Below are 47,352 nucleotides of genomic sequence, written 5' to 3'. Positions count from 1 at the left end.
ACCTTGATCTACACGGCCTGGGGTGGCTTGCGCGCCAGCATTGTGACGGATCAGTGGCAGGCGTTCCTGTTGATTGCCCTGTTGATCATTGTTGGCACCGTAGCAACAGACCGGCTACCTGAAATGAGCTTTGACCACACCCCACAGGTGCCGGTCGGCAGCGCCCTGAGTGTCGCCCTCACGCTGGTTATAGCCGTGACGGCGGCCAACCTGTTCCACCAGGGTTACTGGCAACGCCTGTGGTCCGCGCGGGACACCTCGGCGCTGCAGCGGGGAGCCTTCTTTGGCGGCATCATTACCATTGCCGTGGTCGCCGTAGTGGGTGCACTGGGCATTGCCGCCGCCATGAGCGGAACCGACCTTGGCTCCCCGCCGATCCCGTTCTTTGCCATGCTGGCTGAGGCTCCGGCCTGGCTGACCATTCCTGCACTGGTGTTAGCGTTAACGCTGGTCGCCTCCTCGGTAGACACGCTGCAGAATGCTCTTGCTTCCCTGGCGGTTACCGAGAAACGCAGCCTGTCATTGACGTCGGCGCGCTGGCTCACGGTGCTGCTGATGATTCCGGTGGTACTGATTGCACTGCAGGGCATGTCGGTGCTCAGGTTGTTCCTGATTGCCGACCTGCTGTGCGCAACGGCGGTGATCCCGGTCCTGTTGGGGTTATGGAAGCGCATGTCGACGTTTGCCGCGGTATGCGGCGGTCTGGCAGGGCTCATGGGGGCCGTGCTGCCAGGGTGGTACACCGGAGGCACCCTGACTGCAGGCTTGTACGCGGCCAGTTTCCCCGGTGCTATTCCCACCCTCGCGCCCTTCCTTGGCGCGCTGGTGTGTTCAGCCGGCGTGAGCATTCTGTTGGCGTCGGTCCGGGGGTCCCAGGGAGCAGCACGGTCCTAACGGACCCGCCCCGGTCGGGAACACGCTTCCCGGTGTACAAACTGTTACCGAAACTTCCACTTTCGTCCGATTGTGGCCGCCTCCAACATTACTGAAACTGGCCGACGATATTCACAAAACAAACAATAAAAACGGGTGCGCGCGCCCGGACACGACGCGTTACAGGGGGCGTCCATCAATGACAACAACCACAATTCGGCAACTGCTCGCGGCAGCTTTGATGGCCCTTACCTGCACCACGGCCGTCGCAGAATCCCTGAAAATCGGGCTGAACTACCCACAAACCGGCCGCTATAAAGACCAGGGCCTGCAACAACGTCTCGGTGCATTTCTGGCGGTCGATGAGATCAATAAGGCCGGCGGTGTCAGGGGAGACCCCCTTGAACTGGTCATTCGCAACACCTCTGGTGATCCGGCCCGCGGGGCACAGAACACCACCGACCTGATCGAAAACGAAGGCGTCAGCATGCTGTTTGGTGGCGTATCCAGTGCCGTGGCCATTGCCTCGGGCAACGCCGCTAAAGAAGGGAACCGTATCTACTTCGGTACCCTGACTTACTCCAACGCGACCACCGGCAAAGACGGCCACTCCCATATGTTCCGGGAACCTTATAACGCATGGATGACCGCGAAAGTACTCAGCAAATACCTCAACGCCAATCATCCGGACGACGACTATTTCTACATCACCTCGGATTACACCTGGGGCTGGTCAGTCGAGGAATCCGTGCGAAAGTTTTCCAACACCGAAGACACCCAGCAACACCCAGGTGTGAAAACCCCATTTCCGAGAGCCCTGATTACAGATTTCAGAAAGGCCCTCGAAGATGCCGAGGCCAGCGGTGCCAAGGTACTGATGATGGTGCTGTTCGGCGACGACATGGTGCGCGCACTGAACGTTGCTTATGAAATGGGGCTGACCGAAAAGATGCAGGTTGTGGTGCCCAACCTGACACTGGGTATGGCACGTCAGGTCGGACCAACCATCATGGAAGGCGTTGTCGGTGGTTCGCCCTGGGTCTGGAACGCGCCCTATGAGCTCGACTACCCCCGTGGCAAACAGTTTGTCGAAGCGTTTTCCAAACGCTATGAAATGCGCCCGTCAACCGCTGCCGCATCCGCGTACAGCATTGTTTACCAGTATAAGGACGCTGTCGAGCGGGCTGGCACCACCGATACCGCCACCATTATCCAAACGCTTGAGGGTCACCGTTATACGTTCCTGAAAGACGAGCAGCAGTGGCGGAACTTTGATCACCAGAACGTTCAGACCGTCTACGTCGTCAAGGTAAAACCCCGCAACAGCATCGTTGCTGACGAATACGGGGCCGATTACTTCAGTATTATCGACTCCATGCCCGGTGCTGAAGCGGTACAGTCACGTGATGAGTGGGAGCAGCGACGTCAGGCAGCCGGCAAGCCGCTACAGTTGTAATGCCTGACGGACCGCGCTGGCCGATATCAATGTGCGGATGATCACCCTATGGCGTGCCGAGGTCGTTCCTCCGGTTGAACAGCGTTATACTCGCTAGCTTCAACAGACAGGTATGCCAGGGAACGATCAGCTCATGAGCACAGAGCATACAGATTACGATGTGATCGTTGTCGGAGGGGGCGTTAACGGGACCGGTATCGCCATGGATACGGCCGGTCGTGGCCTGAAAGTGTTGTTGTGCGAGATGAACGATCTCGCCTCGGCCACCTCCTCCAACAGTAGCAAACTCATTCATGGCGGCTTACGCTACCTTGAACACTACGAATTCCGCCTTGTGCGGGAAGCGCTGGCCGAGCGCGAATCTCTGCTACGAAACTCCCCCCACATCATGTGGCCCATGCGGTTCCGGCTACCCTACCGGGCGCATTTACGGCCAGCATGGATGATCCGAACGGGTCTGTTTCTCTACGACCACCTGGCCAAACGTGAACTCTTGCCCAGCTCACGATCTATCCGCTTTGACAGCAGTGGCCCATTGAAAGCCGACATTACCCGAGGGTTTGAATATTCAGACGGCTGGGTGGACGACGCCCGACTGGTGGTGTTGACCGCTTTGGAAGCGCAGACCCGGGGGGCCACAGTGCTGACCCGCACCAAATGCGTCAACGCAGAACGAGGCCCCCAAAAATGGACCGTCACCCTGGCCAGTACACTGGACAGCAGCACCCGCACGGTGACGGCAAAGGCGATCGTCAATGCGGCCGGTCCATGGGTCAGTCGGTTATTCGGTGAATCCCTGTCCATGCCTTCGCCGAAAATGATCCGGATGGTCAAAGGCAGCCACATTGTTGTGCCCCGTCTGAACAAAAGCACAGAGGCTTACATTCTGCAGAACGAGGATGGCCGCATCGTTTTTGTGATTCCCTACGAGGACCAGTTTTCGCTGATCGGCACCACCGATGTCGAGTACGAAGGCGACCCTCAAAAAGCATCCATATCGGCCGACGAAACGCATTACTTGCTCGATATCGTCAACAATCACTTCCGTCGGCAGTTATCGGTGGACGATGTGGTCTGGTCCTATTCCGGCGTCAGGCCATTGATGGATGACGAACAGCAACCCGCCCAGAAGGCAAGCCGGGATTATTCCTTTGAGGTGGATGCCGACACCGACAAAGCGCCGGTCATTTCCGTGTTCGGTGGGAAAATTACCACCTATCGCAAGCTCGCCGAAGCCGCCACCGAAAAACTGTGTCAGTTCTTCCCCGGCACCGGCCGCCCCTGGACTCGGGACGCCGTGTTGCCCGGAGGCGATTTCAGCAACCACAGCACCTTATCGACTGAGCTGAAATCCCGATGGCCGTGGCTTACCGACGACCTGTTGAGCCGTTACGTACGTACCTACGGCACACTCACCCGGCAGGTGATCGGGTCAGCCAACGCCCTCAGCGACCTGGGCAGGTGTTTCACCGGCAATCTGTACCAGAATGAAGTGGATTACCTGATTTCAAAGGAATGGGCGATGACCGCTGAAGACATTCTCTGGCGACGGACCAAACAGGGGCTCCATGCCTCCGAACCGCAGTCGCGGGAACTGGATTCCTACGTCCGTCTCAGGATTGAAGAATGCCGCGAATCCGTGACCGCAGTTTCGGAATAACCTCCTCCTCAAACCAGGGGTTCTTTCTGAGCCAGAGATTGTTTCGCGGGCTGGGATGAGGCAGAGGCATCATCGCCGGCCAAACATACGGCCAATTCCTCACATTATCGGTCACCGATTTTCGCGCCCCTGGCAGATGCCATTGGTGAGCGTACTGCCCGATCACCAACGTCAGTTCAACATGCTGCAGGCGGGACAATAAAACCTCGCGCCAGGTCGGGGCGCACTCGGGGCGTGGCGGCAGGTCACCGGATTTACCGGTACCGGGATAACAGAAACCCATTGGCAGAATGGCCAATTCCCGGTCATCGTAAAAGGTATCGCGGGTGATCCCCATCCAGTCCCGGAGCCGGTCACCGCTGGGGTCATCGAATGGCACTCCGGATTGGTGAACCCGGCGGCCGGGAGCCTGACCGACCACCAGTACCCGAGAGGACTCGCTGAGCTGTACCACAGGGCGAGGACCAAGCGGTAAATGCTCTGCGCACAACGTGCAACGCCGGACTCGCGCAACAAGCTCCTGAAAGGACATTGACGAGTAAGAGTCAGTCATGGCTCTACCTCTTTACGCACAGAACGGGTGACGGGCTTCGTCATGCATTATGGTTCCAGAAGAAGCAGGCACCTTCCTCCGGATTGCTGGCGGCCCGGCGCATCCAGCCAAAAAGCTCCCGTCCATAGCCCTGATGGGATCCGTCCAGATTAACGTTCGCGGGGTTGCGGGCCTTCAGAACATTCGCTTCCACGCTGATAGAAAGCTCCCCTTTTTCGGCATCCAGACGAACCACATCGCCGTCGCAGATGCGAGCGAGCGGGCCTCCATCCAAAGCTTCCGGGTACACGTGAATGGCCGCCGGCACTTTACCGGAAGCACCCGACATGCGGCCATCAGTCACCAGGGCGACCCGGAAGCCGCGATCCTGCAGAACACCGAGATAGGGCGTCAGCTTGTGCAGTTCGGGCATACCATTGGCTTTCGGGCCCTGGAAGCGCACCACAACGACACAGTCACGATCCAGGTGGCCGGCCTCAAAGGCCCCTTTAAGCTCATTCTGGTCATCGAACACAACCGCCGGCGCTTCAACCTGTCTGTACTCAGGAGCAACAGCCGATACTTTGATAACGCCTCGCCCGAGATTGCCGTCCAGAACTTTCAGCCCTCCATTGTCCGCGAAAGGCGCGGCCGCAGAGCTGAGAACGTCTGGAGCGCGGCTCTCACCGGGTGCCGGCAACCACACCAGTTCGTCGTTAGCCATTTCCGGCATGCGGGTGTATTGCTCCAGCCCGTGGCCCATCACTGTCTGCACATCGTTGTGAAGATACCCGCCATGAAGCAGCTCACGGATCAGGAAAGGCGTACCACCGGCCTGATGAAACGCGTTGATGTCCTCCTGGCCGTTCGGATAAATCCGAGTCATTGACGGAACCACCGAGGAGAGCTCGGCGTAATCATTCCAGTCAATCAGTATGCCCGCAGCCCTGGCAATCGCGATCCAGTGGATGGTGTGATTGGTGGAGCCTCCGGTCACCAGCAGCGCCACCAATGCATTCACAATGGCTTTCTCATCCACCATATCACCGAGGCCGAGTTCGCCACCGTGAGGTTTCGACAGACGGATGACCTGCTCGGTTGCTGCCCGCGTCAGATTGTCCCGCAACGGCGTTCCCGGATTAACGAAAGCCGCACCAGGTAAGTGCAACCCCATGACTTCTACCAGTAACTGGTTGCTGTTGGCAGTGCCATAAAACGTACAGGTGCCCGGGCTATGGTAAGACTTGCTCTCGGCTTGCAACAGCTCATCCCTGCCAATTTTTCCTTCGGCGTACAGCTGACGGATGCGTTGCTTTTCCTTGTTTGGCAACCCTGAGGGCATCGGCCCTGCGGGCACCAGAATCGTGGGCAGGTACCCGAAACTGAGGGAGCCGATCAGCAGGCCCGGCACAATCTTGTCGCAAATACCGAGCAGCAGCGTGGCATCGAACATATTGTGACTGAGCGCGACGGCTGTGCTCATGGCGATCACATCCCGTGAGAACAGGCTCAACTCCATGCCCGGCTGGCCCTGGGTTACACCATCACACATCGCGGGGGTGCCGCCGGCAACCTGTGCGACGGAGCCCATGCCATGGGCGGCTTCACGAATAATATCCGGAAAACCCTGATATGGCTGATGGGCCGAGAGCATGTCATTATAGGCGGACACGATGGCCACGTTGGCCTTGTTCATAAAGGTGAGGGTGTCTTTGTCTGACGGGCTGCACGCAGCAAAACCGTGTGCCAGGTTGCCACAGGACAGGCTGCTTCGGTGTGGCGATTGAGCCTTCAGCGCCTGCATCCGCTCCAGGTAATTCTGACGACCGGCACGACTGCGCTCAGTGATTCGCTGTGTCACCCTATCAACCACGGCATGCATCTGGCTCTCTCCTTTTATCACCGACTGCCACTCGTATTAGACGTAAGTTTACGTTCTTTTATCCGCTAATTCACGGTCAGACATTCATTTGTAACACCCATATTGATATATTTACTACATAGTATTTCACCACAAGGACACCCAAATCATGCTCAGGCGCACCAAGATTGTGGCCACACTCGGTCCCGCAACCGACTCTCAGGAATCACTGGCTGCCATCATTGCGGCCGGCGTGGACGTTACCCGGCTGAACTTTTCCCATGGCAGCGCTGAGGAACACATCGAGCGGGCTCGACGGGTGCGTGAAACAGCCTCGGCACAGGGCCGCTTCGTGGCACTGCTGGCAGACCTCCAGGGACCGAAGCTCCGCATCGCACGCTTCCGTGACAATAAAATCACCGTCAAGGCCGGTCAATCGTTTGTACTGGACGCCACCATGGACAAGGAGAACGGTGACGAAGGCCGGGTTGGCATCGACTACGAGCAGCTCATTGACGATGTCAGCATCGGCGACATCCTGGTGCTTGACGACGGGCGGATCGAGATGGAGGTTGTCTCCGTCGACAGCTCCAGCATTAACTCCACCGTGCTGATTGGCGGCCCTCTGTCCAACAACAAGGGCCTCAACAAGCGTGGGGGCGGCCTTTCCGCCGACGCACTGACCGCCAAAGACCGCAAAGACATTGTTACCGCCGCCAGGCTGGGTGCGGATTACGTTGCAGTGTCCTTTGTGCGGACCGCCGACGACATGCACATAGCCCGTCAACTGCTGGACGATGCCGGTTCAAATGCGCGCCTGGTTGCCAAAATCGAGCGCGCCGAACTGGCCCACGACACCGCCGCACTGGACGCGGTCATTGAAGCTTCGGATGCGGTCATGGTTGCCCGTGGTGATCTGGCCGTTGAAATTGGCGATGCCGCCCTGGTTGGCGTGCAGAAACACATCATCCAGCGGGCGCGCGTGCTGAATAAAGTGGTGATCACCGCCACCCAGATGATGGAGTCCATGATCGACAGCCCAATGCCAACACGCGCCGAAGTGTCGGACGTTGCCAACGCGGTCATGGACTACACCGACGCGGTCATGCTTTCCGCCGAAACCGCTGTCGGCGATTATCCGAAAGAGGCAGTCGAGGCCATGGTGCGCATTTGCCTGGGCGCTGAGAAGCACCCATCCATGCACCAGTCCAAGCACCGTCTCAATGAAAGTATGGAAAAGGTGGACGAGGCCATTGCGCTGTCAGCCATGTACGCCGCCAATCATCTGGAAGGCGTCTCCGCCATCATTTGCATGACCGAAACCGGTGACACGCCTTTATTGATGTCACGCATTAAATCCAGCTTGCCCATTTTTGCCTTTTCGCGCCACCACTCGACTCAACACCGGGTTGCGCTGTTTCGTGGCGTGCAAACCATCCCTTTCGACTCCGCGAAAATCCCCAACGAGCGCACCAACGCGCTGGCGGTATCGGAGCTGGTGAATCACGGTGTGGTCAAGGAAGGTGATCTGGTGGTGATGACCAAGGGTGATTACGTTAACGCCCAAGGGGGCACCAACAGCATGAAAATCGTGCGGGTAGGAAAGGACATTCGCTGACGGCACAAGGCTGCTCGCCAATGGGTGGAGCAGCCTGTTTGTTTAAAGGCCCGCCAGGCTTTCGCGGGCAATGGTGGTAACTGCGCCCCAATCCTTGCCTGCAACTACGTCTTCCGGCGTCAGCCAGGTACCACCGACCGCCCCGACATTCGGCAGCGCCAGATAGTCCCCGGCGGTCTGTTGGCGGATACCACCCGTGGGGCAGAAAGTCACATCCGGAAACGGGCCACCAAACGCTCTCAGGGCCGCAATACCACCCGCGACTTCCGCCGGGAAAAATTTAAACTCCCGATAGCCCAGATTATACCCCACCATCATCTCTGAAATGGTTGAAATGCCCGGCAGAAGCGGCGCTTCGGAGGTCAGGCCAAACTCCAGCATGGCTTCGGTCACGCCAGGCGTAATGACGAACTGGGCCCCCGCTGCCTCAACCTGACGGTACTGGGCAATACTGGTGACCGTTCCGGCCCCGACCCAGACTTGAGGAATTGCAGCTCTGACCTGCTCAATGGCCTTGATGCCATACCCGGTGCGCAGGGTAATCTCTAACACCTTCAGGCCTCCAACCACCAATGCCTGGCACAGAGGCACTGCGTCATCAAGGTCGTCGATGGTAATCACCGGAACAATAGGCGACGCCTTCAACACCGCACGAACCCGGTCACGATGGAACTCAGACAATTGCGTCATGGTCTTCTCCATAAGAAAAAGCGAACGCCGTCAGGGGCTCCAGAACACCTGCAGACCCGGCTTCAGAAAACCACGAACCGGCATCGCGAGCACATCATCGGGACTGTGAAGCGCCTGTTGCAGCGTATCCAGCTTATCCACTCCCTTAATGTGCAACGCCGTAAAACGGGCGTCACACAACACCGGCCAGGTCAGCGTAATGCGCTGGTGTGGCTGGGAAGGCGGCGTCATCGCAGAGACAACCTCCGGGCAATGAGGGTCCATCGCAGCCGGCAATTCAGGGGCATCCGGAAATAACGACGCCGTGTGGCCATCGCTACCCATGCCAACAATCAGCACATCCAATGGACGGGCCAGCCCTGCAAGCTCTGCCTCTGCAGCAGCCAGCCCGAGCGCCGGCGTGTCACCCGGTTGTTTGAGAGACAGGAAGTGGGCGTCAGCTGCGTAGTGTTGCAACAAGGTGGACTTCACCAAACGTGTGTTGCTGGCAGGATCGTTTTCGTCGACCCAACGCTCGTCTGCCAGCAGCACGGTGACACACGACCAATCAAGATTTTTGCCAGATACGGCCTCAAAAAATGGCAGAGGCGTTGAACCTCCCGAAACCACCAGGGTGGCGCACCCAACTTCCGATATGCGGGTACGCAACACCCCCGCTACCGCATCGGCCAGCTCAAGTGCGACCTGATCCGCGTTTTCACCGAACCGCACATCGATACCCTCGGGAAACGCAAGGTCAGGCATCTTCATACCAGCTCCTTGCGTCCCGAGTGATCATCGCGATGGACGCGACCGGACCCCAGGTACCCGCCGCGTAGCGCTTGGGCGACTCGCCGCTATCTTTCCAGTTGCGGATCACCCGATCCACCCACTGCCAGGCGTGCTCCACTTCATCGCGACGCACGAACAGGTACTGCTTTCCTTTCATCACTTCCCACAGCAGGCGTTCATACGCATCGGGTATCCGGTCAGTGTCAAACGTTTCAGAGAAGGTCAGCTCAAGCGGTCCCTGACGCAACCGCATCCCTTTATCCAACCCCTGATCCTTGGTCAGAATTTTCAGTGACATGCCCTCGTCCGGCTGCAGCCGGATAATCAGCTTATTGTTGGCCAGGTGCTTCTGATCGGGGTCGAAAATATAGTGGGGAGCCGGCTTGAAATGAATAATAATCTGAGACAGCTTCTCTGGCAGCCGTTTTCCGGTACGGATATAAAATGGCACGCCAGACCAGCGCCAGTTTTCAATTTCCACCTTCAAAGCGACAAACGTTTCCGTGGCACTGCCCCTGTTGGCCCCCTCCTCTTCCAGGTAACCCGGCACCGGCTTACCGAGACTGGTGCCCGCTGTGTACTGCCCGCGCACGACGTGGCTGTCCATCAGCTCCGGGGTAATTTTGCGCAACGCCTTCAACACTTTCACTTTTTCGTCACGGATACTGTCTGCGGACAGGTCTGACGGCGGGTCCATCGCGATCAGGCAGAGTAACTGCAGCAGGTGGTTCTGGATCATGTCGCGAATCTGACCGGCCTTGTCAAAGTACCCCCATCGACCCTCGATCCCGACACTTTCCGCAACGGTAATTTCCACATGGGAGATGTGATTCTGATCCCACTGGGAGGCAAATAAATTGTTGGCAAACCGCAGGGCGATTAGGTTTTGCACGGTTTCCTTGCCGAGGTAATGATCAATGCGGAACAGCTGGTCCTCGCGGAAGACTTCAGCGAGTTCGTCGTTTATCACGACGGACGAGGCAAGATCATGGCCTATCGGCTTCTCAACAACCACGCGGGTTTTGTCTGTGCAGCAACCGACACCCTTCAGGTTCCGGGCAATCACCCCATACATCGCCGGCGGCGTTGCCATGTATACAATCTGGTGACTACTGGTTTCGCCCCGCCACGCATTCAGCGCCGAGTAAGATTCGGCGTCGGTAAAATCCAGAAACAGGTAATCGATACGCTGCAGGAAATGAGTGATCAGACCACTATCAATTTCGTCAGGAGGGACGTGCTCACGCAGTGTTTCCTCCACCCGTGCCCGGGCTTCAGCCGTCTCCATCCGATTTCTGGCGATCGCTAATATGCGACTGCCCTGATCCAGCAACCCGGACCGTTCAAGCTGATACAGTGCCGGGAAAAGCTTGCGCTGGGCCAAGTCCCCCAACGCACCAAACATCATCACGTCAGATCGGGTCTGGTTCGGGTCAATCATTGATGATTTCTCTCCAACATACACACATACCCACATGCACACCCAGATGAAATGTAGTAACTTTAAACAAATAGTGACATTAAATTCTGACCAGTCCAAGAACCAAATCTGAGCATGACACTTTTACTACCGCGTTACGGACAAAATCCGGGTATAATCCGCTGCAAATTCCCAACCCACGCCGACGACTCAGGGAGCAGACCCCCATGGCCGCGAACCAGGCGAACCGCGACGACAACCTGATCGATGAGATTCAGTCACGGCTGGACAACCTCAACAAATCCGAGCGCAAGGTGGCCGAAGCCATTCTCCGGGAGCCCAGTGCAGCAACCCGTTACAGCATTGCAGCGCTGGCACGGGCCGCGGATGTCAGCGAACCGACCGTGAACCGCTTCTGCCGGGGCTTTTCGGCAACCGGCTTCCCGGATTTCAAGATCCGCCTCGCCCAGAGTATTGCTACCGGCACCCCGTACATTAGCCAGAATGTTGAACCGGATGACAGCGTGGCCGAATTCGCGGACAAAATCGTCTTCAGCACGATCGCCAATCTCGACAAAGCACGCCAGGCACTGGACCCGAAAGCCCTTGCGGCAGCGATTGACTATCTCATTCAGGCCAAACAGATCAACTTCTTTGGCATGGGCGGATCAGCGCCGGTGGCGCTCGACGCACAACATAAATTTTTCCGCTTCAATATTCCGGTGATGTCCTACGACGACGCCCTCATGCAGCGCATGGTGGCTGCCGGGTCGACCACCGGTGATGTCATTGTCATGATTTCCTACACCGGACGAACACGGGAAACCGTGGACATCGCAAAGATCGCCAGAGCCAACGGCGCAACGGTGATCGGCATTACAAACCCGAATTCCCCTCTGGGCGAGGTTTGCACCGTCGTTATCGAAGTCACTGCGCCGGAAGACACCGAAATTTATATGCCCATGTCATCGAGAATCATCCACCTCACGGTCATCGACATTCTCGCGACGGGCGTCACCCTCAAGCGCGGTGCCGATTTCCAGGGTCATCTCAAGAAAATAAAAGAGAGCCTGCGGCCGACACGCTTTCCCTCTGAATAGCTCCTGAAAGACCGGGCGGGACAGCTAAACGAAAAAAGGCACCCCTCGGGGTGCCTTTCCAACTGTTGAACACGGCTTAGTTGCGGGAAATTTCAGCCCGCTCTCTCAGGTATTGCTGATAAGCCGCGTACTCGCGCTGACCTTCCATCTGAGCCAGGAAGCCACGCAACTGGGCCAGCTCACCGCTACCGTCGGTCACGTCGCCTTCATTGACCTGGTCCAGCGCGAGGATCGCTACGCCATCGCCCGTCAGCGCGTATCCGTAGCGTGCTGACCCTTCCTCGGGACGATCAAGAGAAAACGCTGTGGAGATCAGCTCACGACCGATATCGGAGCCATTCCGCGACTGCTCCGTGTATTCCGCCCACTCGCCAACGCCCAGCGACTCAACATCCGTACCGGCCTCCAGTTCAGAAATCAGCGAATCGGCGCGCGCACTGAGGGCCTCACGGGTTTTCTGCGCCAGGAGAACCGTGCGAATATCACCCTGCACTTCCTCCAGAGGCCGCTTTTCAGCTTCATGGTAAGTCTTGACGCGGGCGACCACAGAGACGTTATCGCCCACATCAATCAGCTCGGTGTTGAAGCGATCATCAAGGACATCACCCGAGAACAGTTGGCGCACCAGGCCGGCGTGATCGAACGGTGCATCACCGCCCTCACGGGTAACGTCGGTGGTCTCGCGAATTTCCAGGCCCAACTCTTCGGCTGGCTCGTTCAGATCGTCCGCTGCGTAGGCCGAATCCGCCAACTGAGATCGCACTTCCGCGAAGCGATCCTGCGCCTGACGCTCTGCAAGCTCGCGCCTCAGCTCATCTTCCAGCTCCTCAAACGAGGGCACGTCTGCCTTGCGGACATCCAACAGTTTGATCAGGTGAACACCGAAACTGGTGGTCACCGGCTCAGACACCTGGCCGCCATCGAGGTTAAACAGCGCCTCGTCAAAGGCTTCGTCGTATACCCCGCGCTCTGCGAACCCGAGATCACCGCCCTCAGCGGCCGACATGGAATCGGCCGAGAACTCTTCGGCCAGGTTGGCAAACGCTTCACCGTCGTCCAGGCGCTGCTGAATGGTGTCCATGGTTGCGGACGCGTCGTCACCGTCTTCAATCAGGATATGCGCCGCCCTGCGCTCCTCCGCCGCCAGCTCAGAGGCTCGCTCGTCGTAGTAAGCCTTGAGGTCTTGGTCACTGACCTCAACGGTTTCCGCCAGAGCCTCAAGAGACAACGCGATGTATTCCGCATCCACCCGCTCAGGCAGGCGATATTCTTCCAGATTGTTCTGGTAGTAGGTTTTAATCTCCGCGTCAGTCACTTCGACGCCATTGCGGATATCGTCGGCGGCCAACGTCAGCACCCGAAAATCCCGGGTCTGATTCTGGATGCGCAGTAATTGGGCGACGTTTTCATCCGTTACAACCCCGCTCTGGGCAATCCCGGCGCGAATCTGGTTAACCACATACTGTTTGCGCATGGCTTCGCGGAATTCGCCCACACCCATACCCATGTTTCGAACCGTCGCCACGAAGCGGTCACGGTTGAACGTTCCGTCGACCTGGAACTGTGGCATTTGCGTAATGAGGGAATCGATGTCCTCACCGGACAACTCCAGGCCCTGATTATTCGCATCCTGGATTAGCACCTGCTCCTGAATCAGCGATTCGAGTACGTCACTCCGGATCTCATCCTCATTGAGCATGGAAGGATCGGGATCCTCCATCTCAGACAGCCTGCGCTGCCCCTCCATCTGAACCACCCGGAGAAATTCCCGCTCGGTGATGTCCTCACCGTTAACGGTTGCCACTTCAGGCTCCCCGGAAAAACCACCAACGATGGCATCCATACCCCAGATGGAGAGTGAAACGATCAACAGACCGATAATGACTTTGGCAATGGTGCCCTGGGCATTGTCCCGAATATCTTGAAGCATGGTTCTCCCGAATCCCTGATGTAAAACGAGCGTATACTTTTGGTGCGGTGACTATATTCAGACGCCTAACGTAAAAAGGCGCACCCTTACCGGAATGCGCCTTGAATTCATCTGGAGCTGGCTGGCTTCGGAGCTGACCCCGGGCCAACCGCTCCGGCAGCACCCGCATGACCGGTGCCACCTTAGAAAGAACCGTTTACTTAACGGAGTCTTTCAGGGCCTTACCTGCCTTGAACCCAGGCACTTTGGAGGCCGGAATCTTGATCTCGGCACCAGTCTGCGGGTTACGACCAGTACGAGCGGCACGCTCTTTAACGGAGAAAGTGCCAAAACCGATCAGAGTAACCTGATCGCCTTTTTTCAGGGCACCGGTGATGGAGTTGGTCATTGCGTCCAAAGCACGGCCAGCGGCGGCTTTGGAAATATCTGCGGACTCTGCAATTGCATCGATAAGTTCGGACTTGTTCACACTAAACCCCTTCGATTTCAGGTTGAAGATGTTATAGGTTGGATTATTTTTTCTCGGACGTTCTCGACTATCGCATAAGCGGTCAGAGAATTCCATTCTTCAGTTTTTTTATTCCTTTCGGTTGTTAACCGGTGTTCGGAATAGGCACTTACTGCGCGGGAGCCCTTGGTATTGGCTGCTTCACGGCGAAACAGTTATACCAATGGGCTCTCTGGCATGTCAACAACTCATCAAGGGTTTAATGTGTATTTATGCGTTCAGCGGTGTCGGAATCGTCGTCACGAGGCTTACCCGAACCGGTTTCCGGTGACGAATCCGCCGTCCGTGGTTCTGGCGAATACGCCAGCGCAACGTCGAGTACTTCGTCGATCCACTTCGCCGGCACAATGTCCAGTGACGCCTTGATGTTGTCCGGTATCTCCTTGAGATCACGAACATTTTCATCCGGAATAATCACCGTTTTGATGCCGCCCCGATGAGCCGCCAGCAGCTTTTCCTTCAAGCCGCCAATGGGCAACACCCGACCACGCAACGTGATTTCACCGGTCATCGCCACGTCCGCACGAACGGGAATTTTCGTCAGTGCCGACACCAGCGCGGTGCACATGCCAACACCGGCACTTGGACCATCTTTTGGCGTTGCACCTTCCGGAACGTGAACGTGCAGATCGTGTTTTTCATGGAAATCATCGGAAATCCCCAGCCCCGGTGCGCGACTACGGACAACCGTGAGCGCCGTCTGGATCGACTCCTGCATGACATCACCCAGGGACCCGGTTTTCACCACGCGCCCTTTACCGGTGGTCAGTGCGCACTCAATGGTCAGTAGTTCACCGCCGACCTGAGTCCAGGCCAAACCGGTCACCTGGCCGATCTGATTGTTCTCCTCAGCCAGTCCGTATTTGAACTTCCTGACCCCTGAGTAATCCTCCAGCATGTCCGGTGTGAGGGTCACAGAGACCTTGTCGCCGCTTTCTACGTGCTGACGGACCACCTTACGGCAGATCTTGGCAATCTCGCGCTCCAGGCCACGTACGCCGGCCTCGCGGGTGTAGTAGCGGATCAGGTCCCGCAGGGTCTCTTCCGGCAGGCTCAACTCATCCTTACGCAGGCCGTTGGCCTTGATCTGCTTCTGCAGCAGATATCGCAAGGCGATGTTGACCTTTTCATCCTCGGTGTAGCCTGGGATACGGATAATCTCCATGCGATCCAGCAACGCCGATGGCATGTCCATGGAGTTGGACGTACACACAAACATGACATCCGAAAGGTCGTAGTCCACTTCCAGGTAGTGGTCGTTAAAGGTGTGATTCTGCTCCGGGTCCAGCACTTCCAGCAGCGCCGACGCGGGATCGCCGCGATGGTCCATGCCCATCTTGTCGATCTCGTCGAAGAGGAACAGCGGGTTTTTTACCCCCACCTTTGAAAGCTTTTGCAACAACTTGCCCGGCAGGGCTCCAATGTAGGTCTTGCGGTGACCGCGGATTTCCGCCTCGTCACGCACGCCGCCAAGGGCCATACGGGTGTATTTGCGATTGGTCGCACGGGCGATGGACTGCCCCAGCGATGTTTTACCGACCCCGGGAGGCCCTACCAGGCAAAGCACAGGGCCTTTCACCTTCTTCACCCGGCTCTGGACCGCCAGATACTCCAGAATGCGCTTCTTGACCTCATCCAGACCGTAATGGTCCTTATCGAGGATTTCGCGGGCTTTCTCGATGTCGTGACGGACCCGGCTGCGCTTTTTCCAGGGCACCGCCAGCATCCAGTCAATGTATCCGCGAACCACCGTTGCCTCTGCGGACATCGGCGACATCATCTTCAGCTTGTTCAGTTCCGCTTCGGTCTTTTTGAGCGCCTCTTCAGGCAGCCCCGCTTCTTCAAGCTTCTGTTCCAGCTCTTCAAAGTCGTTATTGCCCTCGCCCAGGTTACCCATTTCTTTCTGGATAGCCTTCATTTGTTCGTTCAGGTAATACTCTCGCTGGCTGCGCTCCATCTGTTTCTTCACGCGGCCACGGATGCGCTTTTCCACCTCAATCAGATCGATTTCGCCATCGAGCTTGCCCAGGAGAAGATCAACACGCATACGCAGGTCCAGCGCTTCGAGCAGCTCCTGCTTTTCCGGAATGCGCATTTCCAGATGGGCGGCCATAGTGTCCGCCAGACGCTCCAGCTCGGTAATACCGGTCAGCGCGTTAGACACCTCCGAGGGCACCTTTTTAGACAGCTTGACGTATTTTTCAAACTCGTCCATCAGCGTTTTGACCAGAACATCTTCTTCCCGATCCGGCAAACTCTCTTCATCCATCATGACCGCATTGCCCGACAGATACTCGTCTTCGCCGATGTCGCTGATGGTGGCGCGGGCGTTACCCTCCACCAGAACTTTCACGGTGCCGTCGGGCAAGCGGAGCATTTGCAGCACCGTTGCCAACGTGCCCATATCAAACACGTCCTTTGGACCAGGCTCGTCCGTCGAGGCATCCCGCTGAGCGACCAACAGAATTTCCTTGTTACCCTCCATGGCGGCTTCCAGGGCCTGGATGGATTTCTCGCGCCCCACGAACAGTGGAACGACCATGTGCGGGAACACCACCACATCACGCAGGGGCAACAGCGGGTATTCGTGCACAGACTCTTCAGGTATCCGGGTCATAAGGAATCCTCTGACGATGTTTCTTTCAGCATATCACCCATGATTGGGGCGACAGTGGAAATTGCAATCTTTTTACCAAATGAAACAGGCGGGGAAAGACAGGTTACGCAACAATAAAAAAGGGCGTTTCCGCCCTTTTTTATGTCACGCAACCGCAAGAACGGATCAGTCCTCGGGGACTGCCTTGGCGTGGTCACTGCTTGCGTAGATCTTGAACGGTTCTGAATCGCCGCTGATCACGCTTTCATCGATGACCACCTTGGTGACATCGTGTTCTGAAGGGATCTGGTACATGGTATCCAGCAGAGTGGCCTCCATGATCGACCGCAGACCCCGGGCACCGGTTTTGCGCACCATGGCCTTGCGAGCGACGGCCCTCAGCGCCTCTTCACGGAAATCCAGCTCCACACCTTCCATATCGAACAGCTTCTGGTACTGTTTGGTCAGCGCGTTCTTGGGCTCGGTCAGGATCTCCACCAGCGCTTCTTCGTCCAGCTCGGTCAGTGTCGCAACCACCGGCAAGCGCCCGACGAATTCGGGAATCAAGCCATACTTCACCAGATCTTCAGTCTCGACATCCTTGATGATGTCGCCGGTGTTCTTGGTGTCGTCCGGGCTTTTCACCGAGGCCGAGAAACCAATGCTACTGCGTTCCGAGCGAGCCTGTATCACCTTGTCCAGCCCGGCAAAGGCACCACCGCAGATGAACAGCATGTTGGCTGTGTCCACTTGCAGGAACTCCTGCTGAGGGTGCTTGCGGCCACCTTGCGGCGGCACCGACGCAACTGTGCCCTCGATCAACTTCAACAGAGCCTGCTGCACACCCTCACCGGATACGTCCCGAGTGATCGACGGGTTGTCCGATTTCCGAGAAATCTTGTCGATTTCATCAATGTAGACAATGCCACGCTGGGCTTTATCGACATCATAATCGCACTTCTGAAGCAGTTTCTGGATGATGTTTTCCACATCTTCGCCCACATAACCGGCTTCTGTCAGCGTGGTCGCATCGGCAATCGTGAACGGCACGTTCAGCATCCGGGCCAGGGTTTCGGCGAGCAGCGTCTTACCGCTGCCGGTCGGGCCAATCAGCAGAATGTTGCTCTTACCCAACTCGACCTCGGCTTTACCCTCACCATAGCGCAGGCGCTTATAGTGGTTGTACACCGCAACGGAGAGCACAACTTTGGCTCGATCCTGGCCGATCACGTACTCGTTGAGCGTATCGCGAATTTCAGCAGGCGTCGGAAGGCGGTCACTGGCCTCTTCCTGTGCATTCTCCTGAATTTCTTCACGGATAATATCGTTGCACAGGTCGACGCACTCGTCGCAGATGAACACCGAGGGCCCTGCAATGAGCTTTCGGACTTCATGCTGGCTCTTTCCACAAAACGAGCAGTAGAGCAACTTGCCGTTATCGTCGCTCTTGCCGTTTCTTTCATCTGCCATTGAAATACCTCTGATCTTGGTTTGCCGGCGCTACTGGCTAATGCACCGGCCAAGGATTATGAGCCTACCTTCAGTATTATTTATTCGGTACGCGCTTATCAAGTATAGAATCAACCAGGCCATAGTCTTTCGCCTGTTGAGGGTCCATGAAATTGTCCCGGTCGGTGTCCTTGGCGACTGTGTCAAGGTCCTGCCCAGTGTGGTGCGAAAGTATGGAGTTCAGTGTGTGACGAATCTTCAGAATCTCGCGAGTGTGGATTTCAATATCCGATGCCTGCCCCTGATAACCCCCCAGCGGCTGATGGATCATGATCCGGGAGTTCGGCAGACAGGCGCGCTTACCTTCAGCACCGCCAGCCAGCAGGAACGCCCCCATGCTGGCTGCCTGCCCCACGCACAGCGTGGCCACGTCGGGCTTGATAAACTGCATGGTGTCATAGATGGACATACCGGCACTCACGGACCCACCTGGGCTGTTGATATACAGATGGATGTCCTTGTCCGGATTCTCGGACTCCAGAAACAGCAGCTGCGCCACAATCAGGTTCGCCATGTGGTCCTCAACCGGACCTACCAGGAAGATTACCCGCTCTTTGAGCAACCGGGAGTAAATATCAAAAGAACGCTCACCGCGAGCGGTTTGCTCAATAACGATCGGAACCAGACCGGAACTGGTTACCATTGCGGGTCCATCAATAGGTTTCTGCGTCATGATGTGCCTGAACTCCTTCTGGACAATGGGTCGTGGCGATTGGCCACGGCGTTATCAGTGTCTTCAACACCCTGTACTCTGCCAGTACCGGATCAAGATGAAAACAGCCGGACATGCCGGCTGTTTTCCCTTTTCGGCCAGAGGGACCAAAAACGGCCCCCAAGACATCAGCGCTGCTGGGGTTGGCCAGCCTGCACGGCCTCTTCGTACTTAACCTGCTTTTCCTTGACGCTGGCCTGTTCGAGCACGTAATCCACGACCTGATCTTCCAGCACAGAAGATTCGATCTGCGACTTCTGCTCGGGGTTGCTATTGAAATGGGCAACCACCTCTTCTGGCTGTTCATACGTTGACGCGATCTCCTGGATCTTTTCGTCAACTTTCGCCTGATCCGCTTTCAGATCGTTCTTTTTGACCACTTCCTGGAACAGCAGACCGGTCTTCACACGACGCTGGGCCTGCTCTTCGAAGATTTCCTTGGGCAGCTGCTGGAAATCAACCTGACCACCAAAACGCTGAACCGCGTCCTGACGCAGACGGTCAATCTCCTGATCCACCAGAGCAGCCGGAACATCCAGCTCTGTGGTTTCCAGCAGGCCTTCGACGACGTCGTTCTTGACCTTGTTGGACACCGCCTGTTTGAGCTCGCGCTCCATGTTCTTCTTCACTTCCTCACGGAATGTGGCTTCGTCCTCGGCTTCAATGCCAAAGTTTTTGAAGAACTCGGGGTTCAGCTCGGGCAGTTGCGGCTCTTCGACTTTATGAATGGTGATGCCGAACTTCGCTTCCTTACCCGCCAGATCTTCGTTCTGGTAGTCCTCGGGGAAGGTCACGTCGATTTCCAGCTCTTCACCGGTTTTACCGCCAACGATGCCCTTCTCGAAACCCGGAATCATCTGGCCGGAACCCAGGGTCAGGCGATGCCCTTCAGCAGAGCCACCCTCAAACTCTTCACCGTCAATCGAGCCTTTGAAATCGATGGTCACAATGTCCTTGTTCTTGGACTTGCGCTTCACTTCTTTCATGGTGGCCTGCTGACGACGCAGGTTATCGATCATGTTATCGATATCCTTCTCCGCGATGTCAGAGGTCAGCTTTTCCACTGAAATCTTGCTCAGATCGCCGAGTTCAATTTCCGGCAGAACCTCGAAGATAGCAACGAACTCAAGGTCTTTGCCTTCTTCCATCACGGTTGGCTCAAGCTTTGGCCAGCCCGCCGGGTTAACGTCCTGCTCCTGCAGCGCCTTGATGTAGTTATCGCGCATCGCCTCGCCGACGATCTCCTGGCGAACGCTGGCACCGAAACGACGCTTGACCACGCTCATGGGTACTTTACCCGGACGGAAGCCGTTCAGGCGCACAGTGCGGGCTGTTTCCTGCAGGCGCTTCTGGACCGCCTGGTCAATTTCCTGGGCGGGCACACCAATCGTCATGCGACGCTCGATGTTGGAGGTCGTTTCAACAGACACTTGCATGGAAGATCCTCAAATTACAGGTTCAGTATGTGGATGAAATAAAACCTAAAAGCCCCTCGCAGAGAGTGCACCCCAAGAAGGACCGAAATTTAAAAGCACGTAGTTTATCACGGTTTACCCCACCGAGAGAATCACCCGACATGAGCTCTTTACCACGAGCCGCAATACTGCGAGTAAATTATCCAAAAAACAGGAGAACCAAGTTGGAGATGGGGCCGAAATATGAAAAAGAAAGGGGAAAAGATGGTGCGCGAGGAGAGACTCGAACTCTCACGGGTTGCCCCACTGGAACCTAAATCCAGCGCGTCTACCAGTTCCGCCACTCGCGCACAACAGAATGAAGAACCACCAATGAACCGATTGTCACCAGGAAATTCATCAAACGCGGAAATAAAACCTTAGAGAAAAGTGGGGTGGACGAAGGGGTTCGAACCCTCGACCGCAGGAGTCACAATCCTGAGCTCTACCAACTGAGCTACGTCCACCACATCAGGACATGCCTTTCAGCACGCACTCTGTATTGCATCAACTTTGCTGGTTCGGCGAGTCCGGTGCGGACCAGGCCAACGGTTTAGTGGCGCGCCCGGCAGGACTCGAACCTGCGGCCACCCGCTTAGAAGGCGGGTGCTCTATCCAGCTGAGCTACGGGCGCTTGACCGTTCGCCCACCTGAATATCCAGAAAATGGTCGGGGTAGAGAGATTCGAACTCCCGACATCCTGCTCCCAAAGCAGGCGCGCTACCAGACTGCGCTATACCCCGTTTGAACTGAACAACAAGTGCCTCAGCAAAGTTGGCGCGCATATTATCGACACCGACCCCCGCCGTCAACACAGATTTGGAATTTGATGAAATAAGCCACCAACAAGATGACCTTCCGCGGATGAAATGGTTCCTCCAAAACGCCGCCCGAGCTCCCGCCAATTGGAGTTAAGACGGAAGCATGAGACAATGCCTGCCCTTCATTTATCGATGCCCAACCGACAAGACAGAAACATGAGCGCTACACTAATCAACGGAAAAGACATTGCCGCCAAGGTACGCCAGCAAGTAGCCACCGGTGTGGCAGCACGCACCCAGAAAGGCCTACGCCCACCCGGACTCGCTGTGGTTCTGGTAGGAACTGACGCCGCATCCCGTGTGTACGTGGGCAACAAGCGCAAAGCCTGCGACGAAGCCGGCATACTGTCGCTGTCCTACGATCTGCCGGCAGACACCTCTCAGGAGGCTCTGGAGGACCTGATCGACGAGTTGAACCAGAACCCCACCGTCGATGGCATTCTGGTTCAGCTCCCCCTGCCCCCGCACCTGGATGCCGACCCGCTGCTCATCAAGATTCGTGCGGACAAGGACGTCGACGGTTTCCACCCTTACAACATTGGCCGTCTGATGCAGCGCAAGCCAGCCTTGCGACCCTGCACCCCCGCAGGGGTGATCACCCTGCTGGACAGCGTCGGCACGCCCTATAAAGGGCAGCATGCGGTGATCGTGGGCGCTTCCAACATTGTTGGCCGGCCCATGAGCATGGAACTGCTACTCAAAGGTGCTACCACCACGGTGTGTCACCGCTTCACACCAAACCTCGAAAAATTCGTCGGCGAGGCGGACATTCTTGTCGCGGCCGTCGGCAAGCCGGGGCTGGTTAAAGGCGAGTGGGTGAAACCGGGGGCGACGGTCATTGATGTGGGAATCAACCGCATGGAAGACGGTAAATTGCGGGGCGATGTTGAGTTTGAAGCGGCAGCCGAGCGAGCGGCCTACATCACGCCAGTGCCCGGCGGCGTGGGGCCAATGACCATTGCCACACTGCTGGAGAACACCTTATATGCGGCGAACGTGTTGCATAAGGAGTAATGCAGACGCGCTAACAAAAAACCCCGCTCGCAAGCGGGGTTTTTTGTGCACTGCTGAAGCTTACTGGCCGTGCTTGGCCTTCGCTTTCAGACGGTACGCGTGCAGCAGCGGCTCAGTGTAGCCATTCGGCTGTTCGCGCCCTTTCAGAACCAGATCCAATGCAGCCCGGAAAGCGATGCTGTCATCGAAGTTTCCAGCCATTGGACGATAAGCGGAATCGCCGGCGTTCTGCTTGTCGACCACCGCGGCCATGCGCTTCATGGTTTCCATGATCTGCTCTTCGGAGCAAATGCCGTGATACAGCCAGTTAGCCAGCAACTGGGATGCGATCCGCAGCGTCGCCCGGTCTTCCATCAAACCAATGTCATTGATGTCGGGCACTTTCGAGCAACCAACGCCGTGATCGATCCAGCGCACAACGTAGCCAAGGATACCCTGGGCGTTGTTGTCGAGCTCCTGCTGGATATCTTCTGCGGACAGAGACCCGGAATCGTCCATGACCGGCACGCTCAGGATGTCGTCCAGATTGGCGCGGGTGCGGCTCTCCAGCTCTTTCTGGATATCGGCCACTGAGACCTGATGGTAGTGCGTCGCGTGCAGGGTAGCCGCCGTCGGAGAAGGCACCCAGGCGGTGTTGGCACCGGCTTTCGGGTGACCGATCTTGGCTTCCAGCATACCCGCCATCAGATCCGGCATGGCCCACATGCCTTTACCAATCTGCGCCACGCTTCGGAAACCGGTTTCCAGACCGATATCGACGTTCCACTGCTCATAGGCGTTGATCCAGGTGGCCTGCTTCATCGCCCCCTTGCGAATGAACGGCCCCAACTCCATGGAGGTGTGAATCTCGTCACCGGTGCGGTCCAGGAAGCCAGTGTTGATGAAGACCGCGCGCTCTTTGGCGGCATGGATACAGGCCTTCAGGTTGACGGTGGTACGACGCTCCTCGTCCATGATGCCAACTTTCAGGGTGAAGCGCGGCAGACCAAGCGCATCCTCAACGCGACCAAAGAATTCGTTGGTGAACGCCACTTCTTCAGGGCCGTGCATCTTCGGCTTCACGATATACATGGAACCGGTGGTGCTGTTCTGAAACTGGCCATCGCCCTTCAGGTCGTGAATGGCGATCAGCGAGGTGATCAAACCGTCCATCAGGCCTTCGGGAATCTCGCTGCCATCTTTCAGCAGTACCGCCGGATTGGTCATCAGGTGGCCAACGTTACGGATGAACATCAGGCTGCGCCCCTTCAGGGCCAGTTCGCCGCCATCCGGCGCGGAGTAGCTGCGGTCAGCGTTCATCTTGCGGGTCAGCTGCTCACCGCCCTTCTCGAAGGTTTCCTGCAGGTCGCCCTTCATCAGGCCGAGCCAGTTGCGGTAAGCCAGCGCTTTGTCGTCCGCGTCAACGGCGGCAACAGAGTCTTCGCAGTCCATGATGGTGGTCAGCGCGGACTCCATCAGCACGTCTTTTACGTTGGCACCGTCGTCTTTACCGATCGGATGGCTGGCATCAACCTGGATCTCAAAGTGCATGCCATTCTTGACCAGCAAGATACCGGTCGGGGCGTCGGCGGCACCGGTGTAGCCTACAAAGCCGGCTTCGTCTTTCAGACCAGCGCTTTCACCGTTCTGCAGCTTTACCACCAGCTTGCCACCGTCGACCAGGTACCTGGCGGCATCCTTGTGGCTTCCGGAGGCCAGCGGTGCCGAACTGTCCAGCAGGTTGCGGGCAAACTCGATAACCCTCGCACCACGCACCGGGTTGTAGCCGCGGCCCTTATCGGCACCCCCCTCTTCCGAGATGACGTCGGTGCCGTACAGTGCGTCGTACAGGCTGCCCCAACGCGCGTTGGCGGCGTTCAATGCAAAGCGGGCGTTCATGATCGGAACCACCAGCTGCGGACCGGCCATGGTGGCCACTTCCGGATCGACATTAGAGGTGGAGATCTTGAACTCGCCCGGCTCGTCGACCAGGTAACCAATGTCTTTCAGGAAAGATTTGTATTCGGTCATGTCCAGCTTCTGACCTTTATGGTCACGGTTCCAGCTGTCCATCTTTTCCTGAATGGCATCGCGTTTGGCCAGCAGCTCGCGGTTACGCGGTGCCAGCTCGTTTACGATCTTGTCGAATTCCGCCCAGAATGTCTCTGCATTGACCCCGGTACCCGGGATGGCTTCGTTGGTCACGAAATCATACAGGTTCTTCGCGACCTGAATGCCGCCGACTTGTACGCGTTCTGTCATCGTTGTTTGCCTCAGTGGGTTAGTTTCCCGGCTCCCCCTGACATGGGGAGCTGTTCTGCTACTGCTAAATAAGGTGCCGGATTATACGTGAAAATCCGTATAAGGTCAGCCCCGGCGCCAGGTCGTCCCCTCGCGGGAATCGTCCAGAATAATGCCTTTTTCCGCCAGTTCATCGCGGATGCGGTCACCTTCGGCGAAGTTTTTCGCCTTGCGGGCATCGGCCCGAGCCTGGATCATGGCCTCAATCTCATCCGCCGCCAGCTCTCCGCCAGTATCTGCCTGGAAGAAAGCTTCGGGGTCTTGCTGTAAAAGCCCCAGAACGCCCCCCAGACGCACCAACACGGCAGCACTGTCTCTAGCGGCATCTTCCCGGCCCTCACGGCGGTGCTGGTTGATTTCATTAGCCACGGCATGGAGCACGGCAATGGCTCCGGCGGTGTTGAAATCGTCGCCCATGGCTTCTTCAAAGCGCGTGTCGTGCTCAGTGTCGGCCACATTCTTGCCCGGGACAACCCCACGCAAAGCATGGTACAGACGGGTCAGCGTGCGGCCCGCTTCTGCCAGATTGTCCTCGGAATAATCCACCTGGCTGCGGTAATGGCTGGACACCAGGAAGTAGCGCACCACCTCCGCCTGATATTTCTCGAGAATCTCGCGAATGGTGAAGAAATTGCCTAGAGACTTGGACATCTTCTCTTTGTTAACGCGAATGGCACCAGCGTGCATCCAGGTGTTGACAAAGGGCTGGCCATTGGCGCATTCGGACTGGGCAATTTCGTTCTCGTGGTGCGGGAACAGCAGGTCCGGCCCACCACCGTGGATATCGAAGGTCTCGCCCAGGCAGCAGTTTGACATGGCGGAACACTCGATATGCCAGCCCGGACGGCCATCGCCCCAGGGTGCCCCCCAACTGACCTCCCCTGGCCTGGCGGCTTTCCACAGCGCGAAATCCGCCGGGCTGCGCTTGGCTTCCTGCACATCCACCCGGGCACCGGCTACCAGGTCCTCGAGCTTTTTCTTGCTGAGCTTGCCATAGCCTTCGTAGGATTCAACGGCGAAATAGACATCGCCATTGCCCGCCGCATAGGCATGGCCGCTGGCCACCAACTTGTGGATCATCGCGATGATCTCGTCGATGTAGGCGGTGGCGCAGGGTTCTTCCGTGGGCGACAGCACGCCCAGGCGGGCTTCATCTTCGTGCATCGCCTTGATCATGCGCTGAGTCAGATCGGTATACACTTCGCCGTTTTCATCCGCCCGCCGCAAAATTTTGTCGTCAATATCGGTAATGTTGCGCACATAGTGCACGTCGTACCCACGATGGCGCAGGTATCGGGTAATCACATCGAAAGCCACCAGCACCCGGGCATGGCCGAGATGGCAGTAGTCGTATACGGTCATGCCGCACACGTACATACGCACCTTGCCAGGCTCGATGGGCTTGAAGGTTTCTTTTTGCTGCGTGAGCGTGTTGTGGATGCGGATCACTTGCCCCCCTTTCCCCAGGAATCACGAAGTGTGACAGTGCGATTGAACACCGGGCGACCAGCGCCCTCGGTGAGTTCCTGATCGCAGAAAAAATAGCCTTCACGTTCAAACTGATACGGTATGTCGGTGCGCGGCTGTGCCAACCCTTTTTCGACACGGGCACCTTCCAGGCGCTCCAGAGAGTCCGGGTTGATGTGGTCGACGAAATCGCCTTCCTTGTCGCTGTCCGGCGATTCGTGGTTAAACAGGCGATCGTACTGATTGACTTCCACTTCCACGCTGTCGGTGGCCGACACCCAGTGAAGGACGCCATTGGGCTTGTAACCCTCCGGGTTGACGCCCAGCGTATTGGGATCGTACTCGCACTTGAGCTCGACAATCTCGCCACTATCGTCGCGAATCACTTCGCGGCAAGTCATGACATAACCGCCGCGCAGGCGAACGGCCTGATCCGGTGCCAGCCGCTTCCACTTCCGGGGCGGCTCCTCAACAAAGTCCTCGCGGTCAATAAACAGAACCTGGCTCCAGGTCACTTCCCGCTCGCCCATGTCCGGGTTCTGGGGGTGCACCGGCAACACCAGGGTTTCGGTGGCATCCGCAGGGTAATTGAGCAGCGTCACTTTCAAGGGGCGCATCACGCACATGGCACGAGGCGACCGGGTATTGAGGTCCTCGCGGATGGCGTGTTCCAGCATGCCCACATCCACCGTGCCACCGGCTTTGTTAACGCCGATCATGTCACAGAAGGTACGGATGGATTCAGGCGTAAAACCGCGACGACGCATACCGGAGATCGTCGGCATGCGCGGATCATTCCAGCTGTCGACAAACCCTTCATCCACCAGGCGCTTGAGCTTGCGCTTGGAGGTAATGGTGTAGTTGAGATTCAGGCGGGCGAACTCGATCTGCCGTGGCTGGCAAGGCCCGGAGATGTTTTCCAGCACCCAGTCATACAGCGGGCGGTGATCTTCAAACTCCAGCGTACACAGGGAGTGGGTCACTCCTTCCATGGCATCGGAAATCGGATGGGTAAAGTCGTACATCGGGTAGATGCACCACTTGTCACCGGTCTGGTGGTGGTCCGCGTAGCGAATCCGGTACAGAATCGGATCACGCAGATTGATGTTGGGAGAGGCCATATCAATCTTTGCCCGCAACACCAACTCACCATTCTGGTATTTGCCGTCACGCATGTCGCGAAACAGTTGCAGGCTTTCCTCGGCTGGCCGGTCCCGATACGGGCTGTTTTTACCGGGCTCTTTCAACGAACCACGGTATTCCGCCATCTGATCAGCCGTCAGCGCACACACATACGCCTTGCCTTTTTCAATCAGCTCTTCGGCAAAACGGTAAATAGCGTCAAAATAACCGGAGGCGTAACAGACCTCACCGGCCCAGGTGTAACCCAACCACTCTATGTCCTGCTTGATGGCATCGATGTACTCCTGGGATTCTTTCTCAGGATTGGTGTCATCAAAACGCAGGTTGCACTCGCCACCGAAGGTATCGGCAATGCCGAAATTCAGGCAAATGGACTTGGCGTGGCCAATGTGCAGATAACCGTTAGGCTCGGGCGGGAACCGCGTCACCACCTGGCCGGTGTGTTCACCCTTGGCAATGGCGTCTTCGATCAGGCTCTGAATAAAGTTATGGGCTTTCTTCGACTCGGCGCTCATAGATTCTCTGTTAACAGGGAGTGGATCTGAAACCGCGTATTATACCCACAAATCCTGCTCTAACTCATGCACACACGGAAAGTCTTCAGTACAATGTCGGTTTTAGCCATATTCAACCTTCTAAACAGGAAACCCTGATGATTCTGCTGACAACTTCGCACGGTGACATCACACTGGAGCTGGACTACGAAAACGCGCCAGAGACTGCAAAAAATTTCGAGCAGTACGTCCGTGACGGCTTCTATGATGGACTGATTTTCCACCGTGTTATCAGCAACTTCATGGTTCAGGGTGGCGGTTTCGAGCCCGGGATGACACCGCGAAAAACCCGTGATCCGATCCAGAACGAAGCAGACAACGGCCTGAGCAACATGCAGGGCACCGTTGCCATGGCCCGCACCATGGACCCGCACTCCGCCACAGCCCAGTTCTTTATCAACGTCGAGAACAATGGTTTTCTGGATCACACCGCCAAGAATGCCGAAGGCTGGGGTTACTGTGTCTTTGGCAAGGTGGCTGAAGGCATGGACACCGTCAAAGCCATTCGCGCGGTTCGCACCACCATGCGTGCCGGCCATCAGGACGTGCCTGCCGAGGATGTGGTGATTGAAAAGGCGGAGGTCATCGGAGACGGAGGCGCAGCGTGACCACGCTGTTCATTTCCGACCTCCACCTGGAAGAATCCAGACCGGACATCACCGAAGCGTTTCTGGGCTTTCTGGAAACTCGGGCCCGAGGCGTGGAACAGCTCTACATCCTCGGGGATTTCTTTGAGGCCTGGATCGGAGACGATGAGCGTACGCCACTACAGGACCAAGTCGCACACGCCCTGAAAATCCTCAGTGACAGTGGAACCGCCATTTTCCTGATGCACGGAAACCGTGACTTCCTGATCGGCGAAGACTTCTGCGCCCGTGCCGGTGCCACCCTGCTGGATGACCCCACCGTGGTCGATCTGTACGGCACCCCCACCCTGCTGATGCACGGTGACAGCCTGTGCACCGCCGACGTGGAGTACCAGAAGTTTCGCGAGAACATGCGCAACCCGCAATGGCAGCAGATGATTCTCCAGCGCCCACTGGCAGATCGCCAACAGATGGCCCGTCAGTTACGGGAAATCAGCATGGCCAAAAACCAGGGCAAAGAAGAGATCATCATGGACGTTACCCCGGAAGAAGTGGTCAAGGTAATGGAGGAGCATGGCGTGCAGCGGCTGATCCACGGCCACACCCACCGCCCTGCCGAGCATCCGCTTGAAGCCAGCGGCAAGCCGGCCAAGCGCATTGTACTGGGCGATTGGGACACCCACCTATGGTGGCTGGCCGTTGAACCGGGCAACGACCCCGTACTGGATAAGGCGCCACTGTGATTGAGCGCGCTGTCAGCGTTCAGGAGGCGGCACCACCGGCTCCCGGTATGTCTCTAACCGCCTGAGCCAGCCCGGTAACCAACGCTCGCGTTCAATCGAAGCCTGCGCGTTCCTGGCCCGGCGGGTCAGGACCCGGGCGGCGGCCTCGCGGAACTGCTCCAGAACCGGAACCTCAGGCACACCAGACATCGCCCTCAACACCTGCAGCAGCCCCCACCCCTGGCCCTGGTAACGCTCGTCCGGTGAGAGCCCTTCCCCTTTGAAATTCACATAATCAATCAATGCGTAGGTGCCACCGGGCGTGTCACTCAGCGACGAGAGGCGCTGACGAATCAGGTCCGTTTCATCGGCAGGCGCGGCCGCCACAACCTTTTGGAGCGAGTCCCGTGCTCGACGGACGATAAACCCGGCCTGCATTCCCTTCGTGGCTGCCAGAAATTCCCGCAATTCATTGACCTGATCGTGATTGGGGCCAGACAGAAACTCAATGCGGTCACCCCAGGGAGCACCCGGTACCGGCGTAGCATTCAACCACCGCGGCACCGCCACTGCGCGCGATTTCATGTACTCAACCAGGGCTGGGAAGCTTTCAACAAAGCGATCACTGACGCCCTCGGGATACCAGATAAAGTGCCCAATACCCAGAGACGGAAACGCCTCGCCTTTATTCCAGTGCACGAGACATTCGTGACGCCCGGCACATTCGTTGCGAAACACCTGAGCGCCAACCCATTCCAGCTCGGTTTCCGAGAGCACTAACCGCAACGCCTTGGTCTCCGAAGCTGCCACCACGCCCAAGTGAACCGTAAAGCCAAGCATCAAACCCAGTATCCAGATGCGCATCCAACCATCCTGTTCCGCGTAAAACACTCATTTAATCATCCGCTGGCTAACCTGCAGATTAATTCTGCGTCAGACAGTTACCGGATCACCCCCGGAAAAGTTGAAGCCAGGAATGACAGGCGCATACTGTACACAAAGGCCCGATACAGGAATGCCACAGACATGAAACTTTTTACGGTCCTGAGGGACCGTCGCTTTTTACTGACCCTGTTACTGGCGTTCGGCTGGTTGTTACTGATCCGTGCCGGCGTAATCCTGCAAAGCGGGGTCTGGCCGAGCCCGGTCGGCAGCTTTGGCGGCGACCTTGCCGGTGCATTCATCCTGGCGGTGCTGCTGACTATCACCAAAGGTCCGTTTCGAGCTGCACTGGTCGTTCTCCTGGGATGTGCCGCGTACGTAGCCGGCATGCACCTGACCGCGCACGGCACCCTGTTCCAACTGGCCTTTGCCGGCAAGAGCATGGACCCAACCTTTATTACCGGCAGCCTGATCAATGTTTATCTGTTTCTGTTGCCCTTCTATATTGCTCTCGCCTGGGCCCTGCACAAAGCGCACCGGGCACTGATTACCGACCCCCCGCGAGGGTTTGCCGGGCTTACGGTCTCTGCCATCGCCGTGGTCGCGATTTACTCCGTGTCTTTTCCCAGCCTGACCACTCCGGCCAACAATGTGGTGGCCAGCGTGTTTTCCCAGATTCCAGGCACCATCGTTAACCCATTAGGGGTCGCCATCGGCGACGAAGCGGTGGAGTCGGATGAAAGCCTCGAATCCCGCACCAATTTCTTCCACCAACAAATCACCTCCCGCCCGAATGGAGACAACCCCAACGTTCTGTTAATCATGATTGAGGGCCTGTCTGGTGGTTATTTTCCGAGCATCAGCGAATACCATGGGCTGAAACCCGCCGTGATACTCGACGATCTGGAGTCGACCCTTCATGACCGTGGCTTCAGGCTCTATCAGAACACCCTGAGCCTTGAACGCCAAACCGACCGGGGCACCTTTGCCATTCTCTGTGGCCGTTACCCCGATTTTCGGCGCCCATCCACCAAAATGCTGGATGTTGCTGAAGATCGCACCCACCCGGACTGCCTGCCAGGAAAACTTCGCGACAACGGCTACCACACAGCCTATTGGCAGGCTGCGCCCCTGCAATACATGAAGAAAGACGAGTTCATGCCGAAGGCGGGGTTCATCGACGTAACAGGCGCGGAGCGCTTCGACAGTGAAGACGCCATCGATGGGTGGGGGCCGCCCGACCCGGTCTATTTCAGCGACATCGCCGAACGGCTCACCAAACTGGATCAGAGAACCTCGCCCTGGTTTGTGACCTTGTTAAACGTAGGCACCCACCATCCCTACGACATTGGCGAAAAAGCTGAACAGGAACTGATGGCGGACCAGTCTGAATCACTGGCTGCACAGGCGCTGACTCAGCCCCAGCAGGCGCGTCGCAATGCGATGAAGGTCATGGAAAAAACGCTTACCAAGTTTCTGGACACGCTGCAAAGCCATGGCATTCTGGACAACACGCTGGTAATCCTTACTTCGGATGAATCTGGCGGGTTTGTCCGCGAAGATCATGAAACCCTGCCGCTGAACAGCAATCTTGGCGTACTTGCCGTACGCCCCGCGAACGTCGAACGCCTGGACAGGTACGCAGCGGAATCCGCGATAACCGCACAACTGGACGTACCCATGACAATACTCGATGCCACCGGGCACGGCGATCAGGCCGGTAATATGGTCGGCCGCAGCCTGCTGGTTGCCAACGATCGCAAGCGCCGGGACATCCTGTTGGCGGACACCTACACCGGGCTGAAGTATTTTCTGCGGGAGAGCGGGCAGCTATTGTCCTGCACTGAAATGCTGACTCGCTGCACATCCTGGTCGTTTGACCCCAAGCGGGTTTTCGGCTCATTCCAGGAATCGGAAGAACCGCCTTTTCTGTCTCTGGAAGAGCGACTTGCCCTGTTTGAAAGCGCAGCGGTTCCTGACCCCGCCGGGGAATAGCCCGCGCTAACCAAAACCCGTTCGGAGTCCTGTACTCAACGATTTATGAAAACGCTGATCACCAGCACACTGGATATCCTGCACAGCCGACGCCGGGCCCTGTTGACCTTCTACCTGTTCTTTTCGGGGCTGGCGATGGCGGCGTTGACTCCCGCTGTCACCTGGGCGCTCGCCTCTCTGCGTCCGGTCACCGGACGGGCCGCCGTCAGCACCGGGGGTATCGCGGAGTTTCTGGTCTCGCCCGGGGGCGTGGTCTGGGTAGTGGCCACCCTGAACCTCACGGTACTGGTCATTCTGCTCCAACAGGCCGGCATGACGTTGATTGCCGCGTCGCCGCCTTACCGCCATTACCGCACAGCGATGAGTGCACTGTGGGGGACCGCCCGTAAGTGTGCGGGGTTGGTGCAACTGACCATCATACAGGTGTTCGCCCACCTGCTGATTGCCCTGCCGTTCATTGCTGCTATCGGCGTGGCCTGGGCCTGGCTGCTGTCTTCCTACGACCCCTACCTGTTGCGCCTGGAGAGGCCCCCTGAACTCTGGTGGTTTGCCGCCATTGCCCTGGTCGCATCGTGTAGCATGCTGCTGTGTAATGGCGCTTTATATCTTCGCTGGATACTGTCAGTACCCTGCCTGATGCTTGAGCAATCCCGGCCACTGGAAGCGCTGCGCACCAGCACGCAACTTACCCGGGGGCACAAGGGTCACGCCACCGGCGTGCTCACGGGGGGTCTGGCGGCTGTGCTGCTGTTGCCTGTCGTCGTAACACTGGCGTTCGATCACATTGCAACGGGCCTGTTCACTATCCTGCCGGACCGCGCGGATGTGCTGGTACCGTTCATTCTGATATTCATTGCCAGCTACCTTCTGATCAGTATTGTCGTCACTTTTTTTGGCACAGCAGCTTACGGCGCGTTTATCGTCAGTCTTTATCAGCGCGCCTCTGGCAACAAGGCAACCGTCCCGGAGCCATCTCTGTGTTACCCGATGCCCGAAAACGCGGGCCTTAAAGCCTGGGCCGTGGAAGCTCTGGTAGTGATTCTCGCCCTTGGCCAGGCCTGGTTCGTGGTGGATTCGCTGGGACAACAGGAAGAAGTGACCGTTACCGCCCACCGAGGCAGCGCTTTCAAAGCGCCAGAAAATACGTTCAGCGCCATTGAACAAGCGATAGACGACGGTGCCGACTACGTTGAAGTAGATGTTCAGTTAACCGCCGACGGCGTCCCAGTACTGTGGCACGACTCGGACATGAGCCGGATTTTTGGTCTCAGTGAGCGTATCAGCGACGTACAGTATGACGACATCCGCGACCGTGACGCTGGCACCTGGTTCGGAAACCGCTTTAACAGCGAAAGAATAGCGACACTGGCGGAAGCCATAAACACCGTCCGTGGCCGCGCGGGGCTGTTCATCGATCTCAAGCCGGACCGCAACACGCCCCATCTAGCGCAGGAAGTGGTTCGGCTTCTGCAACGGGAAAACTTTGTGGAGGGCACCATCATTGCCGCCGCGGACTGGGCCACGTTACAGAAAGCAAAACAGCTGGAACCGCGCCTGAAAACCACCTTGCTGGCCCAATTCGTGGTGGGGCCCCTGTGGGAAGACAACTACGACGTGCTGGCCCTGCGGATGAACCGGGCAACCCCCGCTGCCGTGGCGCGGGCCCATCGTAGCGGCAACGAACTCCATGTCTGGACAGTGAATCAACCTGCGGCGATGTCGAGGTTTATTGATATGGGTGTGGACAATATTATTACCGACCGGCCGGATGTGCTGGCAGAACTGCTGGAACAACGTGCCGCACTCACAGATACCGAACTGTTGGCCATCAAGCTGCGCAACTGGCTACGCTAGAAGACGGTTATACCAAGTCGGAGGGCTCTTTTTTTTGCAGGCGCTGGTAACCCGCCCACATAATCCATATCGATGCTGCGACATAAGGAAAGGAACCGACAACCCACATGATCAGCCCCGCCAACTGCTGGTCTCCGAGGGCGTAATGATCACCGTATAACGGTTCCCGCGCAAACGTCAGTATCGCCCCCAGAATACCGGTATGCATAAGCGTGAATAGCAGCGAGCACAGAGACAGGCCCAGATTTCGGGTAGCGCTGTTCAGAATGGCCCACCAGAATAGCGTCGCCGTCGCAATGAAGCTCAGATGCTCAATGAAATGCACCCATGGGTCATTGAGTGCAAGGACGTAGAAAAATGGCAAATGCCACACCCAGATGGTCAGCCCATGAAGATAACCCAAGGCCATGGGCCGGTTGGCCATCAGCTTTAACGTCCGGCCCACGCTGCGCGCACTGACACCCAGCCCTGTGAAAATTTGTGGCAGAGGCCGGCTTACAACCAACAACGGTGCCATCAGGCTGATAAAAAGCATGTGCTGAATCATGTGAGCGCTGGCGCTTTCGCTCGCCCAATGATCCAGCGGCCCCCAAATGGCGAACACCCCAATCAACAGCCCGCCGTGAAAAAGCCAGGAGCGCCGCGTTCGCAGGGCGCTCCGCCCGCCTCGTATAAACGCCAGCCACAGCACACAGAACATGGCCATTCCGACAAGAGAGACCAGCAACTCACTCCCGGGGTCCCCATTGGGGCTATGGCCGGACGCCGGCGTGGCAAACCCAGCCAGTAATAACACCCAAACCAACAGAGCCCACCGATCACCTACACGCATGGGGGCAGCACCATGACGGGAATAGCGAGCGCGAACGCGCCTGCAGCGGAGATCAGATAAACCGATAACGCCATTTTTCGGATAAACGCCCGGGGGGAGCCCGGGGGGTCTGGCACAGACCCAAGCCCCCATTGGGAACACCGGTAGGAAACGTACAACAACACCCCGGTTAGCAGAATTGCCAGTGCGATCATCAAAAAATTGACCCAGGTTCTGGCACCCTGCGATGTGTCAGGCGGCGCAAACTCACAGGCCACCGACAGGCCGCCGTACAACAACACAAACCAACCTGACCAGATAACCAGACCAAGAACGAGATGAATGGGTGCCAGCCTGCGAGTACTCATGGTACCGACCAGGCGAGCGGTATCAGGAAAAAGGCGGCTACTGTGAGCCAGAAAACCCCAAGCGTATAAATCCAGAAGGGTCGAACGACCACCGGCTCATATGGCAGAGCCTTTCCCACGTACCCCATCCCGGCTCGGACGGCCTGAAGCGCCGTCATTACAATGGCCAAACCACTGTGAACAGCCAGATACACCAGCGCTACCGTAATGACGGCATCGTGGGCCAGCGCCCGGGGCTGAAGGCCACTATTTACGATCGCCAGGATGAGCATTGCCCAATGCAAGCCCGCCACCCCAGCCGCCACCCAGAGGTGTTGGTTGAGCCCGGAATCGTTACCCTCCCTCAACCGGGACACGGCTTTATGATAGATACCAACTGCAACGGTCAACAGCAGCCCACTGCCGGTCAGCAGCGAAATGGAAACCGGTGCCTTGTCGGGTGTGGCCCACTGGGGGGCGGCGGTCCATAAATAGAACCAACCAAAGATGAGGGAGACATAGAGCGTCCCGTTAGACATCAACGTCACGTTCATGCCCCAGAGCCCTGGCCCGTCCAGAGTCCGGGAGTGCACTGGCGGGTCGTCGGGATTGTCTTCCCCCACGGTTGAAATTTTTGGGTGCCCGCCGTTTTCCCAACCCCACCTCAGCACCACCATCAACGCCACCGCCGCAGCCACCAGCGCGGCGAGATAGATTTTCAGCAGCAGGGCCAGGCAAACCACCGCCAGCGCCCCGGCCGTGAGCATCGGCAGCCATGAATTGGTGGGTAAATGAATCAGCGCTGTGACTTTGCCGGTGATGGCATCAGAAAGGTAGATTTCCCGACGCCCGTTGTTGGCGTGCGCCAGACCGAACTCCCCCTTTGAGATTCGTTCGGGAAGCCGTGGCGTATCCCATAGCGGATGCCGGCCGGACACCTCAGGCATGCTTGAAAAATTGTAGGAATTTACCGGCATGGGAATCGCCCATTCGAGCGTATCCGCGCCCCAGGGGTTCTGCGAAGCTTTTTCACCGAACCGGAAGTGCAGGAAGATATCAATGATGATCACCGCGACGCCGATGGCCATGACAAAGCTGCCCACCGAGGACAGCAGGTTCAGCCAGTCCCACCCGAGGCCCGCCTCATAGGTATACACTCGCCGCGGCATGCCTAGCAGGCCAGTGAGATGCATTAGCAGAAAGGTCAGATTGAAGCCGCCGAAGAACAACCAAAAGCCCCAGCGCCCCCTTCGGTAGGAAGGCATTCTGCCCGAAACATGGGGCAGCCAGTAATAGAAACCCGCAACCAGGGGAAACAACATGCCGCCCACCAGAACGTAATGCAGATGAGCGACCACAAAGTGCGTGTCATGGACCTGCCAGTTAAAGGGCACCAAGGCCAGCATGACTCCGGTAAGTCCTCCGCAGACGAATACGACGAGAAACCCCACAATCCATAGCATGGGCAAGCCAAAGACCACGCGTCCCTGCCACAAGGTCGCCAACCATGCGAATATCTGAATGGCGGTGGGCACCGCCACCAGCATACTGGCGATGGAAAAAAACGCCTGGGCCAGATGAGGGATACCAACCGTGAACATGTGGTGGACCCAAAGCCCGAAACTGACAAAGCCCATGGTAATAATGGCGAGCACAATCCAGTGATAGCCCACAAGCGGACGGCGGGCAAAGACCGGTATCAGGGTGGAGACAATCCCTGCCGCTGGCAGGAAAATAATGTAGACCTCTGGATGGCCGAACAACCAGAACAGATGCTGCCACAGAAGCGGGTCGCCACCGCCAGTGGTGTCGAAAAAAACCATCCCGGCGGCGCGTTCAAGCTCAAGGAGAATGCTACCGAGAATCAGCGGCGGGAAACCAAAAACGATCATCAGCGCCATCGCCAGGATATACCAGCAGAAGATAGGCATCTTGTTCAGCGACATCCCGGGAGCTCTGGTGCGCAAGATAGAAACCACCAGCTCAATCCCTGCGGAAATCGCCGATATTTCAACAAACGTAATCCCCAGCAACCAGAAATCCGACCCGGGCCCCGGGGAATAATCGCTGCTGCTCAGTGGTGTGTACATGAACCAGCCAGAGTCCGGCGCGATTTCAAGCACCAGACTGGAAAGCACAATCAGACCACCAAACACGTAGCAGTAATAACCCAAGGCACTGAGCCTGGGGAAAACAAGGTCACGGGTACCGATCATCTTGGGGATCAGGTACATCGCCGCGCCTTCCAGTACCGGGATGGCAAAAAGGAACATCATCACCGTGCCATGCATGGTGAAAAGCTGGCTGTACAGGCCGGCCTCGACGATGGTCTGCTCCGGAAGAGCAAGCTGAGTACGAATGAGCATGGCAAGCAGGCCACCCACCAGAAAAAACAGCATACCCGTGGCCATGAAGCGCAGACCCACCGAGGTATGATTCACCGCCACCAACGTGCCCCAACCAGGCAAATTGTCCCAGACACCGGCCAGTTGCCTCTCCCGCTCGTGATTCGACTGGTCTGAAGCACTACTCATCGGGACGCTCCTGCTGCTCCCAGGTCTGGAAGTCTTCCGGGCTGTGGGCGATAACCGTAAACTTCATATGGGCGTGGCCCTGGCCGCAAAATTCGGCGCACTGGCCGCGATAGGTACCTGGTGAGTCGGCATGAAGGCGCAGCACATTGGTGCGCCCCGGCAGCATATCAAGCTTGCCTCCGAGCCGGGGCACCCAGAACGAGTGAATGACATCGGCGCTGGTAAGGCGAACATCGACCGGGGTCTGGGCCGGGATGTGGAGCTCATCCTCCAACCGGATTCCGGCCCCCGGGTAATGAACCTCCCAACGCCATTGGTGCGCGGTTACCTCCACCGTGAACACGTCCCCCTCCTCCGGTCCGAACGGCAGCATCCGGTGACCGGCAGGGATTCCGAACGCCACAATCACCGTCATCGAAAGGATGGGCAGCACCAGACCGCCCCAGATAACCCAGCGCTTCTGGTGCTTTCGAGCACGGGGCTCAGATACCTTTTCCGGAGTTCTGCTTATGGCGTAGAGCCACAACCCGACCACACCGAACATAACGACGGTAAACCAGAGAAACATCCCCCACCAGAGTCCAGCCACAGCGCGAGCATTTTCGGACTCTGGCGCGAGAATCGAAAACTCCTGGCTGCAGCCTTGAAGCGCAACCAAGGTGCCAATGGAAGCCAGTGCTGCTAGTCTCTTACAGACAGAAAACCTGTTTTGATCTCCAGTCCACCGCCTGCGCGGAGTGAAAGTATGGCCGAGGAACATATCGTCAGTAAGGTCTCGATTCTGGGCCACCCGATCCACCCCATGCTGATCCATTTTCCGGTTGCCGCGTTGCTCGGCCTGATCGCGACTGACGTAGCCTACATATTCACGGGGGACTTCTTCTGGGCTCGAGCAGGGCTGTGGCTTAGCGGGATTGGCATGGCTGGCGGGTGGCTGTCCGGCACGGCCGGGCTGGTTGATCTCATAACCGTGTCGCAGATCCGAAGGCTGGTGCTGGCATGGTGCCATGCGCTTGTTGCTGTCACCCTTCTCTCCCTTGCCACGCTCAACTGGCTTCTGCGAGTGGATGGTGACCCAGCCATTATTATCGCACCGTGGGGGGTATATCTGTCGCTTCTGACGGGCTTTTTGATCGGCTTTACCAGCCTGATGGGTGGGGAGCTGGTTTACGATCAGGCCGTTGGGGTCTCGCCGGACAAAATGGCTGAGCGGCGGGAAAACTAGTGTGAAAGCCACCAATTTCAACGTCGTTGGAGCTAACCTCATTTGAAATCCGGCTTGGCCAGTACCACCCAGAGAACCGCGACTGCCAACGTGAAGCTTGCCAGCAGAGATAACAAACACCATTGGGCCAGGCGCTTTTCCCGTCCCGCCTCCGCTCTCACTACCAGAACGCCCAACAGGATGTGATTCACTACCAGCAACACGACGAAGGTCAGTTTGACGATCAGCCAGGGGCTGGTGATGTCATACACCACAAACACCAGAGTACCGGCAATAATCGCCAGAAGAGCGGTTGGTGTGGCCGCGTGGGTGAATATGATGCGCGCCAGACGGGGGCGCTCAATCGTGGGAGAGAGTGAACCGCGCCCCAGCGCAGGACGGGGGGTTACCAGCGATGGCAGGTAGACCAGAAAGCCCAGCCAGAATAGCAACGCCGAGATGTGGAGAATAAGCAGCCAGTTCACCCTAAAAACCTCCTAGTTGGCGTCATGGCGGGTTGACGTTTCAGCAGCAGGTGCGTCGCGGTACCGTTTTGTGCGCATAGTCCATTACTCGGCGTTATTGGTTTATTTGTTAAATGAATGTTAAATCGCGCCGCTCCGAAATGCTTTAACATAGGTTATGGTTATGTAAACAAAAGCGACCAAAGGGGAAAGAGGTAGATGCAACCCAACGCGGGGAGAGGAGCACAGACAGAGGTCCCTCTGAGCATACCCTGTGTCATGGCCGGTAGGTACGCGCTGCTCTTCATTATCCTGTTCAGCCTGTCAACGCCTGCGTTTTCGGAAGAGACCCCGGAAAGTGAAAAAGCCGAGCCCGAAACCGCCCTGCCAGCCGTAAAGCCAGAGCTCGAGAACGACACAGAGGCAACGCCTGAAATTGAGCTTCCGGACGCTGCCAACGCAGATATCTGGAAGCAGGTCCAATCCCTGGAATCCAATTTAAAGCAGCAGCAGGCCGCCGTCATCGCCACCCGTGGTCGCCTCGGTTACGCCGAATCTCTTCTGCAACGCCTGGAGGATGAATATGAGAGCTTCGAATTAAGACTCGAAAAAGCCGGGCTTAATCTGACCGGTGAATATGCCACCTTGCTGAAACAACGACTCGAACGGCTTCAACGACAAGGGGTGGCGACGGATCTTATCAAAGGCATCGAGGCCAAGCTCTCGACGGCAAGGGAGGAGCAGCTCCGTCTGGAGGAATTCGAGGCGATCATCGACCCGGGGGACGGTGCCCGGGATCAACTGCGGAGCCAGCGTGCCGACCTGATCCGCCAGCTTCACAAGGCGGTCACCGAACACATCGAGGTGCTGAACGACTACTACAGTAATGTATCTGCACTTCAGGACCGCGTTGAAGCTTACCAGACCCTGTTGCAACAGCGCTTGTTCTGGCTACCAAGTGCGTCCGTCGCAGGATTGGATACCGTCAGAGAGCTGTTTGAAGCCACTACCTGGTTTGTGACCCAACTGCGCCTGGAACCACTCAGTGCCGCCATTGGTATGTCGGTTCGGGAACGGGGCGGGCGAATCGCCTTTCTGGTCATTATACTGGCGCTACTGGTTCTCAAACGCCGCACCATCAAACAGAATCTGGCCGCAAACAGTGAGCACGTTGGAAATGTAGGCCATGATCGCATCGCCTTTACGCTGTTTGCGTTTGCCAATAGTTTCTTGCTTGCACTGCCTGGAGTCCTGATATTCGCCATCGCGGCCCTGCTGCTGATGGAAGGTAACGATTTTTTCTCAGCTTTGTCCAAGGGCTTTGCCGCTGCGGCGCTGGTCTCCCTTCTGCTGGACTTCATCCATAAGGTCGCACGCAAGGGGGGGCTGGGCGACACCCATTTTCACTGGCACATTGACTCCCTCAGCGCCATTCGCCGGGAAATTCCCATTCTTCTGGCCGTCATCATTCCGATCACCGTCATTGTCCCAACCACGGCCACCTCAGGCGGGGCCGAGTTTGACAGCAGCCTCGGCCGCCTGCTTTTTATCGTCGTCTCCTTTGCGCTGGCCACGTTTGCCCAACGCATCATGGGTGCGGCGCGGGCCGACCGGCCACGCAGCAAATTCCTGTTCATGCTGCATGTGTTGGCGGTGGCAACACCGCTGGTACTGGCCGCTGCCTCATTGCTGGGCTATCACTACACCGCCCTGGAGCTGGAACGAAACCTGTTTGTTAGTATCTGCTGGGTCGCGTTCAATGCCATGCTGTTTTACTTGGGCTTGCGAGCGCTGTCTGTACGCGAGCGCCGCCTGACTCTCGAACGGCTACTGGAGCACCGCGCCGCAGAGCGTAAAATCGCCGAGGCCAAAGAAGCCGCCGAATCCTCGGGCGAAGGCGTGCCGCAGACACTGGATATGCCGGAGATGGACCTGAAAGACATCAGCCAGCAGAGCACGGCGCTGCTGAGAATCCTCGTGTCGGTTGTCGCCATTACCGGTCTCTGGTTCTTATGGGCCAGCCTGATCCCGGCGCTGCAACTGTTCGATGACATTACCCTGTGGACCATTAATACGGACCTCGAGGGCAGTGACCCGCTACCCATCACCCTCGGTGACCTCATGCTGGCCCTGCTCGTGGGTGTTGGTACCGTGCTGGCCGTTAAAAACCTGCCGGGCACGCTCGAGGTCATGGTGCTCAGCCGAATGAACCTGGAGCCCGGCTCAGGGTATGCAATCACCACCCTTACCACCTACATCCTGGTGTTTCTCGGCGTGATCATCTGCCTGGCGGTCATTGGCGTGCAATGGTCCAAGCTGCAATGGCTGGTAGCGGCTCTGGGGGTGGGTCTCGGCTTTGGCCTGCAGGAGATTGTCGCCAACTTTGTCTCGGGTATTATCCTGCTGTTTGAACGTCCGATCCGCGTCGGGGATACGGTGACCATCGGGGGAATTACCGGCACGGTGTCACGCATCCGCATTCGTGCCACCACGCTGGTTGACTGGGATCGCAAGGAACAAATCATTCCCAACAAAACCTTCGTGACTCAGGATCTGACCAACTGGACGCTCTCTGACCCCATCACCCGGGTAATCCTTCATGTGGGGGTGGCCTACGGCTCTGACGTGGACCGGGTACAGCAAATTCTGACCGACGTCGCCCATGGCAATGAGCGAGTCGTGGATGACCCGGCACCGGCGGTGTTCTGTGTCGGCCTGGGCGAGAGTCGGATCGATTTCGAGCTGCGGGTCTTCGTGAAAGATCTGCTCGATATCATGCCCCTATCTCACGAGATTCATTCCGCCATTACCCGTGCCCTGAGAGAGGCCGGCATCAAGATACCCTTCCCTCAGCAGGACATACATGTACGAGCCATCTCTGACAAAGAAGCGGCAACCCGGGACAGACCAGCAAGCGAGTAGTCCGCCGCCCGTCTGTTGCCGGGGTTACTCGAGGATGATCAGGTGATTAGCCAACTCATTCTTTTCCCCGGTGGCGGGCACATGGGTCTTAAGGTGCTGCCCACAGGCGTGAATGCAGTCGACAAAGCCGTCCAGGGTCCGGCCCTGACGAACCTTACTGGTGAAGTCAGCGACTATCTCTTCCCACACCTTATTATCAACCTGACTTGAAATTCCGCGGTCGACCAGAATTTCCACATAATGCTCGGCTTCCGACACAAAAATCAGGACGCCTGTGCCACCGGCAGTATGGTGCAGATTCTGATCCAGAAACTGTCGCCGTGCCATATTCGCAGCGCGCCAGTACCTGGTTCCTCTGGGAACCAGCCACCCGCTTGCGCCGGTCAACCGGAACAGCAGGCAAAGAACAATGAACGTGCCCCACTGTGCTGCCAACAAACCGCTCACCCCGAGCCAACCTGTCAACAGATTGAGGGCACCGGGCACCAGCAATGCCAGAACGCCCGCCCACAACAATGGAATATAGGTGTAGTCATCGGAACTGGCGGCCAGCACAGTCACCAGTTCCGCGTCCGTCTCCTGCTCCACCTCGGCGATGGCCAGAGTGACCTGTTGTTGCTCGCTTGCACTTAATAGACTCATGGTTAAATTGTTCCCGCTCGATCAATAGAGGTAAAACTGGCCTGGGTCGTGGACCGCCGCGACACTACCATCCGCCGGATGCCCCGCCACCGCCGAAGCCGCCACCTCCGCCGCCAAAGCCACCACCACCGAAGCCTCCGCCGCCACGGCCGCCCATCATGGCTCCGGCAGCGAGGCCGCCGAGAAGCGCCGCACGGCCACGGCCACCACGCATACCGCCAAAGAACGACATAATGACAATCACGAAGAAAAGAATCGCCAGGGCCGGGTGTGGGCGATCTTCGCGGCCGGAAGATCGGGATGTCGGGGCCATTAATGGCTCACCGCCAAGCACCTGGAGCATGGCTTCCGCACCATTAACGATGCCAGACGGGATATCGCCGGCGCGGAAGGCCGGCGTAATGACCTGGTTGATAATGGTTGCTGAGGCTGCATCCGTCAGGCGACCTTCCAGGCCATAACCCACTTCAATGCGGATTCGGCGCTCCTCTTCGGCCACAATCAGCAATGCGCCATTATCCTCGCCTTCCTGGCCAATACCCCAGTGACGGCCAAGCTGATAGCCAAACTCTTCGATCGGCCGCCCCTGCAGGTTCGGCAATGTCACCACGACTACCTGTTCGCTGGTCGCCGTCTCATGGGATTCCAGCATCTGGCCCAGCCGGCTTTCCACCTTATCAGGCAACATATCAGCGTTGTCGACCACGCGCCCGGTCAGTTCGGGAAACTCAGGGCCGGACTGCGCCAAAACCTGTGACGCCAGCAGCACCCCGAAAACAGCACACACAAACCCACGATAACGGTTCATAACCATCAGAATTCCACCTGCGGTGCTTCCTCGGCATCAGGAGCCGTTGCTTCAAAGTTGGCACGTAGTTCCATATCGCTGTACAGGAAGCTGTGCCAGAGCCGGCCGGGGAAGGTCCGGATTTCCGTGTTGTAACGCTCTACTGCCTGGATGAAATCACGCCGCGCGACTGAGATACGATTTTCCGTGCCCTCCAACTGAGACTGCAAGGCCAGGAAATTCTGGTTGGACTTCAGATCCGGGTAACGTTCCGACACCGCCATCAAACGGCTCAGGGCACTGCTCAATTCGCCTTGTGCCTGCTGGAATTGCTGCAGCCGTTCAGGGTTGTTGAGGATACTTTCATCCACCTGAATAGAGGTTGCCCGGGACCGGGCTTCGATCACTGCAGTCAGTGTTTCCCGCTCCTGTTCTGCAAACCCCTTTACCGTTTCCACCAGATTGGGCACCAGATCGGCCCGACGCTGATACTGGTTTTCAACCTGAGACCAGGCTGACTTCACCTGTTCATCGTAGGTGGGAATGTTGTTGATGCCGCACCCGGTCAGCAGCAGTGCCAGCAGCGCGAGCACCGTCAACCGGGAGCCATTGCGGCGAGAAAAGGCAGGACTGTTCATCATGATTGTATCCGTTCCTTAAGAGTCGGTGAGCCCAGATCGATTAATACCGGGACGTTAACACAGAAACCGCATGGACCGGGGTTTACTCGGGCCCATTCACTCCGGGCTTATACGCAGGATACGGCCCTGAGGGCTATCGGTGAGCAGGTAGAGGGCACCGTCTGGCCCCGCTCGCACATCCCGGATCCGCTCGTTCAATTCGTTGAACAATGTCTCCATATCCACGGCCCCGTCGTCGGACACCACTACCCGGTGGACGCTTTTGGCCGCCAACGCGCCAACCAGTAGGCTGCCGCTCCAATCCGGAAACAGATCGCCGTTATACAACGCCATGCCCGAGGGCGCTATAGACGGCGTCCAGTGCAGCGCCGGAGACTCCATGCCATCGTACTCCGTGAACGGTGAAACCCGGGCACCGGTGTAATCCAGCCCCTTGGTGATCACGGGCCAGCCATAGTTTTTACCCGCTTCGATAATATTGATCTCATCGCCGCCCCTGGGGCCGTGTTCATGGGCGATCAGGCGATCTTTCTTCTCGTCAAACACCAGGCCCTGAACGTTACGATGCCCATAACTGAAAATCTCCGGAAGCGCGTCCGGGCTGCCAATATAAGGATTATCGGCCGGTGCAGAACCATCCCGCTCAACACGCACCAGGGTGCCAATGTGGCTGCTCAGCTTCTGTGCCTCTTCCCGATAATCGAAACCGTCGCCGAGGCTCAGAATCAGCGATCCATCGGGCAGCCACACCATGCGGCCGCCGTAGTGAGCGTCGCCTTTCTTGGCGGGATAACTGCGGAATATTTCCTCAACGCCACTCAAACGACTCTGATCCAGCCTGCCCCGTGCCATACAGGTGTGGTTGGCAGCCGCGGTTCCACAAGCGTAGGCCAGAAACACCTGTCGGCTTTGCTCGAAATCCGGCGCGACCAACACGTCAAACAATCCGGACTGGCCCGATACGAAGACTTTCGGAACGCCGATGACCGGGTCAGAGTGCAAAGTACCGTCCTCGTCGATAATACGCAGCCGTCCAGGCCGCTCGGTCACCAGGGCTCGACCATCGGGGAGAAAGGCCAACGACCACGGATGATCCAGCCCCCGCACCATCGTTGTCACCTGATACGCGGTACCCTGCTCCGCCAGCGATTGATCGGGAGCCACCAGACCACCAGATGCCACCGCCAGCAGTACAAGCACGTTTCCCCCGCCGCGCCGAGAGGGATGCTTGCTGGCTAGAGCCGCAAACATCCAGCCCGATACCGCAGCGGTCATCAACATCGCCAGCAGACCGCCCGCCCCTCGGGTGGCCGCAATTAACGTCGGCATGGGGGCCAGTGCGTCAACGAGGGTAAACGTCACCCACAGGCCCACGGCAGCCCCCAAAGCCAGAAACGGTGCCCGTGAGGCAAAACCAAAACGGCGAACGAGCCATGCAGCGACCGGTTGCGACACCAGAAAGCTGGCACCGAACAACACCGCGTAAAGTGGCGCAAAATTTTTCAGATCTCCAATACTGGTCTCCAGCCAGGCACCGAACCCGATCTCAACCCCCAGCGCCTGAAGCGCCAGCAGGTTGAACTGGGTCTGTACCAGGGTTCCGGCAAAAACGCCAAACATCCATGCCAATGCAAAACCGACTATGATTGTCCGCCAGCCCACGTGGTTTTCCATACCCTGCCTACTCCCTTTCTGAGCCAGTCTGAAGTGATTTATCGAAGCTCCGAGTGCCCAGTCTGCCTGCCTGTGATCCAGACCAGCAAGAACACCAATGCCCGCAACAGGGCGATGGCTGGCAACAGCAACCAGCTGATGACATAAAGCACTGGCACCAGAATCAGTACCCAGCCGGCAATCTGTGCCAGCCACTGGGGAACGCCAAGCACATCTGCAATTCCCGCAAACACATCGCTGATAATATCGGGATGGCGCAGTACCAAGTACCCCGCACCAATGACCAACGGCCATTTTGCATAGCGCGCACTGCCAAGGACCAGCCGCCCGCCACCGGTGATGCGCGCCGCCAGAGCAGCGGACCGGGTCGACATCCCGGCCCCTCGGGTTGCCGTAGTGGCGGCACGCCCTGCCCTGAGAAGTTTTACGGCACTGGCGAACACCAGCACATCCACCGAGGCCCAGCCAATATCACTGACGCTGACCTCAGCGCCGGTTCGGACATTCGTCTCCAGTTGCCGCACGCCACTGGTGAAGAACTGCGCCAATCCTTCAACAACGCGCTCGGTCTGCACCCACTGCGTTCTGCCCTGCGTATCCACTACAAACTGGCCTAAAAAGTCGTGTCCTTCCGCACGGATGAAGTTGACCGCGTACCAGCCGCGCTCTTCCGGTGTCAACGCGTCATCAGGGCCCACATGGTCTGCTGCCCGGACATTCTTCCCGCGCAGCTCGGTGACAAAATTTCTCGCCCGCTGATACTGCCGCGACGCGCTGTCCATCCACTCGATAGAGCGGACAGGTTCCCTCAGAAAGTAGTCAATAGGTGGCAAGGCCTGCTCGCCATAGCGGCGCAAAACATCCTGGAATTCAGGCTCGGCACCATAAAGAGGAAAAATCACCCGCGCCATCTCAGGATGGACGAGCAACGCCTCCCGAGCCTTCAACAGGACCAGGGGATCGTCGCCCAGATCCACAATAGCAGCCTGAACCTCGATCGGCTCCTCTTGCAGCACATCAAACTCCGGCAGCAGTTCCCGGGCGTGGACGCTCACCAACCTCTCCTCGACGGCCATCGGCTGGGACATAGCACCGATCAGTGCCGCCAGCACCAAGGCCAGGGCGAGTATCACTGTTGCTTTTTTCAAGTGCTTTCCTCCGGCCACCGCCTTACCCACCAGGAATTAAACGCAAGATATCACGAAAAACCCGCTCCGCCAGTGCACTAAGGCAGTGATTCGGGATGGGTTTGCGAAGTCATTAATGCACAATTGCTTTAACGAGGGGCGGGGGGGGGGGGGGGGGGGGGGGGGGGGG

At 57.5% G+C, this 47,352-nt stretch carries 36 protein-coding genes, 4 tRNA genes and 1 pseudogene; 12 read left to right on the top strand and 29 right to left on the bottom strand.

What is annotated here, in order from left to right:
• The 3 genes and pseudogenes from WD429_RS03200 to glpD form a co-directional block, all read left to right on the top strand.
• Positions 1-894: pseudogene (locus WD429_RS03200) on the top strand (sodium:solute symporter); the annotation flags it as partial.
• Positions 895-1,114: 220 nt separating this feature from the next.
• On the top strand, positions 1,115-2,329 hold the full coding sequence (locus WD429_RS03195; protein WP_368420729.1) for a substrate-binding protein: 1,215 nt from the start codon (positions 1,115-1,117) through the stop codon (positions 2,327-2,329).
• Between the two features lie 133 nt (positions 2,330-2,462).
• Positions 2,463-3,989: a glycerol-3-phosphate dehydrogenase gene (gene glpD, locus WD429_RS03190; protein ID WP_368420727.1), complete on the top strand. Its 1,527-nt coding sequence runs from the start codon at positions 2,463-2,465 to the stop codon at positions 3,987-3,989.
• Here glpD and WD429_RS03185 read toward each other — a convergent pair.
• Both WD429_RS03185 and edd read right to left on the bottom strand, forming a co-directional pair.
• The gene (locus tag WD429_RS03185; RefSeq protein ID WP_368420726.1) at positions 3,943-4,542 is read right to left on the bottom strand and encodes a uracil-DNA glycosylase family protein; all 600 of its coding nucleotides are present in this window, start codon (positions 4,540-4,542) and stop codon (positions 3,943-3,945) included. The two genes, glpD and WD429_RS03185, sit on opposite strands and share 47 nt — an antisense overlap.
• A 40-nt stretch (positions 4,543-4,582) precedes the next feature.
• Complete coding sequence (edd, locus tag WD429_RS03180) at positions 4,583-6,403, bottom strand: phosphogluconate dehydratase (protein WP_368420725.1); 1,821 nt, start codon at positions 6,401-6,403, stop codon at positions 4,583-4,585.
• A 148-nt stretch (positions 6,404-6,551) separates the two neighbouring features.
• Between edd and pyk the strand changes: the two genes are divergently transcribed.
• Positions 6,552-8,000 (top strand): pyruvate kinase, encoded by a 1,449-nt coding sequence (gene pyk, locus WD429_RS03175; protein WP_368420724.1) that lies wholly within the window; start codon positions 6,552-6,554, stop codon positions 7,998-8,000.
• Between the two features lie 42 nt (positions 8,001-8,042).
• Here pyk and eda read toward each other — a convergent pair whose 3' ends face one another.
• Genes eda through zwf form a run of 3 tightly spaced genes read right to left on the bottom strand, consistent with a single transcriptional unit; the run spans position 8,043 to position 10,902 of the window.
• A complete protein-coding gene (gene eda / locus WD429_RS03170) occupies positions 8,043-8,690 on the bottom strand; it encodes a bifunctional 4-hydroxy-2-oxoglutarate aldolase/2-dehydro-3-deoxy-phosphogluconate aldolase (protein WP_368420723.1) in 648 nt (215 codons plus the stop codon).
• Positions 8,691-8,720: 30 nt separating this feature from the next.
• Positions 8,721-9,440 (bottom strand): 6-phosphogluconolactonase, encoded by a 720-nt coding sequence (pgl, locus tag WD429_RS03165; RefSeq protein WP_368420722.1) that lies wholly within the window; start codon positions 9,438-9,440, stop codon positions 8,721-8,723.
• A complete protein-coding gene (zwf, locus tag WD429_RS03160; RefSeq protein WP_368420721.1) occupies positions 9,427-10,902 on the bottom strand; it encodes a glucose-6-phosphate dehydrogenase in 1,476 nt (491 codons plus the stop codon). Before zwf ends, pgl begins: the two co-directional genes overlap by 14 nt.
• Before the next feature lie 206 nt (positions 10,903-11,108).
• Between zwf and WD429_RS03155 the strand changes: the two genes are divergently transcribed.
• Positions 11,109-11,981 (top strand): MurR/RpiR family transcriptional regulator, encoded by an 873-nt coding sequence (locus WD429_RS03155; protein WP_368420720.1) that lies wholly within the window; start codon positions 11,109-11,111, stop codon positions 11,979-11,981.
• A 76-nt stretch (positions 11,982-12,057) separates the two neighbouring features.
• On the opposite strand, the gene WD429_RS03150 is transcribed toward WD429_RS03155, so the two are convergent.
• From WD429_RS03150 to WD429_RS03105, 10 genes are all read right to left on the bottom strand, one after another.
• A complete protein-coding gene (locus tag WD429_RS03150) occupies positions 12,058-13,911 on the bottom strand; it encodes a SurA N-terminal domain-containing protein (RefSeq protein WP_368420719.1) in 1,854 nt (617 codons plus the stop codon).
• A gap of 196 nt (positions 13,912-14,107) precedes the next feature.
• Positions 14,108-14,380 carry an HU family DNA-binding protein gene (locus WD429_RS03145; RefSeq protein WP_012135993.1) on the bottom strand — a complete coding sequence of 91 codons (273 nt, stop codon included), beginning with the start codon at positions 14,378-14,380 and terminating at the stop codon, positions 14,108-14,110.
• Between the two features lie 238 nt (positions 14,381-14,618).
• Positions 14,619-17,036, bottom strand: coding sequence for an endopeptidase La (gene lon, locus WD429_RS03140; protein ID WP_368420718.1), 2,418 nt, complete (start codon positions 17,034-17,036; stop codon positions 14,619-14,621).
• A 165-nt stretch (positions 17,037-17,201) separates the two neighbouring features.
• Positions 17,202-18,485, bottom strand: a complete 1,284-nt coding sequence (gene clpX, locus WD429_RS03135) for an ATP-dependent Clp protease ATP-binding subunit ClpX (protein WP_368420717.1) — start codon at positions 18,483-18,485, stop codon at positions 17,202-17,204.
• 76 nt (positions 18,486-18,561) lie between these two features.
• On the bottom strand, positions 18,562-19,197 hold the full coding sequence (clpP, locus tag WD429_RS03130) for an ATP-dependent Clp endopeptidase proteolytic subunit ClpP (RefSeq protein ID WP_368420716.1): 636 nt from the start codon (positions 19,195-19,197) through the stop codon (positions 18,562-18,564).
• Positions 19,198-19,364: 167 nt separating this feature from the next.
• Positions 19,365-20,672, bottom strand: a complete 1,308-nt coding sequence (tig, locus tag WD429_RS03125) for a trigger factor (RefSeq protein WP_368420715.1) — start codon at positions 20,670-20,672, stop codon at positions 19,365-19,367.
• A 244-nt stretch (positions 20,673-20,916) separates the two neighbouring features.
• Positions 20,917-21,001, bottom strand: a tRNA-Leu gene (locus WD429_RS03120).
• A gap of 80 nt (positions 21,002-21,081) precedes the next feature.
• Positions 21,082-21,157, bottom strand: a tRNA-His gene (locus WD429_RS03115).
• A 90-nt stretch (positions 21,158-21,247) separates the two neighbouring features.
• Positions 21,248-21,324, bottom strand: a tRNA-Arg gene (locus tag WD429_RS03110).
• A gap of 32 nt (positions 21,325-21,356) precedes the next feature.
• Positions 21,357-21,433: transfer RNA gene (locus WD429_RS03105), tRNA-Pro, on the bottom strand.
• Between the two features lie 234 nt (positions 21,434-21,667).
• On the opposite strand from WD429_RS03105, the gene folD reads away from it, so the two are divergent.
• On the top strand, positions 21,668-22,525 hold the full coding sequence (gene folD, locus WD429_RS03100; protein ID WP_368420714.1) for a bifunctional methylenetetrahydrofolate dehydrogenase/methenyltetrahydrofolate cyclohydrolase FolD: 858 nt from the start codon (positions 21,668-21,670) through the stop codon (positions 22,523-22,525).
• Positions 22,526-22,585: 60 nt separating this feature from the next.
• Here the strand turns inward: folD and WD429_RS03095 are convergent, their stop codons facing one another.
• The 3 genes from WD429_RS03095 to WD429_RS03085 form a co-directional block, all read right to left on the bottom strand.
• Positions 22,586-24,766 (bottom strand): malate synthase G, encoded by a 2,181-nt coding sequence (locus tag WD429_RS03095; protein WP_368420713.1) that lies wholly within the window; start codon positions 24,764-24,766, stop codon positions 22,586-22,588.
• A gap of 105 nt (positions 24,767-24,871) precedes the next feature.
• On the bottom strand, positions 24,872-26,254 hold the full coding sequence (gene cysS, locus WD429_RS03090) for a cysteine--tRNA ligase (protein ID WP_368420712.1): 1,383 nt from the start codon (positions 26,252-26,254) through the stop codon (positions 24,872-24,874).
• Entirely contained in the window at positions 26,251-27,930 is a 1,680-nt protein-coding gene (locus WD429_RS03085; protein ID WP_368420711.1) for a glutamine--tRNA ligase/YqeY domain fusion protein, read from the bottom strand. The genes cysS and WD429_RS03085 overlap by 4 nt, the downstream gene beginning before the upstream one ends.
• A 137-nt stretch (positions 27,931-28,067) precedes the next feature.
• Here WD429_RS03085 and WD429_RS03080 point away from each other — a divergent pair, with 137 nt between their 5' ends.
• Complete coding sequence (locus WD429_RS03080) at positions 28,068-28,577, top strand: peptidylprolyl isomerase (protein ID WP_368420710.1); 510 nt, start codon at positions 28,068-28,070, stop codon at positions 28,575-28,577.
• Complete coding sequence (locus WD429_RS03075; RefSeq protein ID WP_368420709.1) at positions 28,574-29,299, top strand: UDP-2,3-diacylglucosamine diphosphatase; 726 nt, start codon at positions 28,574-28,576, stop codon at positions 29,297-29,299. The genes WD429_RS03080 and WD429_RS03075 overlap by 4 nt, the downstream gene beginning before the upstream one ends.
• Positions 29,300-29,311: 12 nt before the next feature.
• Here WD429_RS03075 and WD429_RS03070 read toward each other — a convergent pair whose 3' ends face one another.
• The gene (locus tag WD429_RS03070) at positions 29,312-30,142 is read right to left on the bottom strand and encodes a hypothetical protein (RefSeq protein ID WP_368420708.1); all 831 of its coding nucleotides are present in this window, start codon (positions 30,140-30,142) and stop codon (positions 29,312-29,314) included.
• A gap of 162 nt (positions 30,143-30,304) precedes the next feature.
• Between WD429_RS03070 and WD429_RS03065 the strand changes: the two genes are divergently transcribed.
• Together WD429_RS03065 and WD429_RS03060 are read left to right on the top strand one after the other, a co-directional pair.
• The gene (locus WD429_RS03065) at positions 30,305-32,155 is read left to right on the top strand and encodes an LTA synthase family protein (protein WP_368420707.1); all 1,851 of its coding nucleotides are present in this window, start codon (positions 30,305-30,307) and stop codon (positions 32,153-32,155) included.
• A 45-nt stretch (positions 32,156-32,200) separates the two neighbouring features.
• Positions 32,201-34,009 carry a glycerophosphodiester phosphodiesterase gene (locus WD429_RS03060; RefSeq protein ID WP_368420706.1) on the top strand — a complete coding sequence of 603 codons (1,809 nt, stop codon included), beginning with the start codon at positions 32,201-32,203 and terminating at the stop codon, positions 34,007-34,009.
• Positions 34,010-34,016: 7 nt separating this feature from the next.
• Here the strand turns inward: WD429_RS03060 and WD429_RS03055 are convergent, their stop codons facing one another.
• From WD429_RS03055 to coxB, 4 genes are read right to left on the bottom strand one after another with little or no spacing between them, the layout of a single operon-like run.
• A complete protein-coding gene (locus WD429_RS03055) occupies positions 34,017-34,841 on the bottom strand; it encodes a cytochrome c oxidase assembly protein (RefSeq protein ID WP_368420705.1) in 825 nt (274 codons plus the stop codon).
• The gene (locus WD429_RS03050; RefSeq protein ID WP_368420704.1) at positions 34,832-35,188 is read right to left on the bottom strand and encodes a hypothetical protein; all 357 of its coding nucleotides are present in this window, start codon (positions 35,186-35,188) and stop codon (positions 34,832-34,834) included. Before WD429_RS03050 ends, WD429_RS03055 begins: the two co-directional genes overlap by 10 nt.
• On the bottom strand, positions 35,185-37,701 hold the full coding sequence (gene ctaD / locus WD429_RS03045) for a cytochrome c oxidase subunit I (RefSeq protein WP_368420703.1): 2,517 nt from the start codon (positions 37,699-37,701) through the stop codon (positions 35,185-35,187). The genes WD429_RS03050 and ctaD overlap by 4 nt, the downstream gene beginning before the upstream one ends.
• A complete protein-coding gene (coxB, locus tag WD429_RS03040) occupies positions 37,694-38,461 on the bottom strand; it encodes a cytochrome c oxidase subunit II (RefSeq protein WP_368420728.1) in 768 nt (255 codons plus the stop codon). The genes ctaD and coxB overlap by 8 nt, the downstream gene beginning before the upstream one ends.
• On the opposite strand from coxB, the gene WD429_RS03035 reads away from it, so the two are divergent.
• Positions 38,447-38,926 (top strand): DUF2231 domain-containing protein, encoded by a 480-nt coding sequence (locus tag WD429_RS03035; protein WP_368420702.1) that lies wholly within the window; start codon positions 38,447-38,449, stop codon positions 38,924-38,926. The two genes, coxB and WD429_RS03035, sit on opposite strands and share 15 nt — an antisense overlap.
• 38 nt (positions 38,927-38,964) lie before the next feature.
• Here WD429_RS03035 and WD429_RS03030 read toward each other — a convergent pair whose 3' ends face one another.
• On the bottom strand, positions 38,965-39,390 hold the full coding sequence (locus tag WD429_RS03030) for a CopD family protein (RefSeq protein WP_368420701.1): 426 nt from the start codon (positions 39,388-39,390) through the stop codon (positions 38,965-38,967).
• A 258-nt stretch (positions 39,391-39,648) separates the two neighbouring features.
• On the opposite strand from WD429_RS03030, the gene WD429_RS03025 reads away from it, so the two are divergent.
• Positions 39,649-42,291, top strand: coding sequence for a mechanosensitive ion channel domain-containing protein (locus tag WD429_RS03025; protein ID WP_368420700.1), 2,643 nt, complete (start codon positions 39,649-39,651; stop codon positions 42,289-42,291).
• Positions 42,292-42,315: 24 nt separating this feature from the next.
• On the opposite strand, the gene WD429_RS03020 is transcribed toward WD429_RS03025, so the two are convergent.
• From WD429_RS03020 to WD429_RS03000, 5 genes are all read right to left on the bottom strand, one after another.
• On the bottom strand, positions 42,316-42,933 hold the full coding sequence (locus WD429_RS03020) for a TPM domain-containing protein (RefSeq protein WP_368420699.1): 618 nt from the start codon (positions 42,931-42,933) through the stop codon (positions 42,316-42,318).
• A 64-nt stretch (positions 42,934-42,997) separates the two neighbouring features.
• Positions 42,998-43,747 (bottom strand): YgcG family protein, encoded by a 750-nt coding sequence (locus WD429_RS03015; RefSeq protein ID WP_368420698.1) that lies wholly within the window; start codon positions 43,745-43,747, stop codon positions 42,998-43,000.
• Positions 43,747-44,361, bottom strand: a complete 615-nt coding sequence (locus tag WD429_RS03010) for a LemA family protein (RefSeq protein WP_368420697.1) — start codon at positions 44,359-44,361, stop codon at positions 43,747-43,749. The genes WD429_RS03015 and WD429_RS03010 overlap by 1 nt, the downstream gene beginning before the upstream one ends.
• A 96-nt stretch (positions 44,362-44,457) precedes the next feature.
• The gene (locus tag WD429_RS03005; protein ID WP_368420696.1) at positions 44,458-46,035 is read right to left on the bottom strand and encodes a PQQ-dependent sugar dehydrogenase; all 1,578 of its coding nucleotides are present in this window, start codon (positions 46,033-46,035) and stop codon (positions 44,458-44,460) included.
• 38 nt (positions 46,036-46,073) lie between these two features.
• Positions 46,074-47,183: a PspC domain-containing protein gene (locus WD429_RS03000; protein WP_368420695.1), complete on the bottom strand. Its 1,110-nt coding sequence runs from the start codon at positions 47,181-47,183 to the stop codon at positions 46,074-46,076.
• Positions 47,184-47,352: the final 169 nt, after the last annotated feature.

The sequence above is a fragment of the Marinobacter sp. genome (assembly GCF_040904845.1).
Lineage (GTDB): Bacteria > Pseudomonadota > Gammaproteobacteria > Pseudomonadales > Oleiphilaceae > Marinobacter.
The sequence above is the reverse complement of the archived record's forward strand: the minus strand, read 5'-3'. Positions and strand labels throughout refer to the sequence as shown.

What these genes read in the sequence shown, in the direction of transcription:
- WD429_RS03195 (WP_368420729.1), top strand. Translation starts at nt 1,115, where the DNA reads ATGGCCCTTACCTGCACCACGGCCGTCGCAGAATCCCTGAAAATCGGG.
- glpD (WP_368420727.1), top strand. Translation starts at nt 2,463, where the DNA reads ATGAGCACAGAGCATACAGATTACGATGTGATCGTTGTCGGAGGGGGC.
- WD429_RS03185 (WP_368420726.1), bottom strand. Translation starts at nt 4,542, where the DNA reads ATGACTGACTCTTACTCGTCAATGTCCTTTCAGGAGCTTGTTGCGCGA.
- edd (WP_368420725.1), bottom strand. Translation starts at nt 6,403, where the DNA reads ATGCATGCCGTGGTTGATAGGGTGACACAGCGAATCACTGAGCGCAGT.
- pyk (WP_368420724.1), top strand. Translation starts at nt 6,552, where the DNA reads ATGCTCAGGCGCACCAAGATTGTGGCCACACTCGGTCCCGCAACCGAC.
- eda (WP_368420723.1), bottom strand. Translation starts at nt 8,690, where the DNA reads ATGACGCAATTGTCTGAGTTCCATCGTGACCGGGTTCGTGCGGTGTTG.
- pgl (WP_368420722.1), bottom strand. Translation starts at nt 9,440, where the DNA reads ATGAAGATGCCTGACCTTGCGTTTCCCGAGGGTATCGATGTGCGGTTC.
- zwf (WP_368420721.1), bottom strand. Translation starts at nt 10,902, where the DNA reads ATGATTGACCCGAACCAGACCCGATCTGACGTGATGATGTTTGGTGCG.
- WD429_RS03155 (WP_368420720.1), top strand. Translation starts at nt 11,109, where the DNA reads ATGGCCGCGAACCAGGCGAACCGCGACGACAACCTGATCGATGAGATT.
- WD429_RS03150 (WP_368420719.1), bottom strand. Translation starts at nt 13,911, where the DNA reads ATGCTTCAAGATATTCGGGACAATGCCCAGGGCACCATTGCCAAAGTC.
- lon (WP_368420718.1), bottom strand. Translation starts at nt 17,036, where the DNA reads ATGACCCGGATACCTGAAGAGTCTGTGCACGAATACCCGCTGTTGCCC.
- clpX (WP_368420717.1), bottom strand. Translation starts at nt 18,485, where the DNA reads ATGGCAGATGAAAGAAACGGCAAGAGCGACGATAACGGCAAGTTGCTC.
- clpP (WP_368420716.1), bottom strand. Translation starts at nt 19,197, where the DNA reads ATGACGCAGAAACCTATTGATGGACCCGCAATGGTAACCAGTTCCGGT.
- tig (WP_368420715.1), bottom strand. Translation starts at nt 20,672, where the DNA reads ATGCAAGTGTCTGTTGAAACGACCTCCAACATCGAGCGTCGCATGACG.
- folD (WP_368420714.1), top strand. Translation starts at nt 21,668, where the DNA reads ATGAGCGCTACACTAATCAACGGAAAAGACATTGCCGCCAAGGTACGC.
- WD429_RS03095 (WP_368420713.1), bottom strand. Translation starts at nt 24,766, where the DNA reads ATGACAGAACGCGTACAAGTCGGCGGCATTCAGGTCGCGAAGAACCTG.
- WD429_RS03085 (WP_368420711.1), bottom strand. Translation starts at nt 27,930, where the DNA reads ATGAGCGCCGAGTCGAAGAAAGCCCATAACTTTATTCAGAGCCTGATC.
- WD429_RS03080 (WP_368420710.1), top strand. Translation starts at nt 28,068, where the DNA reads ATGATTCTGCTGACAACTTCGCACGGTGACATCACACTGGAGCTGGAC.
- WD429_RS03070 (WP_368420708.1), bottom strand. Translation starts at nt 30,142, where the DNA reads ATGCGCATCTGGATACTGGGTTTGATGCTTGGCTTTACGGTTCACTTG.
- WD429_RS03065 (WP_368420707.1), top strand. Translation starts at nt 30,305, where the DNA reads ATGAAACTTTTTACGGTCCTGAGGGACCGTCGCTTTTTACTGACCCTG.
- WD429_RS03060 (WP_368420706.1), top strand. Translation starts at nt 32,201, where the DNA reads ATGAAAACGCTGATCACCAGCACACTGGATATCCTGCACAGCCGACGC.
- WD429_RS03055 (WP_368420705.1), bottom strand. Translation starts at nt 34,841, where the DNA reads ATGCGTGTAGGTGATCGGTGGGCTCTGTTGGTTTGGGTGTTATTACTG.
- WD429_RS03050 (WP_368420704.1), bottom strand. Translation starts at nt 35,188, where the DNA reads ATGAGTACTCGCAGGCTGGCACCCATTCATCTCGTTCTTGGTCTGGTT.
- ctaD (WP_368420703.1), bottom strand. Translation starts at nt 37,701, where the DNA reads ATGAGTAGTGCTTCAGACCAGTCGAATCACGAGCGGGAGAGGCAACTG.
- WD429_RS03035 (WP_368420702.1), top strand. Translation starts at nt 38,447, where the DNA reads ATGGCCGAGGAACATATCGTCAGTAAGGTCTCGATTCTGGGCCACCCG.
- coxB (WP_368420728.1), bottom strand. Translation starts at nt 38,461, where the DNA reads ATGTTCCTCGGCCATACTTTCACTCCGCGCAGGCGGTGGACTGGAGAT.
- WD429_RS03025 (WP_368420700.1), top strand. Translation starts at nt 39,649, where the DNA reads ATGGCCGGTAGGTACGCGCTGCTCTTCATTATCCTGTTCAGCCTGTCA.
- WD429_RS03020 (WP_368420699.1), bottom strand. Translation starts at nt 42,933, where the DNA reads ATGAGTCTATTAAGTGCAAGCGAGCAACAACAGGTCACTCTGGCCATC.
- WD429_RS03015 (WP_368420698.1), bottom strand. Translation starts at nt 43,747, where the DNA reads ATGGTTATGAACCGTTATCGTGGGTTTGTGTGTGCTGTTTTCGGGGTG.
- WD429_RS03010 (WP_368420697.1), bottom strand. Translation starts at nt 44,361, where the DNA reads ATGATGAACAGTCCTGCCTTTTCTCGCCGCAATGGCTCCCGGTTGACG.
- WD429_RS03005 (WP_368420696.1), bottom strand. Translation starts at nt 46,035, where the DNA reads ATGGAAAACCACGTGGGCTGGCGGACAATCATAGTCGGTTTTGCATTG.